The following is a 57,671-nucleotide window of genomic DNA, read 5'->3' as shown; positions in this document are numbered from 1 at the left end:
ACGATAAGGAAAATGAAAAGCATCTTTTTCCGGTTATTCAGTGCCCAGCTCAACATAGTCATGTAGCGGGACTGAAAACGTTCAAATGAGTTGTTGAATCCTGCATGCATACGAGCAAAGATATTTTTAGGCTTTGCTTCATGTCCTTCTGTATGATGATGCTCTTCTGCTCCCAGCATTAGATTCGCCAGCATAGGCACTAATGTTCTTGACAACAGATAGGATGCTAGCATAGCAAACACTACAGACATGGCCATTGGAGCGAATAAAAATCGTGCAGGGCCTTCCAGAAACAGTACAGATACAAACACAATACAGATAGTCAGAGTCGCTACCAATGTTGGAGTGGCAATTTGTTGAGCTCCTTGCAGAATGGCCTCTCGCAGAGGAAGGCCTAATTCCTGGTTTCTATGAATATTTTCTATGGTTACGGTCGCATCATCTACCAGAATCCCAATTGCCAGTGCCAAGCCTCCCAAAGTCATGATATTTAATGTCTCACCTAACAGATACAAGACAGTGAGCGAGAAGAGAATAGACAAAGGAATTGAAATAGCAACAATCAGTGTACTTCGCCAGCTTCCTAAGAAGAGCAGAATCATAGCAGCTGTCAGTAATGCTGCAATTACCCCTTCTAATACCACTCCATGAATAGAGGCACGTACGAAAACTGACTGGTCAAATAGTTCGGTGATTTTTAAGTTCTTTGGTGCTGCGGCACGTACCTGTGGCAGGATTTCTTTCCGAATGCGATCTACTACAGCTGTAGTTGAGGCATTTCCAATCTTTACAATACTAAACAATGCTCCCCGCACGCCATCCTGTTTTACTACGTTGGTTTGTATAGCTGCCCCATCGTGTACATTCGCTACATCCCGCATGTGCAGCGTTACACCATTGACCTGTTTTATAGGAATATCGTTGAGTGTTGACAGAACATCAGGTTTTGTATTCAGACGAACATTGTATTCCCGATCTCCGAAACGTGCTTGTCCACTGGGAAGAGTTAAGTTTTGTGCTGATACGGCATTGACAACATCTTCAGGAGTAAGTCCCTGAGCCAATAACTTCTCCGGATCAAGATCTACCATAATCTGACGGGTTTTTCCACCAAAAGGCAATGACATCCGTGAGCCCTGCACGGTTGCAATCTGAGGACGTATCCGTGTTTGGGCATAGTCAGTTACCTGTGATTCTGTAAGGCTATCAGAGGAAAGACCTAGTTGCAATATGGGCACTTCCGTAGCATTGTAACGCACAATCAGCGGAGGCTGAGTTCCTGGGGGCATCCGTACCCGAATAGTCTGGGCAATGGAAGTCACCTGCGCCAATGCTTCTTCAATCCGAACGTCGGGCTGGAAGAAAATTTTGATAACGGCAATACCATTGTGCGTTTGCGATTCCATCTGTCGTATGTTACCTACGTTGTTTGTAGTGGCGGTTTCGCTAAAGTTGGTAATCATTTTTTCCATCTCATCGGTAGATAACCCCCGATACGTCCAGATAACGGTTATCACCGGAATGTTTATTCTGGGGAAGATATCCGTTGGCATCTGAACGATGGAAACGATACCCATGATTAAGATCAGAAGAGCCATTACAGCAATGGTATAGGCTCGGGTCAGGGCTAATCGTACAATCCACATAATTGTAATACATTACAGGAATACATATTACTTCCTGTTTTTTGAGTTTAGTTGGTTTGATTAAGAAAACTGTATATAAACAAGACGATAAAAACAAGTATCTGCTTGGATCTCTTATATCGATTGGGATTATCAAAACACAAGAGCTTGCTTTGTAGATAATCAGTTGTTTCTAAACGTCTGAATTTTCTTCTGAAAGGATAGCATCTGAGATCCATTCCCATGCATGCATTTCCTGTTGAATCAGGTTTATTTTTTGGCGGATCGATTGTATAGCATCATGTCCGATAATAAGATGCAATGGTGCATCTGGTTGATTGGCTACCTGCAGGATTGCTTCTGCAGTAGCTTGCGGATCATTTAATGTGCGGGTATTGGTTAGATCTGATGCTCCGTTGGAAAAATTTCCTGCCTGCGTATATTCATCGATCACATTCTCCGTCCGGATCAGTGTACTTCCCCACCAGTCAGTACGTTGAACCCCCATTTCTACCACAGTTACTTTGATACCAAGAGATTTTACTTCTTGGGCTAGCGACTCCGATAATCCTTCAATCGCAAACTTGGTAGCGTGATAAGCTCCCAGTTTAGGTTGAGCCGTAAGCCCACCTGCCAGTGAATTAATGGTTAGAATATGACCCTGGCGAGCTTCACGCATATAGGGTAATATGGCTTTTGTTACTTCCAGCATCCCAAAAAAGTTGGTATTGAACTGCTGTTTTATTTGATCCATAGTCAGTTCTTCTACGGCTCCTTGTAAGCCATAGCCGGCATTGTTAACCAATACATCTATTTTTCCAAAACGGTCTATCGCTTTGTTTACAGTTTCTGGGATACGGTGAAATTCTGAAACATCCAACTGCATGACTAGTGCATGTTCCGGATATTGTTCCTGTAAAGAGTAGAACTTTGCAGGGTTTTTAGCTGTGATAACAGCTTTATTGCCCTGAGCTAGTACTGCTTCAGCCAGATAGCGTCCAATGCCACCCAGACACCCTGTAATAAACCAGACTCTGGAAGAAACATCAGTATCTATAGTAAGAGAATTCATGATTATATATTGAAGATATTTGTCTTATAAGAGCCCATTTCTGTGCCATTTTGGAGAAATACAGAGATGTTTTGCTTTTACGTAGTTAATATCTTGATTGTCAGGTATTTGTTAGTTTGTATGATTGTTCGGTGATTTGTTGAATGATGATACTATTGGAGAATAACTCCAATAGTATTGGAGTTATTCTCCAATAGTATACATTTGTAGTGTTTTAATGCTCTACTGATTTTGGAGTTTATTTGTACAAGCTTATATATTGATTGAATAATGGCATTGCAAGAGAGCTCACATTCTTTCCTAATGGACATGATTAAACTGCAGAAATTGCCTGAAGTGGTAGATTATCTGTATAAGTTTCAATCCGAATTGGGTTTTGTCCATATGCATCTGGCACTTCCCAGAGAAGAGAATAAGCATTTATATATAGAAAAGACAAAGCCTGGCGGAAAGCTGACTTTTGCTCAGAACCAGCTAATTGAAAACCGTGTATTTACAGAACAGGTCAAGATATCGATTGAATTGCCAGATGGATCTATACGGGTAGCAGTACCCATGTTTACCAAAGGCAAGTTACTGGGAGCTATAATTCTGTCATTTAATCAGGTTGCACCTATTGCAGAAACTACAGCTTGGCTTGAACAGCACAGTGAGGGACTGGCATTGGCCGTGGAACACACCTTGCATTGCGAGATTCTGGAGAAACAGCTTCGTGAGAAATCCATGCAGTTGGTGGTAATGAATGCCTTAACATCGGAAAAAGATTATGGACAAATGTTTCTGACTATTACTGCGGCCATCAACAATATGATTAACTGTGATCTGCTAACTATTCCTGCGTTTTCTCCCAAAACAGGTTTTGTATTAAGTGGATATAATGCGATGCGGCAAAATGGAGGCTTTACACTGATTAGTCGGGAAGAAATGCTGGAAATGCTTGGGTTGGATCTGGAAACCTATCGTCAATCTGCTCTTGCTCAACTGGACATTTATTCCAAACCACATATTTTTACAGCAGAAGAGTATAGTGAATTAAGTCGGAAGCTGATTGTCTCGAATCGGTTTGCTACCGTAATGGGAGTGAAAGAAGCCTTGTTCGTCCCGATTGCTTTGCCTAATGATGCCTTTGCTACATTGATTGTTTGTAGCAAAAAAGAGAATTCGTTTTTTAGTAAAGATCTCCGGATTCTGATAGAGCTAGCTAAACAGATTACGCATCAGATTGGACGGCTATTGACATTTGAGCAGAAAGAGGTATTGGAAATAAAATTGCGAAGAGAGAATACCTTGTTGATTCAGGAACTTAATCAGGAACAAGCTTTTTCGGAAATCATAGGCCGTTCGCCTGCTATTAAAAAAGTACTGGAGAATGTACATAGAGTTGCCCCAACGGATTCAACAGTATTGTTACAGGGAGAGACTGGAACTGGTAAAGAATTGATTGCCCGGGCAATTCATAATATGTCCAATCGTAAAAATCGACCATTAATTAAAGTTAACTGTGCAGCTCTACCTGCTCAATTGATTGAGTCGGAACTATTCGGACACGAAAAAGGAGCCTTTACCGGAGCTACAGAACGACGTATTGGTAAATTCGAATTAGCCAATGGGGGAACAATCTTTCTGGATGAGATAGGTGAGCTTCCTTTGGAATTGCAATCCAAACTATTACGGGTATTGCAGGAGTATGAAATTGAACGGGTAGGAGGGAAGCAGACTATTCAACTGGATATAAGAGTCATTGCGGCTACTAACCGCAATCTGTATCAGGAAGCTATTCTTGATAAGTTTCGGATGGATTTGTATTATCGAATCAGCACTTTTCCTTTCGTATTGCCTCCTTTGCGTGAAAGACGTGAAGATATACCTTTATTGGTAAGATCTTTTATTGAGAAGTATAGTCGTAAGATAGGGAAAGGCATTGAAGGTGTGACTCCTCAAATGATGGATTTTCTGCTGCATCATTCCTGGCCAGGTAATATCCGGGAACTGGAACATGTAATAGAACAGGCTGTTATCCTAGCTTCAGGTCCTCAACTAGATATAGTACCTGCATTTACAGCTTCAGCCAGTATGGCTACTCAATCAGCCAGTATGGCTACTCAAAAAGATATCCCTCGTTCACTTCCTGTATATTTGCCACAGGAATCAGCTAACCTTACAGATATAGAAGATGGGTTTCTGGAAAATCAACGACAACACATTTTGAAAATATTAGAAGAAACCGGAGGTCGTATTCGGGGTCGATTTGGGGCTGCCCAACGTTTGGGACTAAAACCGACTACATTGGAAGCAAGAATGAAAAAATTGGGTATCCGAAAGAACTTCTCATCTGAGTAGATAAACTGGTAAGGATTTAAGTAGAAACCTCATCCATTTCAAATAACAAATAGTTATTTGAAATGGATGAGGTTTTCTTATTTATTTGACAACTCCTGCAAATCGCTGATAAAACGCAGTAGGACTGTTTTCGTTTTTAGGCTCATATTTCCCTGCTATAATGGGCACATAAATAACTCTCCGTCTGCTTGATTCTCCTACAACAGAGGATTTCTCTACTCTGTGCCACAAACGTCCATCATGTACAGTAAGATCGCCTGCTTCTGGCAGAACTGCTACTTCTTCTGCATCTGGTTTGTGATCCAGGAAGTGTTTTTTGCGGAACAATAATTGATATAAGCCTTGTTTATGTGTACCCGGAATAAGTCTCAATCCTCCATTTTCGGGCTTTAAGTTACTAAGATGAATACCCACATTGAGCATAGGGTTCAGCTTGCCACCATGAAAGATATCTCTCAGACCATCTACATGCCAGCCCATTTGACTAAACTTGCTTTCCGGGCCATTTACATAATGATTGAAAACCATTCCATCTTTTTCTGTTTTTCCCAAACGAGCTCCTGGGCCAATCAGATTTAGTAAGGTGGTGAAACGGGGATCTTCCAGAAATTCTCCCAAGACAGGATGATGCTGATTGATAAAAGCAAAACGCTGTACAATAGTATCTCCGTTAAGATCTTTCCCATATTTAATGGGTACACCATTTATTTTTTTTATGTCCTGTTCCAGCCAGCGTTTTTGAACCTCAAGTGAGGCATCTGTAATGGTCTGGACTGTTTCAGGTTTGATAAAGTTCTTGAAATGAATAAATCCATTGGTATTGAAGAACTCAATTTGTTGAGCAGTAAGAGTTTCTCCTAAAGTAAATTTGGGATATTGAATGGCCATGATAGTGTTCTTTTAAGGATAGATACTAATTAATGTTGTACTTAATAATTCTTGGGATAAGCAGTATTAGAGTCTGCTTAGTAGTTAGCAACAACATCGGTAGCCAGACAAAAAATGAAAAAATAAATTTATAGTATTCGTTTTCATAGTCTATTAACTTTATAGAGATTATATGCAAATATAAATTACTTCAACTGGAATTTCATAACATATGCGTAAATTTTTTTTAACATACTGATAATAGCCACTCATAGATCTTGTAAGATTTCCTGTATTATCAAAGTGAAGTGGGATTCAATTATGATGTTTGTCCACTGTGCTTTCATGCTCTGCGTTTTTTTTGCTCTTGTCTATCAGTGTTCGTTTTAGTACATGATGTGTCCGTTTTAGAACATCTCTACTGGGCCATTTTTCCAGAAAACTACTTTGAAGCGCTCTGGTGGGGTTTTATAGAATTGGCAAAGGATTTGATCAGCAAAAATGGAACAAATAGAAAATTCCGGAACTAATCATGAAAAGAACCTATCTAGGAGAATTTGAAGAGCTAGTACTTCTTACAGTAGCCTTACTGGATGCAACTGCCTATGGAGTAAGTATTACACATGAAATTGTGGAACAAACAGGTCGTTCAGTGCGGCTAAATCAGGTACATGCTGCCCTTCATCGATTGGAGGAAAAGGGTATGGTATCTTCAGAAATGGGAGAGGCTACAGCAGAACGGGGAGGAAGACGGAAACGCTTGTTTGTAGTTACTGCTTATGGCCGTCAGACATTACAGGATATTCATTCTGTACGTAACCATCTGTGGAATCTACTACCAGATTCATTTAAACCTGCTACCAGTATATGAAAAGGTTTTTCAGAATGAGTCCCTCTCCGCCTGTATGGGCAGATAGATTTCTGGAGTGGTTTTGCTCACCTGATAAACTGGAAGATATTCAGGGGGACTTGCACGAAGAGTTTTATTACCAGCTTGAAAAGAAAGGTTTGTTCAATGCACATCTGAATTATTGGCGTGATGTACTGGGATTTATTCGTCCATTTGCCATTAAACATAAGCAAGATCGTTTTTCTTCACCTTTATTTTCTCCGGATATGATACGAAATTATTTTAAAGTGGCTTTTCGGAATCTGCAAAAGAGCAGACTATATTCCACCATCAATCTGATAGGTCTAAGTCTTGGATTGGGCGTTGCTATTGTATTGTTCTGGATTGTGCGGTTTGAGTATAGTTTTGACAGGTTTCATACAAATGTCGATCGCATTTATCACATTCGGTCTACGGATAAGTTTGGAGAGCGACAATCACATACGCCACAGGGAGTGATCAAAACCTTGCAGGAGCACTTGCCTGGTGTAGAGAAGGCTGCTAATCTCTATGGAATGGAAGCTACTACGATTAAAGTAAATAATCAGGTATATCAGCAGAAAAATACATTTTTTGCCCCGCCAGAATTGCTGGAGATGCTGGATATAACCTGGCTGAAAGGTTCTCCTGGCCAGTCACTGAATGCTCCCGGGCAGGTAGTAATCGATGATGAAACAGCCCAACGGTTATTTAATGGGGATGCTATGGGCAAAGTGATTCGATATGAGAATGCTGTAGACCTGATAGTTACAGGAGTTATTCACAAAATGCCTGTACAAACGGGGTTCCCAATGCAGATGATTGTTTCCAGAGAAACATTAAAACAGCTTCAGCCTGAATTTAAGAATGATGATTATTGGGGTGGAGGAGATTCTATGAATCAGGGCTTTGTCTTGTTGAAGGCCGGAACTTCTTCAGAAGCGATTGCCAGAGAGCTTACAAAATTAATTCAAAAACATCATGAAGAGTCAGACGTTGCTTCATACGAATTACAGCCACTCAGTCAAATGCACTTTGATACAACCAATGATCCGTTTAACTATGCTATGCCTAAGTGGACTCTATATACATTGAGTAGTATTGCTGGTTTTTTGGTGATAATAGCCTGTATTAATTTTATTAATCTGGCTACAGTACAGGCAGTGCAGCGAAGTCGTGAAATCGGTATTCGTAAGGTACTTGGAAGCAGCAGGATGCATATTATTATGCAGTTTTTTGGAGAAACTTTTTTGCTGGTATTTGCTGCTTTGATTCTGGGAAGTTTGATTGCTTCACAACTGGTACAGTATGCGGATCTGTTGCTAAATACCAAAGTAGCATTAGCTCCTGTCTGGAATATCAGTACGCTGTTGTTTTTATTGGGTGGTGGCATTGTGATAACCTTTTTGTCAGGATTTTATCCGGCACTGCTGTTGTCTGGGTTTGAGCCAATCAAAGTATTGAAGAGTCAGTTCGTAATTATTAACAGACAGCGTTTTTCCTTGCGGGAGTCATTAGTAGTAACTCAGTTTGTTATTGCTCAGGTGTTGGTGATTTGTATGTTTTTTGGGATAAAACAGGTGCAATACTTTTATCAGAAAGATTTGGGCTTTGATAAGAGAGCTATCATTACAGTTCGAATGCCAGATCGTAGGGATGGTGTGATTCGGGAACGTTTTCGTCATCAGTTGTTAGGGCATCCGGAAATCAAAGATGTTACTTTTGGGTTGACCACTCCAGCCAGTCATCGGGATCATTGGTGGGGCAATGTATTATACTCTGGCCTTCCAAATGGTGAAGAGACTTTTCGATTACAGCATATAGATACCAGCTACTTCCGGTTCTTTAAAATTTCACTGGCAGCAGGTCGTTCCATTACCGCAACAGATACTGCTCAGGGCCATACTTCGTCTATTCCGATTGTAATTAATGAAAAGGCAGCGCATGACATGGGATTTCAGAATATGGAGAAAGTGCTGGGAGAACGACTGGAATTTTGGGGAATGAAAGCAACTGTTGTAGGTGTCGTGAAAGATTATCATTCGGAAGATCTGCGGAGCAACTTACAGGCACATGCCTATTTTTATGCTTCCTGGAACTTCAAAACAGCAAGTATTCGTATTGATCCTGCTCAAAAGCAAGCTGCGTTACAACATATTCGTACCCACTGGCAGACTTTGTTTCCTAACGATTATTACGAACCCAAATTTCTGGATGACGACTTACGTGCCTTGTATGACAATGAACGCAAATTTTCTAATTTCCTGATTCTATTTGCTTGTGTGGGTATTTTTATAGGCTGTTTGGGATTATTTGGTTTAGTGTCATTTGTAGTCACTCAACGTACCAAAGAGATGGGAATCCGTAAGGTGCTGGGCGCTACGATAAGCAGTCTGGTTGCGTTATTATCGAAAGATTTTCTGAAACTGGTGGTAATTGCCTTTCTGATTGCTTCTCCTATAGCCTGGTATGCCATGCACCGATGGTTACAGGATTTTGTGTATAAGATTGATATGGATTGGTGGGTATTTGTGATGGCTGGTGTGTTGGCTATGACTATTGCCTTGTTGACGGTTAGTTTTCAGAGCATCAAAGCGGCTTTGGAAAATCCTGTCAAAAGTCTGCGCAATGAATAAATAGTAGGTTACAATATCCTTTCTAAAGATAGTAGCATGAGTCATCCCGAATATTAGATATGAGTAAAACCCAAGCCTATATTTTTAAAAATGTGGGCTTGAGTTTATTTCTCCAAACATCATTCTTCCACAGTCTTCTTCATTTTTTGCTTGCCCAAAAAACAGGGCACCAAACGAGAGTTTGGTGAGCCAGATTTGTGTATGAGCAAAAAGGGCACCTTTTCCCGATTCTTCTGCCCGCAAGGCCATGGGCCAACCTCGTGGGAAAAGGACACCTTACGCACCTACACTGCCTTTCGCGATTGAAGGCATCTTTGCTCTCTTTGTGACATTTGTTCTTACTTTCTTAATGACACCTTTTTACTCAAAATTCGGGATGACTCATGTTTATTAGTTGATAACTATTTTTGGAATTTATCGGGAGTAGTTCTATTCAAATAATATGGATAGATTTGTCCACTGTAATATGCCAGAAACTGAAATACTGAATGAAGAAAAAATACTCGTTTCGCAACTTTATTAATGATCTCCACCTCTGGTTAGGTATACCAAGTGCTTTGGTACTGGTAGTAATGTGTATAAGCGGAACCCTGTATGCCTTTCAACGGGAGATTACCCAATGGATTGATCACGATCGGTTTTATGTGAAAGTTTCAGAAGACAAAAATCCATTACCAGCAGATAGTTTAAAACGTATTGTAGAAAGGGAGATGAAGGGGCAGGTGACTACCATTCAGATACCTCAGCAGCCTGATCAGGCCTGGACTTTTACTCTTATACCCAAAAATAACAAACCCTCGGAAGCAAAAGAGAAAGAAGAACATAAAACAAAGCTTTCTAAAGGACCAAAGAAAGGTGAAGGGGAAAAAGAAAAGGTTAAAAGCTATCTGGTAAATCCCTATTCTGGAATTATTCAGGGAGATGCCAAAACACCTTCTGTTCAATTCTTTGCTAAAGTATTGCAACTACATCGATGGCTGCTGATTGAAAATAAAGATATTGGAGGGGCTATTACCGGAACAGCCTGTATTCTGATGCTTTTCTTACAGATTACCGGTTTTATTCTCTGGTTGCCCGCCAAGGTATCCAGCTGGAAAAAATGGCATGCGTGGGAAATCGGATTTAAAATTAAAATGGATGCAAGCTGGAAACGGATCAATTTTGATCTGCATAAGACCTTAGGATTTTATGCATTCCTGTTTGTGACTATTATGGCTACTACAGGGCCTTATTTTGCTTTTAAGTGGTACAAAGAAGGTGCTCAGGCTTTGCTTCATGCTAAACCTTTTTCCAAAGAGAATACCTTTTTGTCTGAAATTCAATATAAAGAGCCACTTAGCCTGGAGAGAATTATCTCACAGACGTCTACTCTGTATTCCTATGCTGGAAATATGAGGATAATGTTGCCAAAAGACGCAGAAGGATCTTATGCTGTTCAAAAATACCAGGATGGCTTTTTCACCTGTTCAGGTATTGACAGAGTAGTGCTGGATCAATATTCAGGGGCTGTGCTGGATTTAAAACCCTATTCGGATTTATCATTTAGCCAAAAACTGCTTTCTTCTGTTAAGGCAATTCACACAGGTGAAATCTTTGGGACATTTACCAAATGTCTGTACTTTCTGGCTTGTCTGATTGCCACAAGTTTACCTGTAACAGGCGTACTTATATGGCTCGGAAAAGGGAAGAAGGAGAAGAGAAAAAATACAAACACATCGAAAAAACGACCTGTACTAGCAGAGGTAATGAAGAGCGCATAAGGTTTGTTCATCTAATAAGTCAATTTGAGTTATTTTAACTTTTAGCTAGCCAATTGCCTGGTTCATGATTGCCAACTTCAGGAGGAGCACTCTGCAACCCATTCTGTCCTTCTGAAAGAAACTTCCCGCCAGGGCGGGACAGATATGACAAATAGAGTAATTTGTGGTTTCTGAGAGATAAAAATATACTGTTCCTACAACTTCCCAGTTGAAAAAGATATAGGACACAATAAGTCTTTACTCTTGCGTTTTATTCACAGCAAGAAAAACTTTGCGGTTAATTCCGATCATATTTTGTTTTTGCGGTGAGTTATGCGCAAACAAAAAATTGATCGGAACTCCAGTCAAAATAAAAATTGCCATGAATAAAACGCAATCTGCTCATTGACCAGACATGCTGCCAGGTCATGACTAAAAAATAGTTTGCTGTAAACTATGCGCAAAAAGAAGAGCCCTCTTGGAAGACAGTCACACCCTTACATATAGCATGACTTAAGTTATTTTAAGGCTCTATTCGATATACGTTCTTCATGATGTAGGTTCCAAACATCCTATCTAAGTCTAGTTCTCATAAGACTTTGTTGCCGAAGTATTTATCCCCCTCTTTTTGACGAAAATGCCCCTCTGTATCTTCTCTGTATCGTGTAATTTTGGATTATTATTTCATTTTATTGAATTATTGTTAGTAAAGCGAGCGCCTTACATACATTTTAAAAGCAGGTGATTTTTATCCATGTATTCATAATCCACGAATGCATACATCTGCCATGTGCTGTTCCGAATAGAAACCGGAGCAGGATTTTTAACACTTTTTTTACCTAAACTTTTTTCTTTATGAGTAGACGTATTTTTACAAGTGCACTTGTCATGCTACTGAGCCTCTATGGCAAGTATGTAACAGCTCAAAGTCCCAACCTGCCAACTAAGACCACATTGTCACAGGTTCTGCTTTCAAATAAAGCTTTTTCACAGCCTGCTCAAATTGATACAGTAGTCAAACAACGGCCAATTGCCAATGATTTTACACTTGAAGTAGCTGCTACTATACATGCAGCTACAGGACGTGGATTGGATATTGAAGCTCGTAATTCAAAACTAAAAGGATTTCGGTTATCACTGGATTCCGCATTGTTGAAATCTACATCACCATTGGGCAATGCAAAAACCTTATCTGCTGCCAAAAAAGATGAAGAACAACTGATCCGGGTTGCTGTCAAGAGTAATATTGCCTATATCTATCAGAATGGAGTGTTTATTCAGTCTCAACCTGTAGCAGCAGTCAAAGACATTGTAGATGGAGTAGAAGTTAACAACCTTCTGAATGTGGTAAAAGATTCTGTGAATCTGATGCCAAACTGGGCTGGGACATCTACCTCTACATCTGGCAAACCCAGTGAGTATGGATGGACGCTATTAGGCACTACTGCCAATTTATTTAATACCGCCAATGGTACCAGTGGATCTCGGTATATGGATGTAACAACCACTATCAATACACATACCTATAACAACAGTCCCTATACAGGCCGAGTACTATATATCCGTTGGGACAACAATGATTACAAAGATGCCTGGTATGGATATAAGGTCACACTGGAAGCCAATACTACCTATGATTTTTCGATGTTGCATGCCTATGTATCCAATGGACAGAGTAGCAAGGCAATTACAGTAGGTATTGGAAAAACCAATACAGTGACAGGCCGATATGATAAACATGTATTTTATACCAGTGGTACACGTGTTCTAAATCAGGAAAACTACCTGTTTACTTCACAGGAAGCAGGTGATTACTATCTGACATTTACAGGTGACTGGGGATTGTATTCTATTGCAGAACTATCGTTTACCAAAGTGAATGTACAGTCCCGATTCATTTTTGGTAAGAATTATCCCAATGGAGCTGTAGATATGGAGGTGAGATCTGTAACCTATGAAGAAGGTGCCTATGCCCCTTCAGAGATTGTAACACATCCCAAACAGGATGTGACACTGACCGGACAGGTAGTTAAGGTGCCCACTACGTTTAATACTAACTTCATTGTACCTGACAAAACAGATCTCCATTTAACAGGAGAGGTTGTACCTATGGTTAATTCTACGGTGGCCCTAAATTCCAATGCCTGGCTTTTCTTTGATAATGTGCGCCCTTCAGAGGTGATAGCCAACTGGCTTAGTAAAGTTACCATTAATGGTGTTTCTGTGGCCAATAATCCGGCTGTTCGCATTGCCATCTATAAAAATGGAACTGTTGTTATTCCAAATGGCAATATTACTTCTCAGGCTGCACTGGAAGTATTTACAGATCCAAATCTTGGGGGTGATACCCGATCATTTGAGATCGAAACGTATCATAAAAATCTGGGTACTTTTGACAATCAGATTCAGTCCTTTCGATTGAAACGGGGGTATATGGCTACACTGGCAACCAATCCGGATGGATCAGGTTTTAGTCGTGTATTCATTGCCAATGATGATGATCTGATTGTAAATACATTGCCTCAGGCCCTGGATGCAAAGACCTCTTTTATCAGAGTATTTAAATGGGAATGGGTAAGTAAAAAAGGTAAGGCTGGTGGTGGAACTCCACTGGATCTGACACAATCCACCTGGTATTATGACTGGAATATAGGCGGGCAGGCAACGGCCAACTATCATTATTCTATCATCCGTCAGAATGGTGGTTGGCCTGCCTGGGAAGCGCTGAATGGGAAACAGAACGTCAATCATCTGCTGGGATTCAATGAACCAGACCGCCCGGATCAGGCTAATATGACAGTAGCCGAAGCGATTGCCCAATGGCCTGAGATGATGAAGTCTGGCTTACGGTTAGGATCACCTGCACCTGCTTCTCCTCAGAACAGCTGGATTACAAATTTTATGAGCAAATGCAACGAACTCAACTACCGTGTAGATTATGTGGCTATACACTGTTACTGGGGTGGGTTGACTCCGCAACAATGGTATTCTCAATTAAAGAGTATTTATGACCGGGTGAAACGTCCACTCTGGATTACAGAATGGAACAATGGGGCCAACTGGACTACTGAGTCCTGGCCTGCCGATCCTCAGGCACAGTTTCAGAAGCAGTATAATGATATGATCGGTATTCTGAATGTACTGGATACAACCTCTTTTATTGAGCGGTATGCCATCTATGATTGGGTAGAGGATAAACGGGCTATGGTACTGGCTGATACGCTTACGCCTGCGGGCAAATACTATGCTTCCAACAAATCAAACTTTGCCTTTAATCCGCACTGGGAGTATATCCATACCTGGAAGCTGGCTTCTCCACAAATCTACAGTACAATTCATGAAGACAACTACTTTAAGACTACTCTTACCTGGAATGACCTGAATGGGGAACTAGGATCGAAGTATGTACTGGAACGGAAAATAGAGGGTACAAATGCTGATTTTGTGGCAATACAAGAGTTTACAAACTATGTGTATGGAGACACACTAAGTTATGTAGATGATGTACGGGCTAAAACTACCTATCGTATTAAGGCATACAATCTGGCTGGCGATCAGTTTGTGTATTCTACTACACTGGATGTACTACGGGATGTTACTCCGCAACCTCCGGCAAGTCTTACCGGCCAAGTGCTCTCTTCTTCAAAAATTAGTTTGCAGTGGGCTGCTTCTACCACACTTGCCCGTTCCTATAATCTGAAACGTTCGTTAAGTCAGACGGGACCATTTGATGTAATCTTGGGTCGTACAAATTCGCTTGCCTATCAGGATGAAGGACTGAGTCCTGCTACAACCTATTATTATGTGGTTACAAGTCTTAATTCTGCCGGAGAAAGTGTGAACTCTACTGTTTTGCAACTCACAACAAATCCCTTGGTTGCACCAACAGGTGTAGATAGTCCCCGGGTTGCTTCCGGAGATTCCCGTATTACACTTACCTGGAACTTTGTCCATGATGTGGTATATGAAATTCAGCGTTCTCAATCGCAAAGTGGACCTTATCAAGTAATTGCTAGCAATGTTGATGCGGTTCGGTACGAAGATGCAAGTGTACAAAACAATCAAACGTATTACTATAAGATTGTTGCCTATAACTCAGTAGGAAGAAGTCCTGAATCTTCTGTATTAATAGGTACTCCTGTACAGGGACACTACCTGCACATAGGCTTTAACGAGAGTTCCGGAACAGTTGCGGCCGATGATTGGGGCGGGTATAACGGAACATTGATCAATGGCGTTACCTGGAGTGCGGGAAAGGATAGCCTATCCGGAGGAGCAACAGTAAGTAAATCCCTGCAATCGTATATTCAGTTGCCACAAGGAGTTGTCAGTACCCTGAATGACTTTACCATTGCGGCATGGCTGAAGTTACCTGCTGATTTGGGTAACAATACACGGGTATTTGATTTTGGAAGTGGAACAGGAACATTTATGATTCTGGCTCCTAAATCCGGGACAAACATTCGTTACAAAATAACTAGCCCTTCTGGTACATATGATCGGTATATTCCTTATGTATTACCTACTGGTCAATGGGTACATGTTGCGCTTACCCAACAGGGAACAGATTTTAAATTATATGTGGATGGTCAATTGATCTATTCTGATAACCAGGCAACTGTTAAGCCTTCTGATATGGGTAGCACCACTCAAAATTATCTGGGTAAATCTCAATGGCCAAATGATCCGTATAGCGACCATATATACGATGATTTCAGAATCTACAATTATGCCTTTACAGGGCAGGAAGTATCCGTTCTTGCAGATGCAGCTAACACAACTGCCCGACTGGCTACAGATAAGAACTCAACTGTACGCAATCTGAATCCATATAAGCTGTATCCCAATCCTACTGCATCAGATGTTAGCATTGAAGTATCCAATGCAAGCACAACTCAAGTCAGTTTACAGGTATTCACTGTGCTAGGCCAGAAAGTAATAGAACAGAAGAATAGCCAGGTTCAAGCTGGACGTATCCATATAGATTTGAGTAAATTACCAGCAGGGACTTATCGGATTTTGGTAACAGATCAGACTTCTTCCTATACTATACCAGTAGTCAAATACTAAAATTATTCATTAAATAGTCTATAAACGAAAAAGCAGTACATCGATGTACTGCTTTTTCATTTTGTGAAAGATTATCAGACCTAGTTCCAACGATCTCTATATGAGTCATATTGTTTTCTGGTCAATATACTTCTCAGACCTTTTTCCCAGTCGTTCTGAATGCGCTGCATTTCTTTTCTATACTTATATTCTGGTATCCCTCTCATTCGATCCCGTCTTTCCAGATCTTGTTTCTCACGTTCAGTACGCAGTGCCAGTGCCTCTACTTTTCTTTGTTGACTACCACTTAAACGAAATCTCCGATCCAGTTCTTCGCTTTTTCGATGAGCTATCTCTTCTGGTGAAGCACGATAGGGCCTTGAGTTTCGCTCGTGCATGTAAGCAGTATTGCGATTATAGTCTCTGTCTGTACGTTGAGCAAAAACGTTGCTTGTCAGAATAAAACCTAAGGCTGCAAGGAATGCTAACTTTTTCATAGTTGTAATGAAATAAAGGGTTTATGATTTGTTTTTAATCTGCTCTTTTAGAGCTTCTTGCTGACTATATGGCAAAGCCAGTGCCAGTATAATTGGCAAATCTACTGGTTTAGACTGTATGGGATTTTCTACCGACTGATAGCTTATTTGTATCGATACATAGTCTGGAAGCATGAGATTATCAAGATGGAGATATATGGCACAAATCCATTTGAAACTTAAAGTCTTTGCTCTGCTATTGTATAGGGGGAGATAGTTTCTTTGCGCTATAACTGTGAAACTCATCTATATACTTGGAATCCTTATTTGTAACCTGTATCTTTTCATTACCAATTAGTTAGCCCACTTTTTCTATAAAGATGGGCTACCAATACATCTCAATTAGTCTTTCACTCTAACATTCCTCGTATGAAAAAGACTATTATCTTTATGCATGGCATGTTCCAGAATCCTAAAAGCTGGGAAAAATGGATAGCCTACTTCACCGAACGCGATTTTAATTGTATTGCACCTGCCTGGCCTGACCATGCGGGTGAGCCTTACCAGTTGCGAGACAATCCGCCTGCCAGCCTTGGAGATCTGATGCTCGAAGAGGTAATTACTTCTTTGGAAGGGCCTATACGGGCCGCTGGAGGAAGCAGTCTGGATGTCAATGAGAAACCTATTCTTATTGGACACTCAGTAGGTGGTTTGCTTACGCAAATCTTTGTCAACAACAACCTGGCCTCTTTGGGTATTCCGATTTGTTCGGTAGCTCCCAACATGATGATGACCTTTGACTGGCCTTTCTTTAAGAATGTCGCCTCTATAACCAATCTCTTTAAGGGAGATCAGATATTCAGACAAACTCCGGAAAGCTTCCATCATACTTTTTGTAATACGCTTAATGCTGCTGACGCTCAGCAAGCCTACCTGCAGACTGCTACTCATGATAGCCGGAATGTACTCAGAGGCTGTCTGGGGTCGTCGGGTCATGTCGATCTGGATATGCCACATGTACCGCTCTTATTTATCGGAGCTAAAGAGGATCATATTATTCCTCCTGACCTGGTAGAGAAAAACTGCAAGGCCTATACCGATTCTGATAGCCAGACTTCCTGTCATATCTTTTCCAATCGTTCGCATTTTATTTGTGGAGAGCCAGGATGGGAAGAAGTGGCCTCATTTGCTTATGAATGGATAGAAACCCAACTGGCACAGGTAGCAGTTGTCTGAGCAAGTCTATACTTGCTGAGCTGAGGTTTTAGACAAACAATGAAAGGAGTTGGTTGCCACTAGTGCTGACTCCTTTATTTTTTTACTATATTGTTATACTACCTATCAAAGAAAAGTGCCTATAGACCCAATAAAATCAAACTTATAGGTACGGAGTAAAGGAACAATGTTACCAGATATACGCATTTGGGTAAGCTGGGTAGAATTGGGTAAGATGTGGGTAGGATGTAATGAATTGATAATCAGGCTGGGTAAGATGGGTAGGATTTTTGGCCGGTAACTCTTCCGGAATAAGTGGGAATGATGGGTAAGTATATACTATATATAGTATTTTTTATAGTATTCTCTATATACATATATAAGGGAATCTTACCCAGCTTACCCAGCCCTGAGTATCAGTAGGTTAAACTTACCCAAAATCCTACCCACATCTTACCCAATCTTACCCACTTTCCATTATTTCTTATCAGCGCTTTTACGCACATTCTTACTGACAGCAGGCCAATACTCTATATCTATCCTGGAAAGATGTTTTAGAATGTGTAGCAAGCTCCCTGTATGTAGCGAAAGAACTGAGTTGTAATCATCTTCTCTATACCCTCCAAACAAAGCCAGTGAAACAGGGATTGGACGTCCTAATGAAGATTCAATCTGCTGGACTGTTCTGGCAAATATATGAGCACATTCCATCCACTCTTCTGTGTTTAGTTGATGCCCAATATCATCTTCTTCATGGCTGTCGGCTCCATGACAAAATACAAGATAGTGTAGCTGTCCAGTTAGAAATCGTTCCTGTAGCAGGAGCATTCGTATTTGCAGATCCTGTAAATACTCGTTATGTTCAGTCAGGATGTTGATGTTGCATCCAACTGGGATAGCCTTATTCAGATTTGGTGCAAAATAACGACTGTCTTCTATGCTATTTCCAAAATGGCCATCCAGATCAATAAATGCTCCAATTAATCCTAACTCTTCATAAATTTTTAGAGCAGCAATGACCTGTCCTGAAAAGGCACAGAACAGCGCTCCATGTTCAGGCACTGCATGATGAAAGCCTGATGTGGGACTTAAATAAATCCGGGAGGGATTTTTAATTGATCCTAAAATAGCATGATACATGCTGGCATTGGTATAACGTGTACTGTCAGCATATGCCGGACTCCAATCAATGCCAAGTAGGCCCTGGCCATTACTATGTGGCAATCGTCCCTGAAAAAATCCATCTACATACTCCTGTGTATGAGCTACATAAAAATCCTGATTGGTAAATGGAGGAAATGTGTGATCTATCTCAAAATAATCCATCAGTTGCATCTGATCCAGATACTCTAGTAGCAGACGAGGTTTCAAAGGACTGCTAGACTCGCTACCTTCTCCTAAACTAGCAGGACACATTTTCTGATGATATAGCACACATATCCTGTCGCTCTTCATAAATAGTTTTACGTCTTTTCTGATTAAGAGTCATTTATTCTTTTATCCTACTATAGCATTTCCTCAAAGGTAACCATATGTCGTTTCATGCTATGATCCTGAAAGATAATTCAGTAGAGGCTTGTTAAGTTATCTTCTGGCAAGTAGGCTGAGGGTTTTAATTCTTTTCCATTCTTTATCAGGTAGTTAGATGTGTGCCGATTTATTTTGAAAAACAGCAACTATAGGCAGAAACAATCAGTTGTAGTTAGAATCCTTACATACTAAGACTATTCTTAGAAAGAAATGTTTATTGGCAAATACAGTGTTTCTCTCTCATGATAAATTGAGACTAAAGCTTTATTTAGAGGTTTTTAAGTCTGTTAGAGAATATAATTTAAAGTTTTAGTGGATTTATGACAAGATACGTATGGTAATAAAAAAAATAAAAAGTAAGGGGTATACTAAGTAGTTCAAACAGGTACAATAGTAAATCAGAGCAAAAATGACATGGGTATTTAATTGATTCTTAACTTTTTGCAGGTCGTTATGCCTCTCTGCATCTTTGTATCCGGAATAAATAGATAAAGCCAGGTATACCAAATAAAATGGAGCACAGAGAATGAGAGCGTGGAATAGGGCAATAACAGGTCACCTACAAGGGCAGGCGACAACAAGTATAAGCGCAAAACAAAGGAGTATTAACATATTTCAGAATATGTTTAGTAGAGGGCGCTTTGTGAGATCTTTGATTTTGTATGTGATAACTGCCGGGTTATGGCTGACTTGTATATCTGTATCTTATGGGCAGAAGGTGGTTTCCTTGCAGAAGATGTATTGGTTTCGTTATTATAATCAACTTACTATCAGTGAAAAGTTTATCTGGCACAATGAAATCGAAAACCGGAGAAGATTTGATGTTGGTACTGAAAACCAATTGATTGGCCACTCGCATCTCCACTATAATGCAGGTTCCTGGGAACCTGCTGTGGGAGTAACTCTTTCCCGTCAGCAATCCTACAATACTTCAACAGGAGTAACTTCCCGATTAGCTGAAGTTCGTCCGTTTCAGGAAATAGCACATAAACTAAAGCTATCCAAAAAGGCTTCTTTACAAAATAAGCTTCGTGTAGATGAACGCTTTTTACATAGGACTGTTTCAGGCGAAGCTACCGCCGAAGATTCATTTGTGTTACGTCTGCGCTATCGTATCCAGCTAAACTATCAGATCAGTACCAAAGGATCTTTAAAAGTAAGTGATGAGTTATTTGTGAATACAAACAATGGTGTATGGTATGATCAGAACCGATTCTATATTGGATACGAACATGCCTTATCCAAAACGTTTGGACTTGAAGCCGGCTACATGCATAACTACTGGCAACGGAAAGAAAGTTCCTATCTTGACAGACATATTGTTCGCATCACATTATCACATCGCATTCGGTTATAGAGAGTAGTATATTGTAGGAAATAAATGGAAGTATAGTATGAGTATTTTTAAGCTAAGCCAGCATATCCGAGATTTTTCGTTGAAAAAGATTATTCCCAAGATTGGTGTAATGATCGTATTGTTTCTAACTATCCTGACAGGATATACAATTGGTATCTATATTCAGAATAAGAAATCACTGGAAGTCGTGAATCGTATAGAAGATGTACGCATTCCAGTTCGGGCCATCGTCAATGAAATATTGATAGGGACAAGTAAGCTCGCTGCCAATCAAAGAGGGTATTTTATGTCTGGTGACATCAAATATAAAGGAGAGCGTCTTGAAATATGGGAGAAAGAGGTAGCGTTTCAGGTAAAGCGTCTGCTGGAATTTCAAAAAGATCTTTCAGCAGCAGATCAGGAAAATGTAAATGTAGTAATTGTAAAGCTTAACCAGTATAAGGTAGTCCAAGATGAACTGGAACAGTTCTATGATGAAAATATTGCTCCTATACAAAATCGTATTCAGCTAGCACAGGTTTCAGATACAGCTTCTAAAGATGCGCTTCTGGCAGATCTGCTTCAAAAAGCAAAATTAGATCACGAATTACATGAACTGATTTATAATAAATCACGTAAGCTTCGCCAGGACTATCAAAAGATCCTGCAAACAATCAAAGATACACAGGAAAAGGATCTGCATGTAGAGACAGAGCAAATTAATACTGAAATTATGGTTACCAATAGTGTCATGATTAGTGCTTTGATTATTGCTACTATTGTATGGGCAGGATTGGGATATCTGGTTTCAAGATCTTTGAAGAAATCTATTCAGAAGCCTGTAGATATGCTTACTAAATTGCAGGCAGGAGAATTGCCAGATGATGTACAACCGTCCGAAGATGAGTTAAATGCGATTATTGCAGCTGGCAATAAGGTGATACACAACATGAAAAGTGCCAGTTTGTTTGCTAAAAATATTGGAGAAGGAAACTTTGACCATACTTTTCATGTATCAGGTGAGAATGATGTGCTGGGTAATTCACTGATTCAGATGAGAGACAAGTTACAACAGGTGACACTGGAAGATAAGAAGAGAAACTGGATCACACATGGATTAGCAGAACTGGGAGATATTTTGCGTAAAACAGAACATATGTCTGGTGACTTTTATGCCACTATCATCAGCTTTATTGTCAAATATGTGAATGCAAATCAGGGAGGATTGTTTGTTACTCAGAATAACCAGCTGGAGTTGATGGCTTGTTATGCATTCAATCGCCGAAAATACCTTACTAAGACTGTTCAGCCAGGTGAAGGCTTGGTGGGACAAGCTTATCTGGAAAAAGAATTTATCTTCCTGAAGGAGGTACCTGTGGAATATCTTCGGGTTACTTCTGGTCTTGGTGATGCTCCCCCTCGTTGTATTCTAATTTGTCCATTAGTGTTGAAAGATCAGGTATATGGTATTCTGGAATTGGCTTCGTTTACTGTATTGGGAGAGCATCAGATCGAACTGGTAAAGAAATTGTGTGAACAGTTAGCCTCTGTAGTATCTGCCGAACAAATTAATCAGCAAACTGCCCGATTGTTACTGGCTTCACAACAACAGGCGGAAGAGTTGCGTGCCCAGGAAGAAGAAATGCGTCAGAACATGGAAGAACTAGCCGCTACACAGGAAGAAATGTTCCGTAAAGAGCAAGAATATCTAAATCGTATTCGTGAATTGGAAGAGAAGACAGTGTAATAACTAAAATACCGATAAAGAAATGCCAGTAGGTGTACTATTCACTTACCTGGCATTTTTTGTAATAGAAATCTGCTTATTTTATAGAACTTGATTCGGGTATTTGTATGGATAAAATCTATTTACTAACTAGCTACCTAAGTAACCTTACCCATAGAAATTCGTAGAAGATGCAGTACAATAGCTGCAGCAAGTAGAGTGGCAACCACAAAACATATAACAAAGCTGTATGATCAAGATAAATGTAAAGTATAACGGAAAGAATTATTCTGGTGAACAAACTGGTAAACAGATTGTGCTGGATGCTAAAAAAATAATTGTAGACAAGGTAAAGAAACATGCAGAAGATACATTGCTGGAAGTGACTACACCCTTAAATCCTATGATTGCCCGAGAAAATGGCTCGTTTGAAATATTACTGGAAGATCGTGGTGGTGAGATAGGAGTGGCATTCGAATCGCATGGATTCTCTCCTGAGCTGACACAACAAATAGCAGAGGCTCTGAATAGAAAAATAAAGCAATAAGTGAATACTAAATTAGACTTTTGTTCCTGAGTCTACAAAAAAGGTAAAAGTGGCAGAAATGAAGTATATCCAAAGCTTTACTTAGTTTGATTTTTTTTATATCTGTACAAAATCGACATTTAAATACAAAGTGTGATGAAAGGCAGAGGGATGTCTTCTAAATGTGCTGAAACTCAGATTTAATTTTGTAAAACTAAGATGGTGTGTAACGGTTCTCTAGAAAAAAAATGTCTGTCTGGATTGATTTTTTTTAATGTAGTAGCCTGATTATTAAATATTTATTGATTAAAAATTTTTCTCTTTACATATTACTTATATCTTTGTGGCATAACTTAAAAAACACACATAGTAAATGCAATCAGGTACAGTAAAATTCTTTAATGAAACGAAAGGATTCGGCTTCATTAAATCAGATAGTTCTAATGAAGATATCTTCGTCCACGTTTCAGGCTTAATTGACAAAATTAAAGAAAACGATCAGGTGACTTTTGAAGTAGAACAAGGCAGAAAAGGCCTTAATGCGGTAAAAGTTCAATTAGCGTAATTTTTAGACTAGATATATCTTTTTAGATTATATACTATCCAAAAGAAAAGCTCTCAACTGAGAGCTTTTCTTTTTTGTATTTATACACTAACTGTAATTCTATTTGGATAAGGTAGGCATTGAATGTTGTGATGTTTGAGGCTCATAATGAAATCCTGAAAAGAAGTGAAGCCACAACACACGCGAAAAACGGAAAGAAAAAGGTGTAGCCATTATCAATGCCGGAATAATTACTGCAAAGAACAACCATAATGGAGGTTCGCTGACAAACAGTAATATCGCCCAGAATAAAGTGATAATCAGTGCAATGCTAAGCCCATAACTGACAAACATAGCTCCCCAAAATGTACCTGGCTCTTTCTCATAACGCAAGTTACATACAGGACAGTTTTCATGTGTAGCAGAGAAACGAGATATATCTTTAGGTGAATATACGAAAATATTGCCTTCACGACAGCGAGGACACTTTTCATGAAGAATGGCAGATAATTGTGAGTGTGACATAAAATTTAGAATAAATTATAGTCTACTTTATGAAGTTACACCATCCAAAAGAAAGTAACTTTCCCGTCAGATGATGTAACAAAGGTAGTATATACAATTACAAAGCAATGGTACTAAATCCGGCTTTTGTGGTATGTTTTATTCAACTGACTGAGCTACTATGTCCCGAATCATAGTACGTAACTGTATACTTGTTGCATTGCTGATTTTATGTTCTGTTCGGGTAAAAATGATACCTGCCAGTTTATGTTTGGGGTCTTGCCAGGGATGTGTGCCAAATAATCCCGGACTACTCGTTTCCTGAATGGTGCCTGATACGTCAACTATATCCAGCCAGTTGCCGATACCATATCTCACTGAAGCAGATGGTTGACCAGACGTTGGATTTGTCGGATAGGGAGTATTTTCGATGGCAGCACCATTCGTCTGATCCTTTTGCATCTCTGTAATGGCGCTTTCACTCAAGACACGTTTATTTCTGAATACACCTTTATTTACGATCATCTCCAAAAAATTGAGATAGTCACGAGCTGAAGTACGTACGCCTCCTGCTATCAGTGGATTCTTGGGGCTTGCTATGAGATATTGTGCCTGCATCGAACAGGGTATGGCAATTTTTTCGTTAAAGAGTGTTTGCCATGACTTTCCTGTTACAATTTCAGCTATGCGACCTGCAACATGCATACTGGCACTTCCGTAATTAAAGGTTGTGCCAGGAGAATGTATCAAAGCTGTATGTATTGCCAACGAATCAACTGCCTGTGCCAGTGTCAGATCGGTACGATACTCGTATTTCTCTGGTGAGTCACCTGGAAAACCGGATGTATGAGAAAACAATTGTCGTATGGTAATATTACCCTTACGGTTTTGAGTAAATAGTGGCAAGAACTTGCCTACAGTATCAGTAAGAGATAGTTTTCCCTCGTCAACCAAAGTCAGTATCACTGCACCGGAAAGCCACTTTGACGCAGAGGCAATTACTCGCTTATCGTTCATAGTCAGATTGATTTCTTTTTTGTAGATAAGCTGACCATTTTGAGATACCAGAACCACCAAGCTATTCTTATAAACTGATAGATTGTTTGTAATAAACTCATCAACAGTCGAGAAATTATATGGTTTGCTGATTGGAGAAATTGCATCTGTGCAACAGGTGAACAGAACTATAATGCACACATAAGTAAGTATATTCTTTGTTTTCATAGTTGTTAGATTGCAAAGTGTTGCACTGAATGTAAGTGTAATCAGTATTATTGTTGACGTCTGTTCTCTTTGAATTCTTCTTTCATCTCTTTCTGAAATGCTTCATAGGTCTTATATTGTTCTTTACTAAGCACAGCTTTCATCTGTCCATCCCGTGTAGACTTTATATCTTTATATTTACGGTATTTTGAGAGTTTGGAATCACTGGAATTACGTAATGTGGCAAGCTGTTCAAAATAGGTTCTGTTAATGCTTTCTACTTTTACAGATTGATCATCAGATAAGTTAAGCTTCTCTTTATAGGCTTCATAACGAGCCTTTAATTCCTGCTTTTGTTCTTCCGTAAGTTTTGACTGAGCAGACACTTGTCCAACCGATAGCAGAGTCAATAGCGTAAGAGAATAAATAATTAGATACTTTTTCATCATCATGTATGGGATAAATTGCCAATAATAGATTTATGGTAATACCATTTCCTGATTAGATAGATAAGGGTAGTGTTGGTTTAAATTGTGTACTCTCAGACTTCGTAAATTTTTCTTTCGATCTGAGTTGGAGAGCAAGACTATCTTCAGTGTTTAGCCAGCCTACATGTTCTGGAAAGTGATTTTTGCTATAGGTAGATAGATAGTAGAATAGTAAATGATTGATAATCAATATATGTAATGTATGAAAATGTGTGTAACTACATAATTTGCAGGTATAAAGTAGAAATCATGATATTTTATACTTGTCAGATAATCAGTTAGTTATCTGGGTAAAAAGGGTGTAATACCCTAAAATCTCTACAATGAAAAGATTTTGTTACAGAGGGGACATTTTCGCTGTGGAAAATGTTATATGTATGAAAGTCAGCGAATTGTGACTTTACAAGTAGTGTGATTGTAGTACCTTTGTAGTGTAAGTCAAGCAGACATATCCTCAGACATCAGTCTGATTATAGATATAAAAATAAAATTTAGGTTGTAAGTGGTTTGTTACTAAAATTCCCCGGTGGTTTCTGCCGGGGAATTTTTGTTTTTCATCCTCTAAATCTATATGTAGTAGATAAGTATATCTGGAGTATATAAAAAGAAAAACATAATTTATATAAGATAGTGTAGGACTTTTTGTTATTATTACTTTTCCTTATTACTACTAGAAGTCTGACAGAAGCTCTTGAAAAATACTTTATTATATGATGATAAAGAGTATGTAATCCTGCTAAAGCAAGGAAGCCAGCATGCTTTTGATTGTCTTTTTAAAAAGTATGCTAAAAAAGTAATGTCTTTTCTGATAAAATTTCTTCGTTCGGAAGAGGAAGCTAAAGATGCCCTACACGATATATTCCTGAAAATATGGGAGAATAGAGAAAGTCTCAATGAAGACTTATCTTTCAATTCTTATCTGTTTACCATTGCCCGAAATCAGGCTCTGCATATTCTGCGTGATAAAAAGCTACATGAACAAAAACTAGCGCTGGTATTATCAAATAGTGACGAAGCAGATCAATCCACGGAAACATCAGTCGAGTATACCGATCTGTCGAATCATTATACACAACTGGTGGACCAACTGCCCGTTAAAAGAAAATTGATTTATAATCTGAGTAGAAAAGAAGGCATGTCCTATTTTGAAATAGCAGATTATCTGAATATCTCTGTAAAGACAGTAGAAGGGCAAATGAGTGCAGCATTGAAGTTCCTCAAAGAAAATTTACTACGCTTATCCATTTTTTTATACTTCTTTTTTTCATCCTTGTATGAATACTCTTTTCTACAAAAAAAAGAGTTTCCCTCTATCTCTGAAGTAATAATTTGCTCAGATTATTCTTTGGATCAGTTTTCCAGGAAACAAAAAGATTAGATTAGTCAGCCTATTTCCTATCAGCTTCTGGATTGCCATCTTTCACTTTCAAGGGCTTTCTGAGCCAGTTTTCCAGTTATATATACTGTTATAAATATCCTTTCTGAAGTAATCAGTTGTATTTGCCTTTAAGTAGGGGAGTATGCGTTTATTGATAATGTTATAAAAAAAACAAAAAAAATAGTAAAGTGACTAAGGGTAAACAGTAGGGTTATGGATATACCTGTTAACAACTCCAATTTACTGGAGATAACAGTAGTAATAATTTATAACCCATGAACAACAATCAAGATGTAAGCAGAGATTTACTGGAAAGATTTTTACACAGCCAGACCACCGAAACAGAAAATAAATTTATTCTGGATTGGTTTGAAGCAAATGCAGACTCAGAACTTGCCAGAGAGTATATGGAAGCTGTGTGGAATAGCCCAACTTCCTATACCAATGATGCAGTTCTGGCTAATGTACTGGAAAAGCTTCAGCAGAACATGTCTGGATCTTCCCATACTACTGTATCCCTAAAACCTTTTCTATACTTCAAGCAAAATACCTATTGGCGAATTGCAGCTACCATATTGATATTTCTGTTAGGTGGGCTAGCTGCTTACTTTTATTTCAATACTACGGATATACTAATTGTTCGGACTGATTATGGTAAGATCACCCGACTGATATTGCCAGATCAATCTACTGTAGTATTAAATTCCAACTCTACACTTCAATACAAAAAACACTGGAAGCCAGGAGAAGATAGAAAAGTAATTCTGTCTGGCGAAGCCTATTTTGAGGTAACACATCAGCCTGATCATGCCCGCTTTCTGGTACAGACCGAAGATGATTTCGGGATAGAAGTGTTGGGTACCCGGTTTAATGTACGTAAACGCAAAAATGGGACAGAGGTTGTACTGCATTCCGGAAAGGTAAAACTAAACTACCAGGAAGGACATACAGGTCGCCAGTATATTATGAAACCTGGAGAGTCTGCGAGGCAGTTACAAAATACCAGTACACTGGTTGTCAAAAAAGTGGACCCCTCCATTTCTACTATGTGGATGGCGCATAAGCTGGTTTTCCAGGAAACCACCATCGCGGATATTAAATCCTTGCTGGAAGATATGTATGGTATTGATGTCGTGATTAAGGATTCAGGATTACTCAAGAAGAAATGTACCGGATCTGTTCCCAATGAAAATGCTGAAATCTTACTGGAAGGTTTGAAGGTGCTGTTTAATCTGAAGATTGAACGGAAAGACGGAAAAGTATTTATCAGTCAATGATCATTCTATCAAGCTAATACTCCTCGCACACTATATAGTATTTGCTATCACTTAACACCTGTTTAAATATGAAGTATTCAAAATTACTCCGCTTGAGCAACCTGACCCTATGTTTATTTCTGGGTTGCTATATGATTGGATTCTCACAATTGCTGGCTGTAGGTACATCGTATCGTGACACTCAGCAGAATACTGCAACCAAAAGCCTGAGAGCTGCTTTATTGGATCTGGAACATACCTACAGGGTGTCCATTCTTTTTAACAGTGAGATGAGAGATGTATATGTTCCTTATCAGGAAGGAAAAACATTTTCAAATCTGGAGGATGCGTTACAGAGCCTTTTCAGAGATACAGAACTTACGTACAAAAAAGTCCGTGATAATTTTTATGTAATTGTACTCAAAGAAAATCCGGCGTCACAAAGTAGAGAACTGGATCAGGCTTATATACCCAAAGGGATTCAGCCTCTGGCCTCTTCTGCTATGACCCTAAACTACTCACTACCTCTTGGAAATCATCCAATAGAACGCACTATAACTGGTAAAGTTACTTCATCTGAAAATAATGAAGCAATTCCAGGAGTAACTGTACTGGTCAAAGGTACTACTAATGGAACTGTTACAGATGCGGCAGGAAACTATCAAATCAGTGTGCCGGATAATGGAGGCACATTGGTATTTAGTTTTGTTGGGTACACTACGGAAGAAGTGGCTATAACCAACCAGACAGTAGTGAATGTAACTCTGTTGCCTGATATTAAGGCATTGGGAGAGGTTGTAGTAGTTGGATATGGTACTCAGCAAAGAGATAAGCTAGTAGGCTCTGTTGCTTCAATCAAGGCAGAAGATCTACGTACCCAAGGTGTCAATACTGTTCAAAAGTCATTGCAGGGACGTTTGGCTGGGGTAAATATTGAATCGTCAGGGGGGAATCCTGGTTCTGGTGTTCGTATCCTGGTTCGTGGTACAGGTTCTTTCTTTAATAATGATCCATTATATATAGTAGATGGTGTGCAAGTGACCAATATCAGCAATCTGGCACCTTCAGATATTGCTTCTATTGATGTATTGAAAGATGCCTCTGCCGCTGCTATTTATGGTTCAAGAGCTGCCAATGGTGTGGTGCTGGTAACTACCAAGTCAGGTAAGCAGGGTCCTCCTCAGATTACAATCAATGCGTATGGAGGAATGCAGAATATTATCAAGAAAATGGATGTGCTTAACGCGTCTGAATGGGCTACCGTAAGTAATATGGCACATGACAATGCGGGTTTGCCCCGTCTGGATGTTGCTCAGAATCCGGAATCACTGGGTGCAGGTACTGACTGGCAAGGGGCGATTTATCGCGCAGCACCTGTACAAAGTTATGAAGTAGGTGTGGGTGGTGGTAGTGAAAATTTTACTTATAATTTATCCGGAGGTTACTTTGACCAGCAGGGAATTGTTAAAAAAACGGATTATAATCGGGTAAACCTGCGTATGAAAAGCGATTTTACCAAGGGACGTCTTAAGATTGGTGAAACTGTGATCCTTACGCATGAATACTGGCGCAATATGGCCGGTGGCTGGGGAGGGCAAGGAGGAAATCCGGTTGGCTCTGCTCCTAAAATGATCCCTGTCTTTGATATATATGATCCTGCTGCAATTGGTGGTTTTTCCGGAGTTTCAGGACCTGTAGTAAATGTTGCCAATCCAGTAGCTCAATTATATTTGGAAGATCCCAAAGTATATGCTACCAATATCATTGCTAATCTATATGGAGAGCTAAAAATACTTGATAACCTGAAATACAAATACAATATCGGGTATACTGGTAATTTTGGCTACAATTATACGTATACTGCTCCTTATGTAGTAGGAGGTTTGTTTACTAACCCAAATAGTGATCTGACAGAAAGCCGTAATCAGACTACCTTTGTATTACAAGAGCATACATTGAGTTATGACAAAGCCTTTGGTAAACATAACCTACAGGCATTGCTAGGCTTTGCTTTCCAAAAGAATCAGTACCGTGGTCTGACTGGCTCAAAAAGTGGTATGCCTGATGGAATAGAAGTCCTGGATGCAGGTACAGGTAATATTGCTGCTGGAGGTAATGCGTATGAAAACTCTCTCGAATCCTATTTTGGACGTTTGGTCTATTCATATGATAATCGTTATCTGGTTACCATCAATTTTCGTCGGGATGGTTCTTCTCGCTTTTCGCCTGCTTACCGATATGGTAATTTCCCTTCAGTAGCTGTTGGTTGGAATATATCTAATGAAGGTTTTTTTGATCCTGTAAGAACAGTTGTTAGTACATTCAAAATCAGAGGAAGTTATGGTGTACTTGGTAATCAGGAAATTCCCAATTACTCCTATATCCGCACAATTGATCTGAATCTTAACTATGTTACCGGGCAAAATCAAACATTATGGCCTGGCTCTATTCAGAGATCTTTGGTAGATCCAAACATTAAATGGGAAGAGTCCAGGACAGTAAACGTAGGTGCAGACTTTGGTTTTTTAGAGGATAAAGTCTCCCTTACTGCTGACTATTTTGTGCGTAAAAATACAGATTTGCTTTTGCGTGTACCTCTGCCTTTATCTATGGGTTCAGGTAGTAATCCGGTAGTAAATGCCGGTCAGGTTACTAACAAAGGTATTGAGCTGGCATTATCTTATCGAAACAAGGTGGGTGAACTTTCTTATCAAGTGACGGGCACATTTACCTCTATTAAAAGTATTGTAGATAAATTAGGAACAGGTACACAAGAGATAAGTGGCGGACAGCCTACACACCATGGATCTGCTACTACTTTATCTAAAGCTGGTGAGCCTATTGGGTCATTCTATCTGATTAAAACAGACGGTATATTTAATTCTCAGGCCGAAATAGATGCTTACAGTAAAGATGGACAACCTATTCAGCCTACTGCAAAACCTGGAGATATCCGTTTTGTGGATGCTAATAATGATGGTATTATATCAGATGATGACCGGGTTAATGCAGGCAGTCCCAATCCTAAATTTTCGTATGGTTTCGGTGGAAATGCCAGTTGGAAAGGATTTGATCTAAGCGTGTTTTTTCAGGGAACTTATGGCAATAAAATCTATAATGGATTGCGTCAGGATTTGGAAGGAATGAACCTGGAATGGAATTATGCTAAAACTACACTCAATGCCTGGACACCTGAAAATCACACAGATTTTCCAAGAGCAGTTATCAATGATCCTAACCTGAATTCACGGGTGTCTGATCGTTTTCTGGAAAGTGGATCGTATATGCGTCTGAGAACTTTACAGGTTGGCTTTACTATTCCCAAAGCATTAACGGATCGCATTAAACTAAATAGCTGTCGGATATATATAGGTTTTGATAACTTATTTACTATTACAAAATACAAAGGCTATAATCCGGATTTGGGCCGATACTCTTCTTCCAATGAAAATCAGGGCATATTTGATCGAGGTGTAGATTATGGACATGTTGCCTATCCAATCGCCAGAACTTCTATGCTTGGACTGCAAATCTCTTTGTAAAACCACAACTGATAAACCTATGAAAAAATACATAATTCTTTTGACAATGGTTCTTTCTCTTGGGGCTTGCAAGAAAGAACTGGATACAGTGAATCCAAATGTTATTGTTGCTGAAAACTTCTGGAAAACGGAGGGGGACTTTCAATCTGCATTAGCCGCTACCTATAAGGTGTTTCATGATGTAAATAATGGATACTGGGGTGTGAGAGGAGTAGAACTTTCTAATGGGAGGGGAGATGACTTCTTTATTCGGAATGATGTAAAAGATCTCTATCAGTTGTCAACCTTTACTAACACTCCATCAACAGGTACACCATCCTCTATTTTCTCTGGTGCTTATACAGGTATATTTCGTGCTAACCAGATTATCGAAAATGCTGTTACAGCACCTATTACAGATGATCTGAAGAAACAATTTACAGCTGAGGCACAATTTATCCGGGCATTAAACTATTTTATCCTGGCTATAAACTTTGGAGCTACACCTATTATTACAGCAGTTCCAAAAAGTCAGAGTGAGTATTTTGTAAAACAATCGCCAGAAGAGGATGTCTGGCAACAGATTGTAACAGACCTGCAAGCTGCAAAAGCTGCATTACCTGTTTCTTATCCTTCTGAATGGGTGGGAAAGGCTACTCAGGGCGCTGCTATTGGCTACCTTGGAAAAGCCTATCTATATATGAAGAAATATCCTGAAGCGGAAGCAGAGTTTAAATTGTTGTTGACTGCTCCCTTTAGCTATGACCTGTTACCTAATTATGAAGATAACTTTAAACCGGAATTCGATAATAACAAGGAATCCTTATTTGAGATACAGGTGCAGAATGTAGGGGGAACTAACCCTTGGGCAGGTGAAAATGCCAGTGAAGCCTTAGGGGTTACTACCGCCCAGGAATTTGCACCTACAGAAGTAGCAGGTTGGTTTGAAGCATCTGCCACAGACAAAATGTTTACTGAATTTCAGAAAGAGAAAACGACAACAGGAGACTTTGATCCACGTATGTATGCTTCTATTGTTTGGAATTATCCGGGGGCTATGTATTATAACCGGCCGTTTACTGAATTTAAGCTGGTGTTTGGCTATAGTTCTATGATTCGTAAGTACCAAAACTGGTGGGCGGATAATGAGCAGCCTAATGGTGTATATGCATCAGATATCAATGAAAAAACAATGCGATTTGCTGATGTATTGTTAATGCTCGCAGAAGCACAGACCATGCAGGATAAAGTAACAGATGCTTACGAACATGTAAACCGTGTTCGTAACCGTGCGAAACTTGCCAACCTGCCTGCCGGATACAATCAGAGCCAGATGATGACTGAAATCCGCCATCAACGTATGGTCGAGTTTTTTCGGGAAGGGATGCGCTTTTATGATCTGAAACGTTGGGGATTACTTGAGGAGGAAATAGAAAATAGTGACAAGGTTGGAAAAGAGTTTTTTAACCTGCAACGTCATGAATATTTCCCTATTCCTCAGAATGAAATTAATACTAATCCTAACATTGAGCAAAATCCTAACTGGTAAGTTAGAATACTATCAAGAATAAAAACATACCCTGATCAATCTGCTTGGTCAGGGTATTGTTTTTCTATACTTTCTAAAGTTAACATTCTTATAAAGAACTTCATTCAATCCTTGTCCACCTTTTTGTCACAGTGTTTTCTTTTATAGAGAAGATAGTAATGATATGTTTACCAAACAGTGCTTCTAAAGTATGGGATACTCTGATAAATAACTCCCTACAACCTTGTGATGCTATTTCCATATCTCCTGATTGGAAAAAATACCTGATTGAAAATGAAATACTTTGTGCATAACTCTTTTGAAGTAAGTAGTTTATCTATGAACCCATTAAATGCGAAACTATATACATCCTTCTCAAATGCACTTGTTATTGATGATGATGTAGTGGATTCGCTGATCACTAAAATAGTCTTAACCAAATCCGGATTTGCCAAAAATGTAATCGTATACAATTCCATTCCCGCTGTTAGTGAATATCTTGGAGTTGTATCTTCAGAAGAATATCCTCAGAGTGTAATTTTGGATATGGACATGTCTTATCAGAAAGGTTTCGATTTTCTTTGTTTTCTGGAAAATTATCCTTCTTTCCTCAAGGAAAATGGTTATCTGTATGTACTGAGTAGTTCATTTACTATGATGGATACAAAACGACTGTATAGATTTTCTCGTGTTTGTAAGTTTTTACAAAAGCCTATGACAAGGCAATTGGTTTGGAAGCTTATGGATTCTTTGGAGTCCTGAAAAATCTGGATTTATATCTGTTATACCCTCCTATGTGACCACTTACAACCTTAATGATTGAATGCTCCCTTTATTTTCACCAACGGTCTTATTATTTGTTTCTTTATCTCTTATTAGTCTGCTGATCTTCTTGTTGTGCGCTATAATTCTGGAAGGAAAGTTCTTATATCCTTCATTGCTTACCAAATGGCTGGTGAAAAAGAAAAAGTATGAGGGTATGGATGAGCAGTTAGCTATATCTGATACTGTGTTTGGGGTGGATGATCACGTTTTTATAGAAAGTTCTTCTCAACAGATTGTATTACCACAGGAAGAACAACAAACAAAAGCTTTACTGGATTTGTCTATCCAGTTAAATAAAGATATATATAGTCTGGAAAAGGTTTGTTCTGAGACACTTGAGTTTTTACTGTCCTATATTTCTGCTTATCGTTGTACTATTTTTGTTCCTGCGCCATCAGCCGATTCGCTTACAATTCAGGAAATTTCTACTCTTGAACTAAAAGCTGTATCTTTTTTTGATAAACTGGTATCTGTAGACAATACATCTGTAGAGAATAAATGTAATATCCATACTTCGCTTATTGGTCAGGCCTACCGATCCGGCAAGAAGATAGAGATGAACCTTACCAGCATTCTATCCAGATTACAAGAGAGGAATCGTACTGCGACTTCAACTAATCCAGATACTCATTTATTCTCTTTTTATGACCCTTTGTATACCACTCAATCAAACACACATGTATTCGTAAATAACCTAAAGGAGAATGAGACGGAAAAGGATTCTTTAAAGGCTTGTTTTCTTTTAATTGTTCCTTTTGTACATTCCAATCAGGCAGAGGCTATCATGGAAGTAAGAGGATTTGAAAACTTTGAACCATCTCAGATTTTATTTATAGAAAGGACAGGATATCTATTGGCTACATTACTTGCTGGAAGAAGAACTCTTTTTCAACAATTAAAATCTACCATGAAGCAGGTTATAGTATGGCATAATGCTGCTGAAATGAATCTTAAAGCAGAAATGATCCAAAAAGAAATAGAACAACTAAAATACCTGCAAAAAGAATTGATTAGTGATCTTCATGACGCCCGTAAACTTAACAAGGAAAATACAGATAAGCTTTTGGTGTTAACTATGCAGAATGAGCTTTTAGCCGATTTGGTAAAAGATTTGAGAGTTAGAGAGTCGGAATTGTTGCATGCGCTGCTAAAAAAAGAACAACAGCTAAAAGCGTGCTATAAATACAAGCCACATGATAACTAATTTATATTGTTTTACCACCTGATAATTCTCTTACTTGTGATAGTACTGTCAGGTATTCAAAAATCTACTATAAAGTCCCCTATAACTTCTTCCGAAATACTAACCACTATTAACCCATTAAAACCTATTTCTTATCAGATTTACCTGGATAACTGATTATAAAATTGCATATTGTGCTTCCCGCCTTTGTGTGTAATTTTAGTTGTTTTCCTTCCAGGAGATACAGACTAGCTTTCTATAAATAAACAAGATTATGTCTTGGGATAACTTTTATAGCACGGCTTGTCTGTTGTTAAATGAGTATAATCAGTTGTATATACAGTTCCTCTACTGTATTGGATGGTATATCTGATAGATAATTGAAGTATACAATGACAGCCGCAAAACAGTTTATTAGCAAACAGACTCTCTTCCTGGGAGTCCTTATTATTATTTTACTGCTTCTGTTAAATATAGTATTTACATACCACAACAACAGAATCATGCAGGAGAACAGGCAACTACAAAAACAGGCGGAAGAAATAAAGGTCGCTGTATCTCAGGCAATTTATATCATACATAATGCTGACCTTGCTTTGCGGGGATATGCTTTGTTTAAAGATGCCAAGTATTTGCCTCCTCTCTACTTTGCCAATGAAGATAAAGATTCCATTTACCTGACAATTGAGCTACCATTGCGTAAGCAAAATTATCCGCTTACAGAATTTAATCAATTGAAAGATTCTATTAATGCGTATGTTCATTTATGTATGGATATGAAAGTGCTGTTTGATCAAAAAAACTTTTATGAATTTGAACGTTTGGCTAATCTGGATAAAGGACACCATTTATGGCTTCAATACGAGAAGTTTATGCGAACTATTCATGTCTATGAAGATACGATCAACCTGAGTGCGCAACACCGATATGATGAGGCTGAGAAAAGGATCTATCTGGTGCAGTTTCTTTTGCTTCTTTTGTGTGTGCCTACATTACTCTTTACTGCTTTTCATACACATAAACGGCTCATAACTGCCGAGGGGCTTAAAGAAGCCAAAGAGGAAAATGCGCGCTTACTTGCTGAACAGAATATCACTTTGGAGAAAGTGGTTATAGAACGAACTGCAGAGATTGCCAGACAGAATAAGGAACTTAAAGAAAAGCATCAGCAAATTATTGTACAGAACATCACCCTAAAGGAAATACAAAAACAAAAGCTGGAGATATACACACAGACAATACTGGAAAAAACTCAGATCATTGAAACTATACAACATGAACTGGAAGAATTAAGAAATAGTCGGTCTGAAAATGAGGGCTCTGTTGATAATGAAATTGTTGAAAAGATAAAGGTTATCTTACGATCCCGAATTCTTACAGAGGAATCCTGGCAGCAGTTCAGAACAGACTTTGAAACAGTATATCCTCTTTTTTTTGCTACTCTGCGTTATCACTATTCTGATATCACTCAGGCAGAGCTTAGACTTTCTGCTTTAATAAAACTTAATTTATCCTTAAAAGAGTCTGCAACTATTCTTGGAATTGCCCCTGAAAGTGTAAAAAAAGCCCGGCATCGGCTTAGAAAAAAATTAAAGGTAGAAGAGGAAGAAACACTGGAGAAGTTTATTCAGACATTAGCCTGAAATATCATGTGAAGTTACATACAATGAAGACTGTACAATCTTATCATTGTATAACACAAAGCTGTACTTATCTTTTTTACCAATCTATTTGTGGTAAACTTATTTCCACAAATAGATTGGTAGTTAGAAAAGTTAATCCAAACAATTGTCTCCTGTATTGCAATTGGACTCCACTTATCAAATCAGGTTTTATACAGACTTCTCCATTAAATTAATCTCTTATGAAGAGACTCTTTTCTATAGTAAGTGTGTGTTTATTTCATACCTATACAGTTGTTGCAGGCGTTATTCAATTCCCTGTTCTTAATAAAACATCATTTCAGCAGTATGAGAAGGTTGAACTAACCTTTCAGATTAATCAAATATATAGCAATCCTTATGATCCGGATATTGTAAAAGTAGATGCTGAAATAATAACACCTGAAAATAAAACTGTACTGGTCCCCTGCTTTTATTACATTCCTGCAATATTCAGTATCAACTCAGCTACTGAAAGTACTACAGGAGCTTCCTGGAAGCTTCGTTATACACCTGTGCTGGCAGGCAGTTATCAAATCAGGATAAAGATTGTGGATGGCACAACGACTGTTTCTGATCCTATATCTTTTACTGTGACAGCAGGTAGTGCAAAAGGTTTTGTTCGGATTGATGCTGGTAATAAACAGTTTATGCGTTTTGATAATCAGACACCCTATTATCCGGTAGGGTACAATCTATGTTGGAACAATAGAAATCTGGTAGATTTTTATCACACATGGATTACACAGCATATGAATCCCAATGGAGTGAACTGGATGCGATACTGGCTTACTGACTTTGCCCGACAGGCACTCGAATGGAAGCCTGGACACTGGTCGGATTGGTACAATGGATTGGGAAGGTATAATCAGTCTGCTGCAGGTATACTCGATTCAACAATAGCATTGTGTGAAGCCAATGGAGTTTACATGCAACTGGTAATGCAACATCATGGCCAGTATTCAACTAAGGTCAATTCCGAGTGGGCTGATAATCCATATAACATAGCCAATGGTGGTTTTCTTTCCAATGCAGGTGATTTTTTTACCAATGCAGATGCCAAAAAGCAAACGCAGAAAATGTATCGTTACATTGTAGCTAGATGGGGATATTCGCGCTCTATTATGAGCTGCGAGTTGTTTAATGAGGTAGAATATTCAGACGGGACAAATACAGCTATTGATAACTGGCATGACGAAATGAGTCAGTATCTGAAATCTATTGATGTAAACCAACATATTGTCAATACCAGTAGTGGGAAAGATAATTCTACTCTTCCTTTGTTGAATGACAATGTTGCCATGGATCAGCTTCAGTGGCATACCTATTCAGGTAGTATTGAGAAGGTTGTATATAACCAGATACAAACATTTATTCCCTATACCAAATCCATGATGAATGGAGAGTTTGGCAGTGGAACTGAATATCCGCAGAATGGCTCACATCCGGATAACTGGGGAGATCATGTGCGCAAAACCATGTGGACGAGTATGATGAGTGGAGCACCTGCTATGTTCTGGTTTTGGGATATTTATATTGAAGCCAAAGGCTTATACAGTATGTATAAGCCACTCAGCCAGTTTATGAATGGGATAGATATTGTAAGTGAAACAGATGGTATATCTCGTAAAATTCCGTTTGCCAATAATCCGGCCATAGTAGGTACAGTCAATGTCGCTCCCGGAGTGTCAGATTGGTCGGGAACCAACAGTCCAGACCCATTTACAAGTACTATTGATGCCTCAGGTACTGCCTCCAACACAGCCACTTTGACAAATTATATTCACGGCTCCTGGCAGAATCGTAACAGGGATCTTCGATTTACAGTTACTTTTCAAGGTACAGGCTCTGTTACATTGCAGGTCAACGACCTATCTGGTTCCGGAACCAAGACGATAGAGGTCTATGTTGATAATACACTGAAAACAACCTGTAATGTTACGGCTAAGGGATCATTTACGATAGGCTCTATCCCTGCCGGACAACATGTAATTCGTCTCTATAATTCAGGCCAGGATTGGGTACAGTTTGGTCAGATTCAGTTTACCAATGTGACCATTCGTCCATTGGAGGCATTGGGGTTTACAGGTACTAAAAAGGCATATGGGTATGTAAACAATACAACCTATGGTGAGTGGGCTGACTCTACAACTATTACCGTAATCAGTAGTGCTTCCCTAAAGGTTGGAAAGATGGAGAAAGGAATCTATGACGTCTCATTTATGAATCCGGTGACAGGTGATTTGATAGGCCAGAGCCAGATTACAGCGACAACAGATTCTCTTACTGTTCTTTTGCCTTCATTCCGAAAAGATCTGGGGTATAAGATAGCCTACATATCTCCTGGACCTACTGCCACAGAGAGAAATACCAATAACTTTGGATTATTATATCCTAATCCCAGTGGTAATTATTTAATTATTGAGATAGAGGATGCTGCCACCATTCGTTCAGTAGTGGCTTATACGCTGTTAGCTGCACCATATAAGTTGCCTTATACAACCCAAGGTAACAAATGTTATGTGAATACTTCCTTGTTGCCTTCTGGTCAATACTGTCTCACATATACAACACGCAACGGGCGAAAAGCTTCATCCCGTATTATCAAACAGTAGACATCATACCTGTCACCGTCATTATCAAACAAAAAGCTCTGATTTATTAAGTCAGGGCTTTCTGTTTATGTAGGAAGTAATGTGTTAGTGGTCAGCAGTATGCATAATTTAGTTTTCTGTTTTTAATAGTTTTTTATTGAAAAGTATTGTTGTTTATTATTTTTGCCGTTGAAGAGTTGTATTTAGTTGTAGTATATTGTTCTTTAGTTCATAGTTTTAAAGAGAGAAATCTTGTTTTTAATACGTTAAAACCTGACAGGCGCTAGATGTATTGTTTTTGTATTGGTTTTTGTGCTAGTTAATCCTATTACATTTCAATAGGTCTGATTAATTTTTTTCATTCGCTTACTTACTTGTTTTCTATGTCTCAAAACCGCGCTATTCGTTTATCAAAACTTCGTCGGCAATCTGGCCTTACTTTAAGAGAAGTATCAGAAAAAATAGGGCTATCTCACGGTCGTATTGATGCGTATGAATCAGATTCCTCTATTAAGATCAAACGCCATATTCTGGATGCACTGGCAAGTTTGTATCATACCACTGTAGATTTTATTGAAGAAGGAATAGAACCCGAAGGAGCAGAGACCCATACTCGAGAAGTCAATATTGCAGAAATAGATCGTTTGAATGACAGACAGATAAAACGTCTCCGAATTCCTATCATTCCTTTGTCTGTGAGTGCAACCTTTCTGGAAAATGTAGATGGTAGTTTTGTCTATGACTGGAAAGAACTTTCCAATTTGGAGCAGGAGAGTGTGGTAAAAGAACCAGGTGTACGTTATGATGGAAAGACTGTCGTTTTTAAGGTAATCAACTATTCCATGTATCCTGCCATCAAGCCGGGTTGTCGCATATTGTGTACCTGGGTAGAAGATGGTAACTGGCAGTATGCCCAGGGAGTTCATGTACTATCCTTGCGAACAGGCATGCTGATTGTAAAGCGGGTTCGTAAATATGAAGAAGGGCGTTTATTGCTGGTAAGTGATAATCCGGACCATGGAGAAATGTGGGTAGGACTAAGTGATGTGATTGCTATCTGGAAGGCTGAATACAAAACATATGAACTGATCGAGTAGAGTTGGCATTGTACCATTTTATTTCAGGGTTTGCAACGGAGTATGTTTCTGCAAACCCTGATTTATTTTATAATAGGTGTTTGAGATTACATTCGAGGTGCTTTTCTCTTATTATTGCAATAAATCTTTCTTCGTCTTTTATGCATATAGCAACATATAACCTTAGAGGTGTATAAAAGCAAGTAGTAGAAAGACTTATCTATACTCCGAATAGTATGCATACTATGTGCAAATGTCTGATTTATAAGGTTATATATGTGAACCTGATTGCTGTGACTATCAGTTCTGTCTCTTTTTCTCAGAACAGGTCAGGGATTCGATCTGCAGATTATTGTGCACCTGCTCTTAGTTATACATACGATACACTGTATTTCCCTAAATCTAATATTGAATCAATCCTGAATGAAGATACAAGTCTGGTCCGGCGATTTTCCCGACATGATCTTCTGGTTGCCAATGCTGTTGGAATTATTCCTTTGCTGCAACAGTGGATGAGAGCCAGGAAAAATGTTACAACAGATACCCGATTAGAACAAACTATTATACAAAGCAAAATACAGAGCCGTTTGCATCTGGCTTCTACGGAGATTGCAAGTCTGGCTGCCGAACTGGATTGTGCCGGAGAACATGCCGATCAGCTGGCAACTTACCTGGATCAGAAAGATGAAAAACGAATCAGAAAGCTGACCATATTATCTATCGTTACTGGAGCTGTCACTACAGGCGCGACTGCTTTGGTTGATAATGAACAAACGAACAAAGTAGTAGGCATTGGAGGTGGACTTATAAGTGCTGTATTGGGAGGGATGGCTGCATTTTCATCGCATAGAACCTTGTTTGTAGAACATAAACGCAATCTGCTTACAGATATTTGGAACGAAAACCATAACTCTTCTGTATATTCTCCTTTTGTATGGTATATGTTAAATGAGAAGTCATTTAGCAATACAGCTCAAATATCTGTTATTCAAAATATTCGGAAGCGATGGCAGGCATATGCACTGAATGGGATGAACAGCCGGGAAGTAACCTTATATTTTGGCCCTGGCGGAGAGTATCAGCAAGATGACCTCCATACCAGAGCCAATATGTTAAATCAACTGCAGTCTTCTGTACGTTCTATTAACCAGGATTTGCAAAGCCTTATGTTAGCCTTATCTGGCTGGTAGTCTAGTGAGAAAACCATTAAATCAACAGTGTCACCTCTCCATTAGCTAGTTAAGTGCTTTGGGAACTTCTTCTTCTACAGGCTTATTGGATTTAGGATTGCCAATGATGAGGCGTATACCTTTATCATAACTTATATAACTCCATATCCAGTTAAGAAATACAAACAGGCGGTTCCGAAAGCCAATGATGGATATAAGATGGACAAACATCCAGATAAACCAGGCAAACCAACCCTGCATTTTATATTCCTTTTTGTTGATTTTCAGATCTGCAACAGCCCGATGACGTCCAATAGTAGCCATAGATCCTTGATCTTTATAGTGAAAGGGCTTTAACGGTTTGCCAGTGAGGATACAGGTCAGATTCTCACCTAAAAGCCTGCCTTGCTGGATAGCAGGTTGGGCCATCATTGGATGTCCCTGAGGATTGTCAGGTGTAACCATTGCTGCAATATCTCCAATGGCAAAAATATTAGTATACCCAACAACTTTGCTATATTCATCTACCTGTATGCGTGACCCTTTGAGAATACATTTTTTATCCAGTCCTTCGATAGGGGCTCCAGATACACCTGCTGCCCAGATGAGTGTACGAGTAATCAGTTTTTCACCAGAATCGAGCACTACAGTGTATCCATCATATGATTCTACCCGTCTGTTGAGCCACACCTTTACATTCAGATTCTCTAAGAACTGTAGTGCTTTCAGTGATGCTTCCTCTGACATACCATTCAATATACGTGGACCACTCTGTATAATATGAATGTCCATTTTCAGGAAGTCCAGTTCTTTGTAATCGTTCGGAAATACATGTTTACGCAGTTCGCTTAGTGCTCCTGCCAACTCTACTCCTGTAGGACCTCCTCCAACGATTACAAAATCAATCAGACTGTTTAACTGTTCATCATCTTCAATTTGTAATGCTTTTTCAAAGTTGGATAGAATCGTGTTACGAAGTGAGAGGGCATCAATGATATTTTTTATAGGAATTGAATTCTTTTCAATTTCTTTGTTCCCATAAAAATTAGTGGTCGCTCCTGTGGCAATTACCAGATAGTCATATCGCAGAAATCCAATAGAGGTTTCTACAACCTGAGTCTGGGTATCAACAGAAATCACCTGAGCCAGACGAAAAAAGAAATTGGGTTGTTCATCAAAGATCTTTCGGAAGGGGTAAACAATAGATTCAGCTTCCAGTCCGGCTGTAGATACCTGATACAAAAGAGGCTGAAAGGTATGGTGATTGGTTTTATCAATCAGTACTACCTGTACATTTACTCCGTTCAGCGATTTTGCTAGCTCTATACCTGCAAATCCGCCACCAACGATTACTACGCGTGGATTTTCGGAGTCTGGAATTCTGGCTTTATTACCCATGTACTTTTTAGGAAAGATATGTCAAATGTAGAAATACAAGAATAAAAGCAAGGCTAAAAATAATTGGACCTGAATATAACTAAAGACTACAGACAGACTATTGTGTGTGTGTAAAAATATATGTCAGATTTATGTAAGATTTTTTTCGGAAATCGCTTACTTTTTTAAGTCGAAACGGATATAAGTATAGTATTATGAAAGACTGTCGCAAGGTTACAGAGCTTTGACAGATCAGAGTAGCAATATGAATAGTGTGTAAGTATTTATTTACGTTTTACAAATTTTATCTTTATCCATCCCATGAAAACTACTTATATCAATTTGGTCACTTTGTTATCGTATTCTTTTTTAAGAAATAAAACGGTTGGTTGGATCTTCTATTGCAGAGTGATCCTGATACTATTAGCTGTATGTTATTTTACAATTTATATGTAAGATGCCAATAAGAAGGTATTTCTACTTCTTATTCTGACATAATAAAACAAAAAAAGACGTTGGTATAATCAATTACACCAACGTCTTTTTTTGTTTCAGGACTACATTCCTATCCGTTTTTTTCAAGTGTTTGGCGGCAGTATTCTACACACTTGGCAACTTCCTTGACTGCTGTGGAACCTTCAGGTATCTGATATTCCAGTTCAATTGTTCCCGGAAATGTGTACTTGTTTTTCCGCATGAGTTGTAATATATCTTTAAGAGGTGTGTCTCCTGTGCCCCAGGGGAGATTTTCTTTTCCATGATCAGGATTTTGTCTGTCTTTCAAATGGACACTTGCAATACGGTCGTGTTTAGCCTCAAGTAGTTCCAAGGCATTGTATCCTGCTGCGGTGTAATGTCCCAGATCACAGTTTAGGGCATTGTATTTGGATTGTCCCAAGGCAACATCCCATAAGGTAGGAGTTTGCTGAAGGTGTCCATGGTATGCAACCAGGACTTTATGTTTAGCTGCTATGTTCGCGAGACGCTGGGTTTGAACTGAATCTGTTGGCATTTCCAGGGTAACATGGGTGGCTCCCAATGCTTTTGCTGCCCGCATACCATAGTCAATTTCGCTATCTGTATTGTTAACTCCAAATGCATTAGGTTTATATGCATATATGCTTACTCCAGCAGCTTTGTACATGCTACGAAGCTGTTCAAATTTATCCATAGCAACTTTTGTCCGCCAGTCTGCTATGTCTTTGGCCTTGGCTGCCTGTTCAGCTTTTTGCTCAGGTGTTAGTTCTGGTCGTTGACCTGGAGTTCCTCTGAAGGGCTGCATCGGCTCTGTAGAAGCATGGGGTGCTCCTGCAAATGCTTCTGCTACGTTTCCCATCAGTTCGATAGCGCTGATATTACACTCAATGCAGTATTGGAGAATTTGTTCTGCATTGCTTGGCAAACTTCTGAATGAATATGTGATTACACCTATCTGAACTCCATTGAATTTTGAATTGGGCTTACCCAGATTTTTCAGAATAGCAGGAGCACTGAAAACAGATTGTGGCAATAGAACTGCTCCTGTCAAGGCTGTAGTTACAGTTCCCAGGAAATTACGTCTTGTGAGTAGTGGCTGTTCCATATAGCAATGGGGAATAGGTTGACAAATACGTTTATACTCTGGTTCCCAATGGTTTACCAGGGATATACCAGCTTTTGAATGATTAGGTGTTTGGGTAGCATTTAAAAAGACATTTTCTGACAGGGAAGATGTTTTATTTATAAAGTACAAAAAATTGTTAGACTCCTGCAATTGGTTTAAGCTTTTTGTAGTTTATTTTCGACAGGCAGGTTATTTTTACCTACAATTAGTATTTATAGACTGTTTAATAATCAGGAGAGTAATTAGACGATATGATAGGAAATGGTTTAATTTCAATGGCGAATAGTGAGTATGTAGTTAAATAAATAAAAACAGGTACAAATTGATGCTTGTACCTGTTTTGTATTTATTCTCCATCTGCTTCTTCCAGTTCATCTATATTGATTTTTTCCAGATTACTACGTGCTGGTCCCGTCAGGAGTTCGCCATCACAGGAGAAACGAGATCCATGACATGGGCAATCCCAGCTTTTTTCAGTACTATTCCAGGCTACAGCACATTTGGCATGAGGGCATGTCGGATTTACAGCATGTATGCGTCCATATTCGTCTTTGTACATAGCTATGGAGGTGCCTTCGTATTCCACAACCCGGGCTTCATCATGTGCCAGATCTGCCAACTCTCCAAGATCACTCTGAGAAAACCATTTACTGGCGAATTCCTTTATAACATCTGCCTGTTCTTTCACAAAAGAAGTAAATCCTGCTACTGGTTTTACTCTGCCGGGAGCAAACAAATCTTTATAAGGGCTTTGACCTGTAGTGAGCAGTTCATTGAGTACAATAGCTGCCACTGTACCAAGTGTCATACCATTTCCACTGAAGCCTGTAGCAACATAGATATTGTCAGACGCTCCTGGTAAATGTCCTATATAAGGTAAGCCGTCGGTTGTTTCAAAATATTGGGACGACCATCGGAATGCAATCTGATCTACATCAAAATACTGTCTTACATGGCTTTCCAGATTACGGAAGCAAGTTTCTGTATTTTCCATATGCGCTGTTTTATGATCCTCTCCACCCACAATCAGATAACGTTTACCATCTATGTCCTGAGTGCGATAATAATGGTAAGGATCCTGCATGTCATATACTAAAGCGTCCGGGTATTGTGCCTCATTGTTTAGTGTTACAGCCAATACATAACTTCGATAAGGAGCGCAACGGAAGTGCAACAGATTCACACCAGGAGGTATATGTGTAGCATATACTACTTGTCTGGCCTGAATAGTTCCCTGAGAAGTGGGTACCTGAATAATATCTCCTTCCTCGATATTTGTTACTTTGCAGTCTTGCAATAAGGTTCCGCCTGCTTTTTCAAAGGCGTTTGCCAGGGCATATAGATAGCGGGTAGGATGAAACTGTGCTTGTTTATCAAAGACCAGTGCCTTCTGAAATGAAACATTTATTGGAATCTGATTTGTATATTCGATGGAAATTCCTGCTTTACGGGACGCCTCAACTATTTTGTCTATATACTTTGCCTGTTCTTCATCCTGAGCAAAGAGATACCCAGGTAATTCTTTAAATTCACAGTTTGCCTGATAGCTGTTAGCCAGTTGCCTGATCATTTCAATAGCTTCACGGGTAATCCCGGCTACCATTTGAGCACTTTTCTCATCGAAATTACTGATTAGGGTATGGTAATCCGTATCAAGCATGGTATTCAGATGGGCTGTAGTTCCTCCTGTAGTTCCAAACCCAATAGAGTTTGCTTCTGCAACTATACAATTCTTACCAGATTTTTGTAATAGAAGGGCTGTTGTTATACCTGTGATCCCTCCTCCAACGACCAATACATCATAAATTTTACCAGATTTCAGGGCTTGGTTGTCTGACTCATAATCAGGTATCTGGTCTTGCCATAGGCTGGTTGTTTTTCCATCTCTTCTCATAGCTAGTTAATTTTTATAGGTTGTATTAACTATGCCTAAAAAAGGATGCCTCTTGGAAAGCTATGAGTATTGAGTATGTAGCTATACTTCCACACTTATTTTCCAAAGTGTGGAGTGCACAATTTTTATGCTGTTTAGCTATTTTTTTGCTGTAGAATTTCTCAGGACCTTGGAATAACTCTTTGCTGGTCGTTCATAGGAGGTGCTGCTCCTTCATGATTTGTTAGTCCTTTATTTTCACTTATCTGATCATCTATCTGTCTGTGAATGTCCAGTTGCTGAAGAACACTTTCAAGTTCTGCTGCAGGTCTGTCAACGATTTGCATTATATCATTTGCAAAGGACCTATAGGACAGGTTCTGTGTTATATAAAAATGTAATAATTCGTGACTGGCCTCATATAGATGCCTCATCAAAGTGAGGCTTTCCTGAAAGTCCTGATTCTGAAGATTGTCAATTTGTTCATCACATCCATTCTGATAGTGTATCGCCAATTGGAGATGATAGACAAACATATTCTTTAATTCTGAGTCCTTCTGCACTTTATTGAGCAACCACTGAAGGTTTGCTGGTTGTGAGTAGGTCATTTGCATAAACCCTCCTTTCATTTAGTTACCCGTATTCCGATAGATATTCAGAGACCTGTAATAAACATCGCAACAGTCCAAATATCTTTATATAGAATGTAAAAGATGGTGCCTCCGCTAACAGGTACATGTTAAATCTGGGTAACCAGCTTTAAATCTATAGCCGTAAGGGGTTTTAATAAGCAATCTTTAACAAGTGGATATTGCTGTGCACGCTGAAGATCATATTGATTTACATATGCTGTAAGCAGACAAACGCCTACTTTGATGCCTGTGTCTTTGGCACTGGGAACAGTTCTGAATAATTCCATCAATTTATCCAGAAATTGCCATCCATCAATACCAGGCATAATAATATCAAGAAATATCCAGTCTGGTAAAGAGGTATAGTTACCCAAAAGAAAGTGCTTGCGAATAAGAGTAAGAGCAGAAACAGCAGAAGAAAAACTTTGTAGCTTTACTTTTACTTTTGATTGTGTATCTGTTGGAAAGGGCTCAGCTTGTTTGTTACTTTCTGTATCTGATGTGTATAGTGGATGGGTGTATTCAACAGGAATAGAAAGAAGCTGATTTTTACCGACTGTTTTTTCGAGTTGTTTTTCAAATATTAGTCGGGAGGTCTCGTCATCGTCAATTAAATAGTATAGCATAATTTATAAGGCTGTTTTGTTTGAAACTATGCACCATCCTGAATATTATTCAGGGAAATTATCTGAAAACAACTGTCAATAAACAAAACAGGATATAAAGAGAGTATAAAAAAGACATTTGTTTAACTCTCAAAAAAAGCATGCCTTTAAGAAGAATGAGCAGAGATTTCAGATAAGACTGAAATAGATTGTGATGAGAATAGCAGGAGAGATTGGAAGGATGCTTATTTTTCTCTTTGCTCCATCCTGTAAAAAAAACAGTTGACAGGATGGAGTGAGCTATCCTTTTATAGAAGAGTTGTAGGGCAGACATACTCTGTTAAAGGAACTTTATTAACAGACTTAATGGCAGAAAACCCACCTTTTACATCTACCAAATTTTGAAAGCCACGAGCTTTTAATATAGAAATAGCTGTCATAGATCGATAGCCACCTGCACAATGCACATAATATGTTTGTTCAGGCTTGATTTGTGACATGTATTGATTAAGAAAGTCTAAAGGTAGATTTTCAGCACCTACAATGTGCTCAGAATTGTATTCGCTTCTTCTACGTACATCTAAAACTGCTAGCTTGGAGTTTTCAATAAGTAGTTCCGAGAATTGTTCTGCTGAAATGGATTCTATCTGATCCGTTTCCATCTGAGCTACTTTCCAGGTTTCAAAACCACCCTCCAGATAACCTATACAGTTATCATACCCTACACGTGCCAGACGGGTAATCGTTTCCTGTTCTTTTCCTGATTCTGTGACCAGTAAAATCGGTTGTTTAAAATCGGGTATCAGTGTTCCTGCCCAGGACGCAAACTGCCCGTCCAGACCTATATTGATCGAATTAGGAATGAATCCTTTGGCAAAAATCTGTGCATGTCTGACATCCAGTATAATAGCGTCTGTTGTGTTTGCTATAGCTTCAAATGTACCAGGAGAAAGTGCCTTATTACCTCGTTCAATAACCTTATCCAGCTTTTCATATCCTTTGATATTGAGTAATACATTATATGGAAAATAACCAGGAGGGGGCATTAATCCATCCAGAACTTGCTGAATAAATTGTTTTTTGGTAAGGTTGGGATTTAGTGCATAGTTGTGTTTTTTCTGATTACCGAGAGTATCAGTCCTTTCGTTGCTCATTTTCTTACCACAGGCACTGCCTGCTCCATGACCTGGATAAATGATAACCGTATCAGGTAAAGGAAGTATTTTGGTATGCAGAGAATCATACAGATGTCCGGCAAGTTTTTCTTCTGTTAGTTCGCTGATTACATGCTGCGCCAGATCCGGGCGTCCTACATCTCCAATAAAAAGGGTATCTCCGGTAAATATAGCTACTTCCTTCCCTTGTTCATCCAGCAAAAGATAACACGTAGATTCCATGGTGTGTCCAGGTGTATGAATGGCCCGAATACTGATTTTACCAATTCGAAACTCTTGGCCGTCTTCGGCGATAAGGGCTGGGTAGGCAGGTTGTGCGGATGGTCCAAACACAATATCTGCTCCGGTTTTCTCGGCAAGATCTAAATGTCCTGATACGAAATCAGCATGAAAGTGTGTTTCAAAAACATATTTGATTATGACATTATCCTGGTTTGCCCGTTCAATAAAAGGTTGGATATCCCGTAGCGGATCTATGACAGCAGCTTCTCCGTCTGATACAATATAGTAGGCTGCTTCTGCCAGGCAACCTGTATAGATTTGTTCGACTTTCATGGTTAGTAGTTGGTTTCAGATGAAAATAGTATATAGAGCAAAATTAGGCTCTCTAAACCATGCGTTATGTAACATTTACTACACTAAAAAATGATTCTTGTCAGATTTTCAGCAAGACAGAATGATCCTTTATAAATTCAGATACTTTCTCTATCAACGAGTTTGAATAGGCAATCCTTTTTTAGTAGGATAGTATCTTTCATGCCTTATTTTTGTGAAAGCAACTACTTCAACACAATGAAATATACAATTCTTGGATTGCTTGTCTTCTTATTGTTTGCGAATGGAGTATCTCCTTTAAAGCTTTCTACTCCTAAAGAAGAAGAAATTACTATTGCGGCGGCAGCTGATCTGCGATTTGCCATGGATTCACTGGTGACCGTCTTTAAAAAAACGTATCCATCTTATAAAGTGACTGTTATCTATGGTTCTTCGGGTAAGTTTTTCCATCAGATCTCCAATGGAGCTCCCTTTGACATGTTCTTCTCTGCTGATAAAGAGTATCCGGTACAGCTACAGGAAAAAAAACTTACTGCATCCTCTGTGAAACTCTATGCAATTGGGAAACTTGTACTATGGAGCAAGAAACTCAATCCAGTGACAAAAGGTATGAATATAGTGCTTGATCCTTCTATCAACAAAATTGCGATTGCGAATCCGGAACATGCTCCTTATGGAAAGAAGGCTAAGGAAAGTCTCATTCACTACAAATTGTATGATAAGATAAAGTCTAAACTAGTATTAGGTGAAAATATCTCACAGACTGCACAATATATATCTGTTGGTGCTGCTGACATTGGGATTGTTGCCTTATCATTGGTGATGAGTCCTGAACTTCAGAATCAGGGAAAGTATTATGTTATTCCAGATACTACACATACTCCTCTGGAACAAGCTTATGTAATTTTAAAGCGTGGTGAAAAGAAAAAAGGGACACAGCTATTTTCTACTTTTATAAGCTCTCCCTCTGCTAAGTCCCTATTACAAAAGTTTGGCTTTTCTCTTCCTAAGTAGTATATACTAACAGGTACAAATGGATTTATGGAAGAGTATCTTGAAACATTGTTGCTGACATGTCAGCTGGCTTTTTGTACAACCTTTATTTTATTGATACTAAGTATTCCTCTGGCATATGGTCTGGCGTTTTTCCGTTTTCGGATCAAGCCCATTATAGAAGCCCTGATTAGTTTACCTCTGGTATTACCACCTACTGTATTGGGGTTCTATCTGTTGGTTACATTCAGCCCCGAGAATATGCTGGGACACTGGTTGGAGAAGTATCTGCATGTTTCACTTAATTTTACCTTTGCGGGCATTCTGATAGGCTCAACAATATATAGTTTGCCTTTTATGGTACATCCTATACAGGCAGGCTTTGAAAATTTTCCCTCTATTCTACTGGATGCTTCCTATACTCTAGGCAAATCGCGGATGACTACTCTATGGAAAGTGATTTTACCGAACATCAAACCTTCTCTGCTAAGTGGTATTGTACTTACCTTTGCACATACTATGGGAGAATTTGGCGTGATTTTGATGATTGGAGGCAATATTCCCGGTGAGACGCGTGTAGCATCTATTGTAATTTATGATCTGGTAGAAGATCTGAAATACAAAGAGGCTAATCAGTATGCCTTGGCTTTATTACTGTTTTCCTTTGCCTTGTTAATTGCTTTATATCGATTATCCCGAAGAACTCAGTCACATACACTATTTTAAGTGAGACACATTGTGTTGTTTATTCATGTCACCTATGATTGATATCCAACTCTCTAAATATATCCATACCTCAGAAGGGAATCAAATGCTTACGATAGAGATGCAGATTGAAACCGGATCCGTTGTGGCTTTGTATGGAAGTTCGGGTGTTGGAAAGACTACCTTGCTTCGGATGCTTGCTGGGCTAACGAAACCTGATGATGGACATATCGAGGTAAACGGACAAATCTGGTTTGATAAGAAAAAAGGCATTCATGTAAGTCCACAAAAGAGAGGGGTTGGGATGGTGTTTCAGGAATATGCCTTGTTTCCCAATATGACAGTACGACAAAATATTGAATATGGCTTGGCTGATCATAGAGATAAACGATGGGTAGATGAACTTTTGGAACTGACTGATCTGACTCAACTAGCCGCCCGAAAACCAGGTACATTGTCTGGCGGACAACAACAGCGTGTGGCTTTGTGTCGTACCCTGGTGTGTAAGCCTTCATTGCTTCTTTTGGACGAAGCTTTTTCGTCTCTGGATCAAGCAACCAGAACTCGTTTACAGGATGAAACCCTTCGGTTACACAGGCATTTTTCTCTTACAACCATTCTGGTAAGCCATGATATAGAAGAGATTCGTAAGATGGCCGATGTTGTAATAAAAATAGAACAGGGGAAAATAATAAAGAAGGGGAGGCCCGCAGATCTATTATCTTCTCCAAAACAATATCATCATTTAGAATTAAAAGGCATTCTTACTAAAATAGAAATAGTAGAAGGAGGTTCGATTCTTACTATCTATGCATCTGATAGCACCCATCGGATCTTTCAGGATAGTGGTGCTTCCACACTACAAAATCCTACTCAATGCAAAGTAGGAGATACCATTGTTATTACTCTTCCCTATGAATCATCCTCAGTTCGCAAATTGTGAGTAACTAACTCATTACCAGAAATTAAGAGAATTTGAAAGAAAATATTATAAGATATGGTCTGTATGGGTAAGTAATGTCTGTAGATAAAATGTTGTGAGTGAGTGTGTTGTTGAGTTGAAGCTATAGGCAAATAAGAAGAATGGACAAATTCATTACATTCTGGCAAACTCTTCTCCCAACACCCTAAATAATTGATTCTGAAAAAAGAATTATCTTTAGGGGAAATTACACCGTCAAACATGTTTTTATTTTAAAACATATTAAACACTTTATGAAATATACATTACACTCCATTTTCTGTTTTATTTCTTTTTTCAGTATTACACAAATTTCAGTACATGCACAGGATTACAATCCCAAACAGGCAGGTTCTTATATGACCTATATAAGTCAGCAACATCGGGAGATTACAAAAGACTTTCTTAGTTATACAAGTGCAGTTGGCCATGGAAAAAGTGCCCGAAAGATTGAAAATCGCCGAAAGGAGTTGATTAAAACCGTAGCAGAAGCCCGTCAGAAGGTAAGTTCAATGCCTGCTTATGAAGGAGATAAGACATTACGCGATTCTACAGCCAATTATTATTTGATTACCTCACATATCTTAAATGAAGACTATGGCAAAATCGTGAATCTGGAAGATGTAGCAGAGCAATCGTATGATGCTATGGAGGCTTATCTGTTGGCTCAGGATCTTGCTAGTGAAAAAATAGAACAGGCCAATGACCGTCTTCAGTTAACAGAGAAACTGTTTGCCAAAGACCATAATGTTCAACTGGTTGATACAAAAGATGAGTTGTCCGAGAAAGCTGCAAAAGCTGGGAAAATAACAGATTATCATAGAGTGGTATATCTTATTTTCTTCAAAAGCTATAAGCAGGAAATGTATTTGAGTGAAGCAATTCAGAAGAAAGATATCAATGCTATTGAACAGAGTAAAAATACTTTGTTAAAGTACAGCCAGGAAGGAATTGAAAAATTGAAAGCCACTCCTGCCTTATTTAGTGATAATACATTGGAAAGCGGATGTCGGCAGGCACTACAATTCTATATTCAGGAATGTACTACACAGATTCCGGTAATGACAGATTTCTATTTGAAAGAAGAAAACTTTGATAAGATCAGAAAGGCATTTGAAGCAAAACGTGAAAAAGAAAGAACCAAAGACGATGTTGCTCAGTATAATAAAGCGGTTCAGGATATGAACAAAGGTATTAATGATTTCAATAGTGCAACTACTCAGTTAAATAATGGACGCAAGAAAGCCATTGAAGGGTGGAATAATGCTTCTTCGAAGTTTCTGGATGTACATACACCTAAATACAGATAGTATTTAATTACTAAACAGATGGTTACCTTATTCTTTTAACCATCTGTTTAGATTGGTATTGAGTAGTTCGGTTACCATAGGATCATTGAGATTTTCTTTAGTCACTATGATAATACCAGTATCGATATGTTTTTCGAAAGGCTGATTTTTTAGTATCGCAATAGCTGTTTTTACTCCTTCATATCCCATTTTAAAAGGATCCTGTATGGCTAGTCCATGTAATTTATCCTTTTTCAGTGCGTCCAGCAATGTTGTATTGGAATCAAAACCCACAAATTTTACCTGACCTGCTTGTCCCCGCTTTTCCAGGGCTTGTAACATCCCTTGTGTAGTAAGTTCTGTTGGCGTAAATATACCATCCAGCTGACTACAGCTATTTAATAAGTTCAGAGAGGCATGGACAGATTTTTCTATTGTGACACCTGCATAATGATTGCTTGATACCAGTTCGATTGACGGTCCATATTCTTTTAGTCCTTCCAGAAACCCATCTTCACGTGCCATTGCACTGGCTGATCCTTCATGATAACGTAGCATGGCTACTTTTCCTTTACCTTCCAACAGTTCACATAGACGTTTTGCACAAAGCTTGCCTGCCAGTTTGTTATCAGTAGCAATAAAAGAATGGAAGTCCTGTGATTCTAAATCTGAGTCAATGATAATAACAGGTATATGTTTCCTGGAGGCCGAGGCTACTGAAGGAGCCAAATCATGTACATCAATGGGGGCTAATACAATAGCATTTACTGACTGTGATGTAAAGTGTTGTACTGTTTGAATTTGTCCCTGTTTATCATCTTCTTTTTGGGGTCCTTGCCATATCAGTTCTACTCCCAGTTCCTGGGCAGCTTTTTCTGCTCCCGCATGTACGGATAACCAGTATGAATGAGTAGTTCCTTTGGGTATTAAAGCAATACGATATGTACCATGTAGTGCTTTGTTTTCGTCAGCACTACTATTTTGTTTGGTGCTTGTACATGCAAACAAACATAAGCCAAGAAGTATAGTTACAGTGAAAAGAGAAGCTTTTGACATTATCAGAATTAATAGTTTCAGTTTCGTAAACCCATAGTTGAGACTAAAACTGTTTTTTATTGTATTGTACTGTGGCAAGATATGGCATTTTGATTCATCTTCCAACTTTAGCAATAATTGGCAAAAGCCTGAAATTTGAATACAATTCATACTGAACAAAGACAGAAGTTAGTAATCAGAGTATTAGACAAATAGTGTATAGGTTAAAGTACAGTATTTTTTATTTTGAAAAATATACAATAGTAGGAGACAGTATATTTAATTGTTCATAAAGAACTAATTTCAGCAATAGCACATAATAAAACATCCTCATTGTTATACATAAAAGTAAACGAATGAGGATGTTGATAGATTGTATGTATGACCAATTATGCCAACTGTTGTTTCACCGCGCTATTGCGTCTCTTATATATGACAAGTCCGGTAAATGCAGCTATCAGAAAGAGCGGGATGATCGTTATATATTGCAAGGTTTGCATACCTGCTTCCAGTTGTGCCGCATCTGAACTAAGGCCAGAAGCAATTTTGGTATCTTGCAGATTTGCATAGATATCTCCAATAATTGGAAGAGCAAAGGCTTGTGCCAACATTCCGGCACCTCCCATTACTGCAAGTCCCAAGGCACCCGTCTTAGGTATATTTTCTGATACAAAACCTAACATAGTAGGCCAAAAGAAACTTACTCCTGCTCCAAATATTAGTGAAGCAACAAAGGCAAGATTACCAGATGTCTTACTGATCATCCATATACCTAATGCTGAGACTACAGCTGAAAATAATAATACCCATGCATTCTCAAATTTATGGATAAAGTTCCCTGCAAATGCCCTACAGATAACCATTACCAGTGTAGTACCTGTCAAAAGCAGAATAGACGGAACACTACCACCTTTCAGAAAAGTTGGTATCCAGTTGTTAGGGCCAAATTCGGTGGTAGCTGTAAGAAACATGCAAATTACCATAAAAATAAAGAGAGGGGAGAGAGAAGCTTTCACCATCTCATTATTACTTACACCTGCTGCTACCCGTTCGGTAGGAGGAAATTCCTGTCCCCAGAACATAATACCATAGGCGATATTCGGAATCAGCATAGTTGCAATCTGTACCTGCCAGCCCAGATTTAATATGTTGCTAAGCAGATAAACAATTAAGGTACTAATCAGGATACCACCAGGGAACCATAAGTGGAACTGATGAAGTTTTTGAGTTTTATTATTGGTATAAAGAGAGGTAACCAGAGGATTACAAACTGCTTCAACTAATCCGTTTGCTACTCCAACAAAAAGTGTGGATATATAGAAAGACCAGAAACTGGTTGAGAAAATAGTCATGATAATACCTATCAGGTGGCCAAAAAATGCCAGATAGATTAGCCTTTTCATACCTACAAAGTCACAAAGTGGGCCTCCAAAGATAATTCCCAAGGTGAATCCCCAAAAAGCAGTCCCTACAATATAACCTAACTCTAGGGGAGTGATACCATATTGCGTACCAATCTTATCTAAAACTCCTGCTCTAATACCAAATGCCATCGCTGTTGTAATAAGAGCCATACAACTGGCTATAAACAAGCGATCTTTATTAATCGAAGTGCTCATGATTGTGAAAGTTTGTGTGTTATTTTTTTAACAGGTGAGATACTAAAAATAAGCCAGTCCAATAATACGGCATTTAGCTAAGATAAGCTAGTTTTTTGAATGGTTTTTTCTAAGAAAAATGATATTTATTATTGAGTTAGATATAAAACTGTTTGATAATGAAATTGAATACTCTGATATAGAGAGAGAAGCTTTGCTAAGAGAGAGATTACAATACCTTTATTTTTAAGGGTAGAACTTAAATACTGAAAGGTGATATAAGAACCAGAAAAGGTAACCGCTTCCTATAGTATAATATCCCATAATATCTTACACCTGAGTGAATGTAGTATATTTCACGCATTGTCTGCCATAGGTTTTTTCTGTAAGTTTACGAACTGTATCTGTTTAGATATTAAGCAATTAGGTGTAGTCTATTTATGAAATATTTTTACATTGTCTGTATATTTTTTGTGTCGTTTTTGTCTCAGGCACAGGTGCTTACACCTAAGTATAGTAATGAGTTTCTGGCGATTGGAGTAGGGGCCAGGGCACTGGGTATGGGACGTACTCAAACGGCTGCTGTAAACGATGTAACTGCTGGTTACTGGAACCCTTCTGCTTTACTGGATATACGCACCAAATATGAAGTATCCCTTATGCATGCTGAGTACTTTGCAGGCATTGCAAAATATGATTATGCTGCTTTTGCTACCCCTATTGATTCTGTAAGTCATTTGGGTGTATCCGTGATCCGGTTTGCTGTAGACGATATTCCTGACACACGTTTCTTATTTGATGCAAACGGAGCTATCAACTATGATAATATCAGATTTTTCTCTGCTGCAGATTACGCCTTTTTATTATCCTATGCCCGCAAGTTTCCGAAACTCAAAGGGTTGAAACTGGGTGCTAATGTCAAGGTTATTCACCGCGTTGCCGGTTCATTTGCTAATGCCTGGGGATTCGGATTGGATGTGGGTGCAATGTGGGAAAGAAAGAACTGGCGTATAGGTATTGCGGCACGTGATGTAACAAGTACATTCAATACCTGGTCTGTAAATACGGCATTGCTTGAACAGGTATATGGGCAGACTAATAATACTCTCAGAGGAAATTATACAGAACTTACGCTTCCCAAACTTTCAATAGGAATAGCCCATAGCTGGCGTATTAAAGAAAAGTTTGGTGTACTGGCCGCTTTAGATGCTGATTTTACTTTTGATGGAAAACGCAATGTCCTTGTAAAATCTGATTTTACTTCGATAGATCCTCGCGCAGGTATAGAACTTGATTATAAGAAGATAGCTTTTTTTCGGGCAGGAATTGGCAATA

At 38.9% G+C, this 57,671-nt stretch carries 42 protein-coding genes (2 of these 42 cut by a window edge); 25 read left to right on the top strand and 17 right to left on the bottom strand.

The features are described 5' to 3' along the window. Together QNI22_RS29695 and QNI22_RS29690 are read right to left on the bottom strand one after the other, a co-directional pair. Nucleotides 1-1,646, bottom strand: partial view of an efflux RND transporter permease subunit gene (locus QNI22_RS29695; protein WP_314516595.1) — the 5' portion only. It extends 1,525 nt beyond the left edge of the window; the window shows 1,646 of its 3,171 coding nt (coding positions 1-1,646); its start codon is at nt 1,644-1,646; its stop codon lies off the left edge, out of view. A gap of 172 nt (nt 1,647-1,818) precedes the next feature. After that, the gene (locus tag QNI22_RS29690) at nt 1,819-2,697 is read right to left on the bottom strand and encodes an oxidoreductase (RefSeq protein WP_314516594.1); all 879 of its coding nucleotides are present in this window, start codon (nt 2,695-2,697) and stop codon (nt 1,819-1,821) included. Between the two features lie 309 nt (nt 2,698-3,006). Here QNI22_RS29690 and QNI22_RS29685 point away from each other — a divergent pair, with 309 nt between their 5' ends. Beyond that, the gene (locus tag QNI22_RS29685) at nt 3,007-5,037 is read left to right on the top strand and encodes a sigma-54 interaction domain-containing protein (RefSeq protein ID WP_314516593.1); all 2,031 of its coding nucleotides are present in this window, start codon (nt 3,007-3,009) and stop codon (nt 5,035-5,037) included. 81 nt (nt 5,038-5,118) lie between these two features. Here the strand turns inward: QNI22_RS29685 and QNI22_RS29680 are convergent, their stop codons facing one another. After that, on the bottom strand, nt 5,119-5,925 hold the full coding sequence (locus QNI22_RS29680; RefSeq protein WP_313987390.1) for a phytanoyl-CoA dioxygenase family protein: 807 nt from the start codon (nt 5,923-5,925) through the stop codon (nt 5,119-5,121). Nucleotides 5,926-6,436: 511 nt separating this feature from the next. Here QNI22_RS29680 and QNI22_RS29675 point away from each other — a divergent pair. The 4 genes from QNI22_RS29675 to QNI22_RS29660 all read left to right on the top strand — a co-directional run bounded on the left by QNI22_RS29675 (nt 6,437) and on the right by QNI22_RS29660 (nt 16,217). Further along, entirely contained in the window at nt 6,437-6,775 is a 339-nt protein-coding gene (locus tag QNI22_RS29675; RefSeq protein ID WP_314034713.1) for a PadR family transcriptional regulator, read from the top strand. Continuing rightward, a complete protein-coding gene (locus tag QNI22_RS29670) occupies nt 6,772-9,408 on the top strand; it encodes an ABC transporter permease (RefSeq protein WP_314516591.1) in 2,637 nt (878 codons plus the stop codon). The genes QNI22_RS29675 and QNI22_RS29670 overlap by 4 nt, the downstream gene beginning before the upstream one ends. A gap of 488 nt (nt 9,409-9,896) precedes the next feature. Beyond that, a complete protein-coding gene (locus tag QNI22_RS29665) occupies nt 9,897-11,168 on the top strand; it encodes a PepSY-associated TM helix domain-containing protein (protein ID WP_314516589.1) in 1,272 nt (423 codons plus the stop codon). 834 nt (nt 11,169-12,002) lie between these two features. Continuing rightward, a complete protein-coding gene (locus QNI22_RS29660) occupies nt 12,003-16,217 on the top strand; it encodes a glycosyl hydrolase (protein WP_314516588.1) in 4,215 nt (1,404 codons plus the stop codon). An 80-nt stretch (nt 16,218-16,297) separates the two neighbouring features. On the opposite strand, the gene QNI22_RS29655 is transcribed toward QNI22_RS29660, so the two are convergent. Continuing rightward, nucleotides 16,298-16,693 carry a hypothetical protein gene (locus QNI22_RS29655; protein WP_314516587.1) on the bottom strand — a complete coding sequence of 132 codons (396 nt, stop codon included), beginning with the start codon at nt 16,691-16,693 and terminating at the stop codon, nt 16,298-16,300. A gap of 21 nt (nt 16,694-16,714) precedes the next feature. Beyond that, entirely contained in the window at nt 16,715-16,867 is a 153-nt protein-coding gene (locus tag QNI22_RS29650) for a hypothetical protein (protein WP_314516585.1), read from the bottom strand. Nucleotides 16,868-17,101: 234 nt separating this feature from the next. On the opposite strand from QNI22_RS29650, the gene QNI22_RS29645 reads away from it, so the two are divergent. Then, complete coding sequence (locus QNI22_RS29645) at nt 17,102-17,908, top strand: alpha/beta hydrolase (protein ID WP_314516583.1); 807 nt, start codon at nt 17,102-17,104, stop codon at nt 17,906-17,908. A gap of 456 nt (nt 17,909-18,364) precedes the next feature. Here QNI22_RS29645 and QNI22_RS29640 read toward each other — a convergent pair whose 3' ends face one another. Then, entirely contained in the window at nt 18,365-19,303 is a 939-nt protein-coding gene (locus tag QNI22_RS29640) for an arginase family protein (protein ID WP_314516580.1), read from the bottom strand. 850 nt (nt 19,304-20,153) lie between these two features. On the opposite strand from QNI22_RS29640, the gene QNI22_RS29635 reads away from it, so the two are divergent. From QNI22_RS29635 to QNI22_RS29620, 4 genes are all read left to right on the top strand, one after another. After that, nucleotides 20,154-20,774: a DUF2490 domain-containing protein gene (locus tag QNI22_RS29635; protein ID WP_314516578.1), complete on the top strand. Its 621-nt coding sequence runs from the start codon at nt 20,154-20,156 to the stop codon at nt 20,772-20,774. Nucleotides 20,775-20,811: 37 nt separating this feature from the next. Continuing rightward, nucleotides 20,812-22,500: a GAF domain-containing protein gene (locus QNI22_RS29630; protein ID WP_314516576.1), complete on the top strand. Its 1,689-nt coding sequence runs from the start codon at nt 20,812-20,814 to the stop codon at nt 22,498-22,500. A gap of 229 nt (nt 22,501-22,729) precedes the next feature. Continuing rightward, nucleotides 22,730-23,026 (top strand): hypothetical protein, encoded by a 297-nt coding sequence (locus tag QNI22_RS29625; RefSeq protein ID WP_314516574.1) that lies wholly within the window; start codon nt 22,730-22,732, stop codon nt 23,024-23,026. A 352-nt stretch (nt 23,027-23,378) separates the two neighbouring features. After that, entirely contained in the window at nt 23,379-23,570 is a 192-nt protein-coding gene (locus tag QNI22_RS29620) for a cold-shock protein (RefSeq protein WP_313987357.1), read from the top strand. Nucleotides 23,571-23,669: 99 nt separating this feature from the next. Here the strand turns inward: QNI22_RS29620 and QNI22_RS29615 are convergent, their stop codons facing one another. The 3 genes from QNI22_RS29615 to QNI22_RS29605 all read right to left on the bottom strand — a co-directional run bounded on the left by QNI22_RS29615 (nt 23,670) and on the right by QNI22_RS29605 (nt 25,702). After that, entirely contained in the window at nt 23,670-24,074 is a 405-nt protein-coding gene (locus QNI22_RS29615) for a DUF983 domain-containing protein (protein WP_314516572.1), read from the bottom strand. Nucleotides 24,075-24,212: 138 nt separating this feature from the next. Then, nucleotides 24,213-25,277 carry a serine hydrolase domain-containing protein gene (locus QNI22_RS29610; protein ID WP_314516570.1) on the bottom strand — a complete coding sequence of 355 codons (1,065 nt, stop codon included), beginning with the start codon at nt 25,275-25,277 and terminating at the stop codon, nt 24,213-24,215. 47 nt (nt 25,278-25,324) lie between these two features. Further along, a complete protein-coding gene (locus QNI22_RS29605) occupies nt 25,325-25,702 on the bottom strand; it encodes a hypothetical protein (protein WP_314516569.1) in 378 nt (125 codons plus the stop codon). Between the two features lie 733 nt (nt 25,703-26,435). Between QNI22_RS29605 and QNI22_RS29600 the strand changes: the two genes are divergently transcribed. The 10 genes from QNI22_RS29600 (at nt 26,436) to QNI22_RS29555 (ending at nt 41,956) form a co-directional block, all read left to right on the top strand. Next, nucleotides 26,436-27,122, top strand: a complete 687-nt coding sequence (locus tag QNI22_RS29600) for an RNA polymerase sigma factor (protein WP_314516567.1) — start codon at nt 26,436-26,438, stop codon at nt 27,120-27,122. Nucleotides 27,123-27,397: 275 nt separating this feature from the next. Continuing rightward, on the top strand, nt 27,398-28,399 hold the full coding sequence (locus tag QNI22_RS29595) for a FecR family protein (RefSeq protein WP_314516566.1): 1,002 nt from the start codon (nt 27,398-27,400) through the stop codon (nt 28,397-28,399). Nucleotides 28,400-28,467: 68 nt separating this feature from the next. After that, the gene (locus tag QNI22_RS29590) at nt 28,468-31,920 is read left to right on the top strand and encodes a SusC/RagA family TonB-linked outer membrane protein (protein WP_314516565.1); all 3,453 of its coding nucleotides are present in this window, start codon (nt 28,468-28,470) and stop codon (nt 31,918-31,920) included. Nucleotides 31,921-31,939: 19 nt separating this feature from the next. Beyond that, nucleotides 31,940-33,448 (top strand): RagB/SusD family nutrient uptake outer membrane protein, encoded by a 1,509-nt coding sequence (locus tag QNI22_RS29585; protein ID WP_314516563.1) that lies wholly within the window; start codon nt 31,940-31,942, stop codon nt 33,446-33,448. Nucleotides 33,449-33,721: 273 nt separating this feature from the next. Then, nucleotides 33,722-34,189 carry a response regulator gene (locus tag QNI22_RS29580; protein ID WP_314516562.1) on the top strand — a complete coding sequence of 156 codons (468 nt, stop codon included), beginning with the start codon at nt 33,722-33,724 and terminating at the stop codon, nt 34,187-34,189. 61 nt (nt 34,190-34,250) lie between these two features. Then, a complete protein-coding gene (locus QNI22_RS29575) occupies nt 34,251-35,456 on the top strand; it encodes a hypothetical protein (RefSeq protein WP_314516561.1) in 1,206 nt (401 codons plus the stop codon). A 371-nt stretch (nt 35,457-35,827) separates the two neighbouring features. After that, nucleotides 35,828-37,078 carry a helix-turn-helix transcriptional regulator gene (locus QNI22_RS29570; protein WP_314516559.1) on the top strand — a complete coding sequence of 417 codons (1,251 nt, stop codon included), beginning with the start codon at nt 35,828-35,830 and terminating at the stop codon, nt 37,076-37,078. A 221-nt stretch (nt 37,079-37,299) separates the two neighbouring features. Beyond that, entirely contained in the window at nt 37,300-39,711 is a 2,412-nt protein-coding gene (locus tag QNI22_RS29565; RefSeq protein ID WP_314516558.1) for a DUF5060 domain-containing protein, read from the top strand. A 362-nt stretch (nt 39,712-40,073) separates the two neighbouring features. Further along, nucleotides 40,074-40,787: an XRE family transcriptional regulator gene (locus QNI22_RS29560; protein ID WP_313987327.1), complete on the top strand. Its 714-nt coding sequence runs from the start codon at nt 40,074-40,076 to the stop codon at nt 40,785-40,787. Between the two features lie 224 nt (nt 40,788-41,011). Then, nucleotides 41,012-41,956: a hypothetical protein gene (locus QNI22_RS29555; RefSeq protein ID WP_314516557.1), complete on the top strand. Its 945-nt coding sequence runs from the start codon at nt 41,012-41,014 to the stop codon at nt 41,954-41,956. A gap of 45 nt (nt 41,957-42,001) precedes the next feature. Here QNI22_RS29555 and QNI22_RS29550 read toward each other — a convergent pair whose 3' ends face one another. The 6 genes from QNI22_RS29550 to QNI22_RS29525 all read right to left on the bottom strand — a co-directional run bounded on the left by QNI22_RS29550 (nt 42,002) and on the right by QNI22_RS29525 (nt 49,755). Further along, entirely contained in the window at nt 42,002-43,333 is a 1,332-nt protein-coding gene (locus tag QNI22_RS29550; protein ID WP_314516555.1) for an NAD(P)/FAD-dependent oxidoreductase, read from the bottom strand. 544 nt (nt 43,334-43,877) lie between these two features. After that, entirely contained in the window at nt 43,878-44,894 is a 1,017-nt protein-coding gene (locus QNI22_RS29545) for a sugar phosphate isomerase/epimerase family protein (protein ID WP_314516554.1), read from the bottom strand. Between the two features lie 367 nt (nt 44,895-45,261). Continuing rightward, nucleotides 45,262-46,809, bottom strand: coding sequence for an FAD-dependent oxidoreductase (locus tag QNI22_RS29540; RefSeq protein ID WP_314516553.1), 1,548 nt, complete (start codon nt 46,807-46,809; stop codon nt 45,262-45,264). A 161-nt stretch (nt 46,810-46,970) separates the two neighbouring features. Next, on the bottom strand, nt 46,971-47,402 hold the full coding sequence (locus QNI22_RS29535; RefSeq protein ID WP_314516552.1) for a hypothetical protein: 432 nt from the start codon (nt 47,400-47,402) through the stop codon (nt 46,971-46,973). Nucleotides 47,403-47,527: 125 nt separating this feature from the next. After that, nucleotides 47,528-48,046 carry a response regulator gene (locus tag QNI22_RS29530; RefSeq protein ID WP_314516551.1) on the bottom strand — a complete coding sequence of 173 codons (519 nt, stop codon included), beginning with the start codon at nt 48,044-48,046 and terminating at the stop codon, nt 47,528-47,530. 287 nt (nt 48,047-48,333) lie between these two features. After that, nucleotides 48,334-49,755: an MBL fold metallo-hydrolase gene (locus tag QNI22_RS29525; RefSeq protein ID WP_314516550.1), complete on the bottom strand. Its 1,422-nt coding sequence runs from the start codon at nt 49,753-49,755 to the stop codon at nt 48,334-48,336. 237 nt (nt 49,756-49,992) lie between these two features. Here QNI22_RS29525 and modA point away from each other — a divergent pair, with 237 nt between their 5' ends. The 4 genes from modA (at nt 49,993) to QNI22_RS29505 (ending at nt 53,724) form a co-directional block, all read left to right on the top strand. Beyond that, the gene (gene modA / locus QNI22_RS29520; protein WP_314516549.1) at nt 49,993-50,769 is read left to right on the top strand and encodes a molybdate ABC transporter substrate-binding protein; all 777 of its coding nucleotides are present in this window, start codon (nt 49,993-49,995) and stop codon (nt 50,767-50,769) included. Nucleotides 50,770-50,796: 27 nt separating this feature from the next. Beyond that, nucleotides 50,797-51,474: a molybdate ABC transporter permease subunit gene (gene modB / locus QNI22_RS29515; protein ID WP_314516547.1), complete on the top strand. Its 678-nt coding sequence runs from the start codon at nt 50,797-50,799 to the stop codon at nt 51,472-51,474. A 34-nt stretch (nt 51,475-51,508) separates the two neighbouring features. Then, nucleotides 51,509-52,396 (top strand): ABC transporter ATP-binding protein, encoded by an 888-nt coding sequence (locus tag QNI22_RS29510; RefSeq protein WP_314516545.1) that lies wholly within the window; start codon nt 51,509-51,511, stop codon nt 52,394-52,396. Between the two features lie 272 nt (nt 52,397-52,668). Continuing rightward, entirely contained in the window at nt 52,669-53,724 is a 1,056-nt protein-coding gene (locus QNI22_RS29505; RefSeq protein ID WP_314516544.1) for an LIC11966 family surface protein, read from the top strand. Between the two features lie 27 nt (nt 53,725-53,751). Here the strand turns inward: QNI22_RS29505 and QNI22_RS29500 are convergent, their stop codons facing one another. Both QNI22_RS29500 and QNI22_RS29495 read right to left on the bottom strand, forming a co-directional pair. Further along, complete coding sequence (locus QNI22_RS29500; protein WP_314516542.1) at nt 53,752-54,759, bottom strand: ABC transporter substrate-binding protein; 1,008 nt, start codon at nt 54,757-54,759, stop codon at nt 53,752-53,754. A 368-nt stretch (nt 54,760-55,127) separates the two neighbouring features. Continuing rightward, nucleotides 55,128-56,357 (bottom strand): MFS transporter, encoded by a 1,230-nt coding sequence (locus tag QNI22_RS29495; protein ID WP_314516540.1) that lies wholly within the window; start codon nt 56,355-56,357, stop codon nt 55,128-55,130. A gap of 419 nt (nt 56,358-56,776) precedes the next feature. Here QNI22_RS29495 and QNI22_RS29490 point away from each other — a divergent pair, with 419 nt between their 5' ends. Further along, nucleotides 56,777-57,671: the 5' portion of a putative type IX sorting system protein PorV2 gene (locus QNI22_RS29490; RefSeq protein WP_314516539.1), read on the top strand. 185 nt of this gene lie beyond the right edge of the window; 895 of the gene's 1,080 nt are visible here — the first part of the coding sequence; the start codon lies at nt 56,777-56,779; its stop codon lies off the right edge, out of view.

Source organism: Xanthocytophaga agilis (assembly GCF_030068605.1).
GTDB lineage: Bacteria > Bacteroidota > Bacteroidia > Cytophagales > 172606-1 > Xanthocytophaga > Xanthocytophaga agilis.
Note: the sequence above shows the minus strand (reverse complement) of the source record. Positions and strands in the feature narration are given on the sequence as shown.

Coding starts and splice junctions, on each gene's coding strand:
- QNI22_RS29690 (WP_314516594.1), bottom strand. CDS start 2,697: ATGAATTCTCTTACTATAGATACTGATGTTTCTTCCAGAGTCTGGTTT.
- QNI22_RS29685 (WP_314516593.1), top strand. CDS start 3,007: ATGATTAAACTGCAGAAATTGCCTGAAGTGGTAGATTATCTGTATAAG.
- QNI22_RS29680 (WP_313987390.1), bottom strand. CDS start 5,925: ATGGCCATTCAATATCCCAAATTTACTTTAGGAGAAACTCTTACTGCT.
- QNI22_RS29675 (WP_314034713.1), top strand. CDS start 6,437: ATGAAAAGAACCTATCTAGGAGAATTTGAAGAGCTAGTACTTCTTACA.
- QNI22_RS29670 (WP_314516591.1), top strand. CDS start 6,772: ATGAAAAGGTTTTTCAGAATGAGTCCCTCTCCGCCTGTATGGGCAGAT.
- QNI22_RS29665 (WP_314516589.1), top strand. CDS start 9,897: ATGAAGAAAAAATACTCGTTTCGCAACTTTATTAATGATCTCCACCTC.
- QNI22_RS29660 (WP_314516588.1), top strand. CDS start 12,003: ATGAGTAGACGTATTTTTACAAGTGCACTTGTCATGCTACTGAGCCTC.
- QNI22_RS29655 (WP_314516587.1), bottom strand. CDS start 16,693: ATGAAAAAGTTAGCATTCCTTGCAGCCTTAGGTTTTATTCTGACAAGC.
- QNI22_RS29650 (WP_314516585.1), bottom strand. CDS start 16,867: ATGCTTCCAGACTATGTATCGATACAAATAAGCTATCAGTCGGTAGAA.
- QNI22_RS29645 (WP_314516583.1), top strand. CDS start 17,102: ATGAAAAAGACTATTATCTTTATGCATGGCATGTTCCAGAATCCTAAA.
- QNI22_RS29640 (WP_314516580.1), bottom strand. CDS start 19,303: ATGTGTCCTGCTAGTTTAGGAGAAGGTAGCGAGTCTAGCAGTCCTTTG.
- QNI22_RS29635 (WP_314516578.1), top strand. CDS start 20,154: ATGTATTGGTTTCGTTATTATAATCAACTTACTATCAGTGAAAAGTTT.
- QNI22_RS29630 (WP_314516576.1), top strand. CDS start 20,812: ATGAGTATTTTTAAGCTAAGCCAGCATATCCGAGATTTTTCGTTGAAA.
- QNI22_RS29625 (WP_314516574.1), top strand. CDS start 22,730: ATGATCAAGATAAATGTAAAGTATAACGGAAAGAATTATTCTGGTGAA.
- QNI22_RS29620 (WP_313987357.1), top strand. CDS start 23,379: ATGCAATCAGGTACAGTAAAATTCTTTAATGAAACGAAAGGATTCGGC.
- QNI22_RS29615 (WP_314516572.1), bottom strand. CDS start 24,074: ATGTCACACTCACAATTATCTGCCATTCTTCATGAAAAGTGTCCTCGC.
- QNI22_RS29610 (WP_314516570.1), bottom strand. CDS start 25,277: ATGAAAACAAAGAATATACTTACTTATGTGTGCATTATAGTTCTGTTC.
- QNI22_RS29605 (WP_314516569.1), bottom strand. CDS start 25,702: ATGAAAAAGTATCTAATTATTTATTCTCTTACGCTATTGACTCTGCTA.
- QNI22_RS29595 (WP_314516566.1), top strand. CDS start 27,398: ATGAACAACAATCAAGATGTAAGCAGAGATTTACTGGAAAGATTTTTA.
- QNI22_RS29590 (WP_314516565.1), top strand. CDS start 28,468: ATGAAGTATTCAAAATTACTCCGCTTGAGCAACCTGACCCTATGTTTA.
- QNI22_RS29585 (WP_314516563.1), top strand. CDS start 31,940: ATGAAAAAATACATAATTCTTTTGACAATGGTTCTTTCTCTTGGGGCT.
- QNI22_RS29580 (WP_314516562.1), top strand. CDS start 33,722: ATGAAATACTTTGTGCATAACTCTTTTGAAGTAAGTAGTTTATCTATG.
- QNI22_RS29575 (WP_314516561.1), top strand. CDS start 34,251: ATGCTCCCTTTATTTTCACCAACGGTCTTATTATTTGTTTCTTTATCT.
- QNI22_RS29570 (WP_314516559.1), top strand. CDS start 35,828: ATGACAGCCGCAAAACAGTTTATTAGCAAACAGACTCTCTTCCTGGGA.
- QNI22_RS29565 (WP_314516558.1), top strand. CDS start 37,300: ATGAAGAGACTCTTTTCTATAGTAAGTGTGTGTTTATTTCATACCTAT.
- QNI22_RS29560 (WP_313987327.1), top strand. CDS start 40,074: ATGTCTCAAAACCGCGCTATTCGTTTATCAAAACTTCGTCGGCAATCT.
- QNI22_RS29555 (WP_314516557.1), top strand. CDS start 41,012: ATGTGCAAATGTCTGATTTATAAGGTTATATATGTGAACCTGATTGCT.
- QNI22_RS29550 (WP_314516555.1), bottom strand. CDS start 43,333: ATGGGTAATAAAGCCAGAATTCCAGACTCCGAAAATCCACGCGTAGTA.
- QNI22_RS29545 (WP_314516554.1), bottom strand. CDS start 44,894: ATGGAACAGCCACTACTCACAAGACGTAATTTCCTGGGAACTGTAACT.
- QNI22_RS29540 (WP_314516553.1), bottom strand. CDS start 46,809: ATGAGAAGAGATGGAAAAACAACCAGCCTATGGCAAGACCAGATACCT.
- QNI22_RS29535 (WP_314516552.1), bottom strand. CDS start 47,402: ATGCAAATGACCTACTCACAACCAGCAAACCTTCAGTGGTTGCTCAAT.
- QNI22_RS29530 (WP_314516551.1), bottom strand. CDS start 48,046: ATGCTATACTATTTAATTGACGATGACGAGACCTCCCGACTAATATTT.
- QNI22_RS29525 (WP_314516550.1), bottom strand. CDS start 49,755: ATGAAAGTCGAACAAATCTATACAGGTTGCCTGGCAGAAGCAGCCTAC.
- modA (WP_314516549.1), top strand. CDS start 49,993: ATGAAATATACAATTCTTGGATTGCTTGTCTTCTTATTGTTTGCGAAT.
- modB (WP_314516547.1), top strand. CDS start 50,797: ATGGAAGAGTATCTTGAAACATTGTTGCTGACATGTCAGCTGGCTTTT.
- QNI22_RS29510 (WP_314516545.1), top strand. CDS start 51,509: ATGATTGATATCCAACTCTCTAAATATATCCATACCTCAGAAGGGAAT.
- QNI22_RS29505 (WP_314516544.1), top strand. CDS start 52,669: ATGAAATATACATTACACTCCATTTTCTGTTTTATTTCTTTTTTCAGT.
- QNI22_RS29500 (WP_314516542.1), bottom strand. CDS start 54,759: ATGTCAAAAGCTTCTCTTTTCACTGTAACTATACTTCTTGGCTTATGT.
- QNI22_RS29495 (WP_314516540.1), bottom strand. CDS start 56,357: ATGAGCACTTCGATTAATAAAGATCGCTTGTTTATAGCCAGTTGTATG.